The sequence below is a fragment of the Rheinheimera sp. ATLC3 genome (genome assembly GCF_059429535.1).
The window spans coordinates 403,700-461,370 of record NZ_CM182103.1; the positions used below are offsets into that span (position 1 = coordinate 403,700).

The 57,671-nt window shown below is 47.8% G+C and carries 47 protein-coding genes (2 of these 47 running past the window's edge); 23 read left to right on the forward strand and 24 right to left on the reverse strand.

Annotated features, from left to right (window positions below; all coding sequences use genetic code 11):
- Positions 1-822, forward strand: the 3' portion of a protein-coding gene (locus AC5SV9_RS01955; RefSeq protein ID WP_475151549.1) for an OmpA family protein. Its footprint begins 567 nt before the window's first position; only the last 822 of its 1,389 coding nucleotides appear in the window; its start codon lies off the left edge, out of view; its stop codon occupies positions 820-822.
- On the opposite strand, the gene AC5SV9_RS01960 is transcribed toward AC5SV9_RS01955, so the two are convergent.
- The gene (locus AC5SV9_RS01960; protein ID WP_475151551.1) at positions 819-1,640 is read right to left on the reverse strand and encodes a DUF3025 domain-containing protein; all 822 of its coding nucleotides are present in this window, start codon (positions 1,638-1,640) and stop codon (positions 819-821) included. The two genes, AC5SV9_RS01955 and AC5SV9_RS01960, sit on opposite strands and share 4 nt — an antisense overlap.
- A 183-nt stretch (positions 1,641-1,823) precedes the next feature.
- Here AC5SV9_RS01960 and asnB point away from each other — a divergent pair, with 183 nt between their 5' ends.
- A complete protein-coding gene (gene asnB, locus AC5SV9_RS01965; protein ID WP_226765618.1) occupies positions 1,824-3,488 on the forward strand; it encodes an asparagine synthase B in 1,665 nt (554 codons plus the stop codon).
- Between the two features lie 56 nt (positions 3,489-3,544).
- Here asnB and AC5SV9_RS01970 read toward each other — a convergent pair whose 3' ends face one another.
- Positions 3,545-6,718 carry an efflux RND transporter permease subunit gene (locus AC5SV9_RS01970; protein ID WP_475151553.1) on the reverse strand — a complete coding sequence of 1,058 codons (3,174 nt, stop codon included), beginning with the start codon at positions 6,716-6,718 and terminating at the stop codon, positions 3,545-3,547.
- Between the two features lie 4 nt (positions 6,719-6,722).
- Positions 6,723-7,946, reverse strand: a complete 1,224-nt coding sequence (locus tag AC5SV9_RS01975; RefSeq protein WP_475151556.1) for an efflux RND transporter periplasmic adaptor subunit — start codon at positions 7,944-7,946, stop codon at positions 6,723-6,725.
- Between the two features lie 464 nt (positions 7,947-8,410).
- Between AC5SV9_RS01975 and AC5SV9_RS01980 the strand changes: the two genes are divergently transcribed.
- On the forward strand, positions 8,411-8,719 hold the full coding sequence (locus AC5SV9_RS01980) for an isoamylase early set domain-containing protein (protein ID WP_475151558.1): 309 nt from the start codon (positions 8,411-8,413) through the stop codon (positions 8,717-8,719).
- 49 nt (positions 8,720-8,768) lie between these two features.
- Here AC5SV9_RS01980 and AC5SV9_RS01985 read toward each other — a convergent pair whose 3' ends face one another.
- Positions 8,769-9,884 (reverse strand): beta-ketoacyl-ACP synthase III, encoded by a 1,116-nt coding sequence (locus AC5SV9_RS01985; protein WP_475151561.1) that lies wholly within the window; start codon positions 9,882-9,884, stop codon positions 8,769-8,771.
- Between the two features lie 212 nt (positions 9,885-10,096).
- Between AC5SV9_RS01985 and tamA the strand changes: the two genes are divergently transcribed.
- Positions 10,097-11,827 carry an autotransporter assembly complex protein TamA gene (tamA, locus tag AC5SV9_RS01990; protein WP_475151563.1) on the forward strand — a complete coding sequence of 577 codons (1,731 nt, stop codon included), beginning with the start codon at positions 10,097-10,099 and terminating at the stop codon, positions 11,825-11,827.
- Entirely contained in the window at positions 11,824-15,594 is a 3,771-nt protein-coding gene (gene tamB, locus AC5SV9_RS01995) for an autotransporter assembly complex protein TamB (RefSeq protein ID WP_475151564.1), read from the forward strand. The genes tamA and tamB overlap by 4 nt, the downstream gene beginning before the upstream one ends.
- Here the strand turns inward: tamB and AC5SV9_RS02000 are convergent.
- Entirely contained in the window at positions 15,591-16,361 is a 771-nt protein-coding gene (locus AC5SV9_RS02000) for a methyltransferase domain-containing protein (RefSeq protein WP_475151567.1), read from the reverse strand. The genes tamB and AC5SV9_RS02000 overlap by 4 nt on opposite strands.
- Entirely contained in the window at positions 16,358-17,116 is a 759-nt protein-coding gene (locus AC5SV9_RS02005; protein ID WP_475151568.1) for a Nif3-like dinuclear metal center hexameric protein, read from the reverse strand. The genes AC5SV9_RS02000 and AC5SV9_RS02005 overlap by 4 nt, the downstream gene beginning before the upstream one ends.
- Before the next feature lie 137 nt (positions 17,117-17,253).
- On the opposite strand from AC5SV9_RS02005, the gene AC5SV9_RS02010 reads away from it, so the two are divergent.
- A complete protein-coding gene (locus tag AC5SV9_RS02010; protein WP_475151571.1) occupies positions 17,254-17,610 on the forward strand; it encodes a hypothetical protein in 357 nt (118 codons plus the stop codon).
- 7 nt (positions 17,611-17,617) lie between these two features.
- Here the strand turns inward: AC5SV9_RS02010 and AC5SV9_RS02015 are convergent, their stop codons facing one another.
- Positions 17,618-18,877: a glycosyltransferase gene (locus AC5SV9_RS02015; protein ID WP_475151573.1), complete on the reverse strand. Its 1,260-nt coding sequence runs from the start codon at positions 18,875-18,877 to the stop codon at positions 17,618-17,620.
- Between the two features lie 110 nt (positions 18,878-18,987).
- Between AC5SV9_RS02015 and trhA the strand changes: the two genes are divergently transcribed.
- Positions 18,988-19,626, forward strand: a complete 639-nt coding sequence (gene trhA / locus AC5SV9_RS02020; protein WP_475151575.1) for a PAQR family membrane homeostasis protein TrhA — start codon at positions 18,988-18,990, stop codon at positions 19,624-19,626.
- A 31-nt stretch (positions 19,627-19,657) separates the two neighbouring features.
- Here trhA and AC5SV9_RS02025 read toward each other — a convergent pair whose 3' ends face one another.
- Complete coding sequence (locus AC5SV9_RS02025; protein ID WP_475151577.1) at positions 19,658-21,244, reverse strand: S8 family serine peptidase; 1,587 nt, start codon at positions 21,242-21,244, stop codon at positions 19,658-19,660.
- 238 nt (positions 21,245-21,482) lie between these two features.
- Entirely contained in the window at positions 21,483-24,797 is a 3,315-nt protein-coding gene (locus AC5SV9_RS02030) for an ATP-binding protein (RefSeq protein ID WP_475151580.1), read from the reverse strand.
- A 126-nt stretch (positions 24,798-24,923) separates the two neighbouring features.
- On the opposite strand from AC5SV9_RS02030, the gene trxB reads away from it, so the two are divergent.
- The 4 genes from trxB (at position 24,924) to infA (ending at position 27,614) form a co-directional block, all read left to right on the forward strand.
- Positions 24,924-25,880: a thioredoxin-disulfide reductase gene (gene trxB, locus AC5SV9_RS02035; RefSeq protein ID WP_273021741.1), complete on the forward strand. Its 957-nt coding sequence runs from the start codon at positions 24,924-24,926 to the stop codon at positions 25,878-25,880.
- A gap of 5 nt (positions 25,881-25,885) precedes the next feature.
- Complete coding sequence (aat, locus tag AC5SV9_RS02040) at positions 25,886-26,608, forward strand: leucyl/phenylalanyl-tRNA--protein transferase (protein ID WP_475151584.1); 723 nt, start codon at positions 25,886-25,888, stop codon at positions 26,606-26,608.
- Positions 26,601-27,302: an arginyltransferase gene (locus AC5SV9_RS02045; RefSeq protein ID WP_475151586.1), complete on the forward strand. Its 702-nt coding sequence runs from the start codon at positions 26,601-26,603 to the stop codon at positions 27,300-27,302. The genes aat and AC5SV9_RS02045 overlap by 8 nt, the downstream gene beginning before the upstream one ends.
- A gap of 93 nt (positions 27,303-27,395) precedes the next feature.
- Positions 27,396-27,614: a translation initiation factor IF-1 gene (gene infA, locus AC5SV9_RS02050; protein WP_008610216.1), complete on the forward strand. Its 219-nt coding sequence runs from the start codon at positions 27,396-27,398 to the stop codon at positions 27,612-27,614.
- 66 nt (positions 27,615-27,680) lie between these two features.
- Here infA and clpA read toward each other — a convergent pair whose 3' ends face one another.
- The gene (gene clpA, locus AC5SV9_RS02055; protein WP_475151589.1) at positions 27,681-29,948 is read right to left on the reverse strand and encodes an ATP-dependent Clp protease ATP-binding subunit ClpA; all 2,268 of its coding nucleotides are present in this window, start codon (positions 29,946-29,948) and stop codon (positions 27,681-27,683) included.
- A gap of 54 nt (positions 29,949-30,002) precedes the next feature.
- A complete protein-coding gene (clpS, locus tag AC5SV9_RS02060) occupies positions 30,003-30,323 on the reverse strand; it encodes an ATP-dependent Clp protease adapter ClpS (protein WP_475151591.1) in 321 nt (106 codons plus the stop codon).
- A gap of 189 nt (positions 30,324-30,512) precedes the next feature.
- Between clpS and cspD the strand changes: the two genes are divergently transcribed.
- On the forward strand, positions 30,513-30,731 hold the full coding sequence (gene cspD / locus AC5SV9_RS02065) for a cold shock domain-containing protein CspD (protein WP_008218396.1): 219 nt from the start codon (positions 30,513-30,515) through the stop codon (positions 30,729-30,731).
- A gap of 94 nt (positions 30,732-30,825) precedes the next feature.
- Here the strand turns inward: cspD and AC5SV9_RS02070 are convergent, their stop codons facing one another.
- Positions 30,826-33,054 carry an NADP-dependent isocitrate dehydrogenase gene (locus tag AC5SV9_RS02070; RefSeq protein WP_475151593.1) on the reverse strand — a complete coding sequence of 743 codons (2,229 nt, stop codon included), beginning with the start codon at positions 33,052-33,054 and terminating at the stop codon, positions 30,826-30,828.
- Between the two features lie 288 nt (positions 33,055-33,342).
- Between AC5SV9_RS02070 and AC5SV9_RS02075 the strand changes: the two genes are divergently transcribed.
- The 6 genes from AC5SV9_RS02075 to AC5SV9_RS02100 all read left to right on the forward strand — a co-directional run bounded on the left by AC5SV9_RS02075 (position 33,343) and on the right by AC5SV9_RS02100 (position 38,819).
- Positions 33,343-33,939 (forward strand): pseudouridine synthase, encoded by a 597-nt coding sequence (locus tag AC5SV9_RS02075; protein WP_475151595.1) that lies wholly within the window; start codon positions 33,343-33,345, stop codon positions 33,937-33,939.
- 14 nt (positions 33,940-33,953) lie between these two features.
- Positions 33,954-34,409 carry an NUDIX domain-containing protein gene (locus tag AC5SV9_RS02080; protein ID WP_475151597.1) on the forward strand — a complete coding sequence of 152 codons (456 nt, stop codon included), beginning with the start codon at positions 33,954-33,956 and terminating at the stop codon, positions 34,407-34,409.
- Positions 34,410-34,479: 70 nt separating this feature from the next.
- Positions 34,480-35,592: a tRNA 2-thiouridine(34) synthase MnmA gene (gene mnmA / locus AC5SV9_RS02085; RefSeq protein ID WP_475151598.1), complete on the forward strand. Its 1,113-nt coding sequence runs from the start codon at positions 34,480-34,482 to the stop codon at positions 35,590-35,592.
- A gap of 2 nt (positions 35,593-35,594) precedes the next feature.
- The gene (hflD, locus tag AC5SV9_RS02090; protein ID WP_475151599.1) at positions 35,595-36,233 is read left to right on the forward strand and encodes a high frequency lysogenization protein HflD; all 639 of its coding nucleotides are present in this window, start codon (positions 35,595-35,597) and stop codon (positions 36,231-36,233) included.
- A gap of 8 nt (positions 36,234-36,241) precedes the next feature.
- Positions 36,242-37,612 carry an adenylosuccinate lyase gene (gene purB, locus AC5SV9_RS02095; protein ID WP_475151602.1) on the forward strand — a complete coding sequence of 457 codons (1,371 nt, stop codon included), beginning with the start codon at positions 36,242-36,244 and terminating at the stop codon, positions 37,610-37,612.
- Between the two features lie 52 nt (positions 37,613-37,664).
- Positions 37,665-38,819, forward strand: coding sequence for a ribosomal protein uL16 3-hydroxylase (locus AC5SV9_RS02100; protein ID WP_475151603.1), 1,155 nt, complete (start codon positions 37,665-37,667; stop codon positions 38,817-38,819).
- A 55-nt stretch (positions 38,820-38,874) separates the two neighbouring features.
- Here the strand turns inward: AC5SV9_RS02100 and AC5SV9_RS02105 are convergent, their stop codons facing one another.
- A complete protein-coding gene (locus AC5SV9_RS02105) occupies positions 38,875-39,318 on the reverse strand; it encodes a DUF4826 family protein (RefSeq protein WP_475151605.1) in 444 nt (147 codons plus the stop codon).
- Between the two features lie 235 nt (positions 39,319-39,553).
- Here AC5SV9_RS02105 and AC5SV9_RS02110 point away from each other — a divergent pair, with 235 nt between their 5' ends.
- Positions 39,554-40,600 (forward strand): Leu/Phe/Val dehydrogenase, encoded by a 1,047-nt coding sequence (locus tag AC5SV9_RS02110; RefSeq protein WP_230819511.1) that lies wholly within the window; start codon positions 39,554-39,556, stop codon positions 40,598-40,600.
- Positions 40,601-40,618: 18 nt separating this feature from the next.
- Here the strand turns inward: AC5SV9_RS02110 and AC5SV9_RS02115 are convergent, their stop codons facing one another.
- Positions 40,619-41,482, reverse strand: a complete 864-nt coding sequence (locus AC5SV9_RS02115; RefSeq protein WP_475151606.1) for a patatin-like phospholipase family protein — start codon at positions 41,480-41,482, stop codon at positions 40,619-40,621.
- A 149-nt stretch (positions 41,483-41,631) separates the two neighbouring features.
- Between AC5SV9_RS02115 and prsR the strand changes: the two genes are divergently transcribed.
- A complete protein-coding gene (gene prsR / locus AC5SV9_RS02120; protein ID WP_417703784.1) occupies positions 41,632-42,987 on the forward strand; it encodes a PEP-CTERM-box response regulator transcription factor in 1,356 nt (451 codons plus the stop codon).
- 70 nt (positions 42,988-43,057) lie between these two features.
- Here prsR and AC5SV9_RS02125 read toward each other — a convergent pair whose 3' ends face one another.
- From AC5SV9_RS02125 to tkt, 10 genes are all read right to left on the reverse strand, one after another.
- Positions 43,058-44,317, reverse strand: coding sequence for a tetratricopeptide repeat protein (locus AC5SV9_RS02125; RefSeq protein ID WP_134054289.1), 1,260 nt, complete (start codon positions 44,315-44,317; stop codon positions 43,058-43,060).
- Position 44,318: 1 nt separating this feature from the next.
- Positions 44,319-44,936: an energy transducer TonB gene (locus AC5SV9_RS02130; RefSeq protein WP_273021772.1), complete on the reverse strand. Its 618-nt coding sequence runs from the start codon at positions 44,934-44,936 to the stop codon at positions 44,319-44,321.
- A 2-nt stretch (positions 44,937-44,938) separates the two neighbouring features.
- Positions 44,939-45,343, reverse strand: coding sequence for an ExbD/TolR family protein (locus AC5SV9_RS02135; protein ID WP_273021774.1), 405 nt, complete (start codon positions 45,341-45,343; stop codon positions 44,939-44,941).
- Positions 45,344-45,355: 12 nt separating this feature from the next.
- Positions 45,356-45,883 carry a MotA/TolQ/ExbB proton channel family protein gene (locus AC5SV9_RS02140; RefSeq protein ID WP_397472155.1) on the reverse strand — a complete coding sequence of 176 codons (528 nt, stop codon included), beginning with the start codon at positions 45,881-45,883 and terminating at the stop codon, positions 45,356-45,358.
- Entirely contained in the window at positions 45,883-47,250 is a 1,368-nt protein-coding gene (locus AC5SV9_RS02145) for a MotA/TolQ/ExbB proton channel family protein (RefSeq protein WP_475151609.1), read from the reverse strand. Before AC5SV9_RS02145 ends, AC5SV9_RS02140 begins: the two co-directional genes overlap by 1 nt.
- A 6-nt stretch (positions 47,251-47,256) precedes the next feature.
- Positions 47,257-48,027, reverse strand: a complete 771-nt coding sequence (locus tag AC5SV9_RS02150) for a DUF3450 domain-containing protein (protein WP_134054279.1) — start codon at positions 48,025-48,027, stop codon at positions 47,257-47,259.
- A 248-nt stretch (positions 48,028-48,275) separates the two neighbouring features.
- The gene (gene fba, locus AC5SV9_RS02155; RefSeq protein ID WP_134054277.1) at positions 48,276-49,340 is read right to left on the reverse strand and encodes a class II fructose-bisphosphate aldolase; all 1,065 of its coding nucleotides are present in this window, start codon (positions 49,338-49,340) and stop codon (positions 48,276-48,278) included.
- Between the two features lie 60 nt (positions 49,341-49,400).
- Positions 49,401-50,579: a phosphoglycerate kinase gene (locus AC5SV9_RS02160; RefSeq protein WP_475151611.1), complete on the reverse strand. Its 1,179-nt coding sequence runs from the start codon at positions 50,577-50,579 to the stop codon at positions 49,401-49,403.
- 1 nt (position 50,580) lies between these two features.
- Positions 50,581-51,609 (reverse strand): erythrose-4-phosphate dehydrogenase, encoded by a 1,029-nt coding sequence (gene epd / locus AC5SV9_RS02165; RefSeq protein ID WP_134054273.1) that lies wholly within the window; start codon positions 51,607-51,609, stop codon positions 50,581-50,583.
- Positions 51,610-51,658: 49 nt separating this feature from the next.
- Positions 51,659-53,656, reverse strand: coding sequence for a transketolase (gene tkt, locus AC5SV9_RS02170; protein WP_475151613.1), 1,998 nt, complete (start codon positions 53,654-53,656; stop codon positions 51,659-51,661).
- 330 nt (positions 53,657-53,986) lie between these two features.
- On the opposite strand from tkt, the gene metK reads away from it, so the two are divergent.
- The 3 genes from metK to rsmE form a co-directional block, all read left to right on the forward strand.
- The gene (metK, locus tag AC5SV9_RS02175; protein ID WP_134054269.1) at positions 53,987-55,135 is read left to right on the forward strand and encodes a methionine adenosyltransferase; all 1,149 of its coding nucleotides are present in this window, start codon (positions 53,987-53,989) and stop codon (positions 55,133-55,135) included.
- 205 nt (positions 55,136-55,340) lie between these two features.
- Positions 55,341-56,915 carry an AbgT family transporter gene (locus AC5SV9_RS02180; RefSeq protein WP_475151615.1) on the forward strand — a complete coding sequence of 525 codons (1,575 nt, stop codon included), beginning with the start codon at positions 55,341-55,343 and terminating at the stop codon, positions 56,913-56,915.
- Positions 56,916-57,023: 108 nt separating this feature from the next.
- Positions 57,024-57,671, forward strand: the 5' portion of a protein-coding gene (gene rsmE, locus AC5SV9_RS02185) for a 16S rRNA (uracil(1498)-N(3))-methyltransferase (RefSeq protein ID WP_475151616.1). 81 nt of this gene lie beyond the right edge of the window; only the first 648 of its 729 coding nucleotides appear in the window; it begins with the start codon at positions 57,024-57,026; its stop codon lies beyond the right edge, outside the window.

A 57,671-nucleotide genomic window follows, 5' to 3' on the forward strand; every position in this document is an offset into this window, starting at 1 on the left:
GCTGACACCGAATATGCCGAAGTGCGCTTGCCCACTGGTATTTCTGATGCCAACAAACAAGTGCCGCATTTGAATCTGGCCGGTAAGTCTACCCTTTTGCACTATGAAGCAAGCAAAGATCAGTCTACTTTACAGGTGTTTCGTAATTACCAACAGGCACTTAAGGATGCAGGCTTTAACACTTTGTTTAGCTGCGAACACCAAAGCTGCGGCGACGAGCAGCGTAAGCTTACGTGGCAAGACAGCCCTGACAGGCATCGATTTAAAGGCTACCTCAGCAGTAGTACTTATGCTGACGGAGATTACCGAATGCTAACTGCCCATAAGACAGTTAATACACAAGACATCTACCTGTCGGTATATGTACTTAAACAAAGCGATATTGCTAATGTAGATATTGCCCACGATATTGTTGAGCTAAGCAGCATGCAAACTAACCGCGTGAGTATTGACACCGCCTATCTGCAAAACGAGTTAAGCCGCAGCGGTAAAGTGGTATTGCATGGCCTGCACTTTGCTACCGACAGTGCCAGCTTGTTAGCCGAATCGAACGCAGCTTTAACGGTAATTACTGACTACCTGAAAAAACACCCTCATCAGCAGTTTTATGTGGCAGGACATACCGACAATAGCGGTAATCATAACCACAATATGCAACTATCAAAAGCGCGTGCTCACAGCGTCATGCAGGCACTGGTTAAACAAGGTATTAACGCAGAACGCCTATTAGCAGAAGGTGTTGGCGCTATCTCACCACAGCAGCATAACGTCAGTAACGAGGGTAAAGCGGCTAACCGCCGGGTAGAACTGGTGCTGCGTTAAGCTGTGTTATGTCGCTTAAGGCGAAAATAATCCTGATTACAGTAGAATTGCGGCTGCTCGTTGGCCGCAAACCACTTCGGCACGCCTAACAGCGGTAAAGGTGTTAATTGCCCGGGGCTTAGCAGCACCTGAGTAGCGATCATTGTTATCAGTTGGCTATCGAGGTAGGCATAAGCCTGTGACAAAGACCATTGGCTAAAGCCAGCCGGAACGTCAACAAACAGTGCCTTTGCAGTTAAACCGATAAAAGGCGCAGTGGCCATTTCGTATATTGCATGGCCAAAAATCATCGGTCGTAAACTTTGCCACCAATCTCGCCGTTTTAAAACAAAACTTGGCTGCCATTGATGCTGGCGCAGTAGCTGGGCATGTTCAACTGCTTCTGGCTCGAGGCACAACACCACACCACACTCATCAAACAAGGTTAACTTGTTTCGTAATGTGCTGCGCTGCTTTAAACCATGAGCCTTGATCTCAGAGATATGTAGTTGATTAAGCAATCTTTTAGTTTTAGGAAATAAGCTCCAGATCAAGGCACCAAAAAAATCATGCCAGTTGTCTTTTCGGGTTGGCACCTGCGCGGTTGCATAAATATATTCTTCGTAGTAACGACCATCTGCAGTTAGCGTGTCATTGTCAACAAAACGGACGTCCGAAGACGTTACAGATTGATTAAACCATTTAATATCAGGGTATTGTGTTAACTGTCGCAGAGGGAAACTTTGACATAGATCTGTGAATATCGGATTACTAGTAAGCAGCTCAGCATTCCAATCCGGCGGTGGTGTAAAGCGGGTTTTAACAGCAGTTTTTTGCATAAATAGTTTGTTTTGTTGTTAGCACTGAAAACTCTCAGTAGCGTTTACTTATAAAAAGCACGAAAAAGCGCTTGCAATTTTAGCATGGCATGGCACATTCAAGGGGTGCGTTTAGACGTACATACTGCCAAACAATGTGTTTAAACCTTCGGGTTTATCTGAAATTAATTAATAGAGGTTATCATGTGTTCGATATTCGGGGTGCTTGACATCAAAACTGATGTTAAAGCTTTGCGCCAGCAGGCGCTACAGTTATCCAAGTTATTACGTCATCGCGGGCCAGACTGGTCTGGCGTATGGAATAACGACAATGCCATTTTAGTGCACGAGCGCCTGGCGATTGTAGATACTGAAAACGGCGCCCAGCCCCTGATTAATGATAATCGAAATCACATTCTGGCAGTGAATGGTGAGATCTATAATCATAAACAGCTCGAAAAAGAGCTGGCGGCACCTTATCCATTCAAAACCAAGTCAGACTGTGAAGTGATATTACCGTTATATCTGGAGCATGGCACTGAATTTATTGACAAATTGCAGGGCATGTTTGCCTTTATTTTGTACGACGCAGAGCAAAACCGTTACCTTATCGCCCGCGATCACATTGGCATTATTCCACTGTATTACGGTTACGATGAGCACGGCCAGTTGTTTGTCGCATCAGAGTTAAAAGCGCTGGTACCGGTGTGCAAGCAGATTAAAGAGTTCCCGCCGGGACACTACTTTGACAGTAAAATAGGTGAGCTGCGAAAGTACTACAAGCGTGACTGGATGAGCTACGATGCGGTGAAAGACAACCCGGCCAGCCTGACAGAACTTAAAGCGGCGCTGGAGCATAGTGTTAAAAGCCATTTAATGTCGGATGTGCCTTATGGTGTATTGTTATCCGGCGGTCTGGATTCATCACTAACATCGGTTATTGCGCAGCAGTTTGCCAAACGCAGGGTTGAAGATAATGACCAAAGCGAGGCCTGGTGGCCACGCCTGCACTCTTTCGCTGTCGGCCTTGCCGGTTCGCCGGATCTGGTTGCAGCACAGAAAGTCGCTGACGCTATTGGCACCGTGCACCATACCGTGCACTTTACCGTGCAAGAAGGTCTGGACTCGCTGCGCGATGTTATCTATTTTCTGGAAACCTATGATGTCACGACTATCAGGGCCTCAACACCAATGTACCTGATGGCGCGTAAAATCAAAGCCATGGGTATTAAAATGGTGCTGTCCGGCGAAGGTTCTGACGAGTTGTTCGGTGGTTATTTGTACTTTCACAAAGCGCCGAATGCCAAAGAGTTCCATGAAGAAACCTTGCGTAAACTTGACCGTTTGCATATGTTCGACTGTAACCGCGCTAACAAAGCGATGTCAGCCTGGGGTATCGAAGCCCGTGTGCCTTTCCTTGATAAAGAATTTATGGACGTGGCAATGCGCTTAAACCCGCAAGCTAAGATGTGCGGTGGTGGTAAAATGGAAAAGCATATTCTGCGCCAGGCCTTTGATGGCGTACTGCCGGATGAAATTTTGTGGCGGCAGAAAGAGCAGTTCTCTGACGGTGTTGGTTATAGCTGGATTGACAGCTTAAAAGCCCATGCTGAAAAAGAAGTAACGGATCAGCAAATGGCCACTGCCAGCTTCCGCTTTCCGGTCAACACCCCTGATAGCAAAGAAGCCTATTATTATCGGGTTATTTTTGAAGAGCACTTCCCACATGCCGGCGCCATCGCCTGTGTACCGGGTGGCAAATCTGTTGCCTGCTCTACACCTGAAGCCTTAGCCTGGGATGCCAAAATGGCACAGCTGACCGACCCATCCGGCCGTGCCGTTCGCGATGTGCATACGCAAGGCTACTAAAACACACCGACAAAAAAAGGCCACGCATTTGCGTGGCCTTTTGCTTTAACAAAGTCTTACTCCGATACCACTTTACCGATACGGGTATCCTGTTTGTTCTGCTTACTGCGGAACAGGTTTTTCACATCTTCCAGTATCACGTACAGCGCCGGTATCAGTACCAGCGTAATGATAGTGGCGAACAGAATACCAAACGCCAGAGATACTGCCATCGGCACGACGATTTTTGCCTGCAGGCTGCGCTCAAGTACGATAGGCGCAAGCCCCACGAAGGTCGTCAGAGATGTTAGTAATATTGCCCTGAACCGCTGTGCCCCAGCTTGAGACACCGCTTCGCGCACAGATAGCCCTTCTTCACGTGCCCGGTTAACAAAATCAACCATGACCAGTGAATCGTTTACCACTACCCCTGCCAGTGCGACCAGGCCAAATATCGACATAATACTCATACTCAGCCCCAGCACCATATGGCCCACGACGGCACCAACCAAACCAAATGGGATCACACTCATGATAATGAGTGGCTGGCTATATGAGCGCAGTGGAATCGCCATCAGGGCATAAATACAGAACAGCGCAAACACCCCGGCTTTCATCAGGTCTACCTGAGCATCCATCTCATCCTGGCTTGCACCGTCAAGTTCACCGGTAACACCTTCATATTTATCGGTGATCTCTTTGATCACTTTATTTTTCATTTCACCTACGACTTTACCAGGTTCTACTGTGGTCTTATCAGCTGCAGCAGTAATGGTTACCGCCCGCTCACCATTAACCCGGTTAATCGCGCTGAAACTTGGCTGCAGTGTGTAAGTCGCTACCTGAGCAAACGGAATTTCACCGCCATCAGCGGTACGGATCCGCATATTTTCCAGGCTACCGATAGAGCTGCGCTCATTACGTGGGTAACGCACCATCACTTTGACTTCTTCACCGTCACGCTGCACCCGCTGCGCTTCTGCACCATAAAAGCCATAACGTACCTGGCGCGCAACATCAGCCAGTGTCAGTCCCAAAATATAGGCTTCAGGCTTAAGTTGCAGCACAATTTCATCATTACCACCAAGCAGGTTGTCTTCGATGTCGTATACACCGGCATACTCTGCCAGACGGCTTTTAAGCTCTTCCGTTGCCAGTTTCAGGTTGTCGAGGTTGGTACCGCGTAGCTGCAGCGCGATGTCTGCACCGCCACCACCGCCAGTTGATGCATTGATTTTGAAGGCTTTTAAACCGGGGATCTCGGGCATTTCCTCGCGCCAGCGATTGGCTATCTCAAAACCATCAATTTCCCGGCCTTCACTTTTCTCAAGCTCTACCACCAATTGGCCGCCGGTATCGCTCTCAAGGAACATCAGCCGGTGTTTGACAATGTCTTCGTTGTATTCAGCGTTGAGCTTGTCGTTGGCCCGTACCAAAGCCGCTTCTGCTTCACGTAACGCATTAACCGTGGCCTGGTTAGACGACCCTTCCTGCATGGTCAGATTGGCATTGATAAAATCACTTGGAATATTCGGGAAAAATACCCAGCGCACCAGGCCACCGCCCAACACACCAAACATCAGGATCAGCATAGCTAAAAACCCGGCCATAGTGACATAACGATGCTTGATACAGCGCTCAACAAAAGGCTGATAAGTATTGTAAACAAAACGGTTCATTGCTGATGCAACGCTCAGACGCACTGCCTTTAAACCGTTACTGCAGGCACGGCCAATACCATAAAAAATGCCTTTGCGATCAGGATCCCAGGGTTTGGTATCCATTTTCACAATGTGGGCTGGCAGAATCATTTTTGACTCCACCAGTGAGAATATCAGGCATAACACCACTACCCAGGCAATAGAACCCCAGATTGGCGCCTGTGCGCCACCTACCATCAGCATAGGAACAAAAGCAGCGATAGTGGTCAGAACACCAAAAGTAGCCGGCATTGCGACTTTTTTAGCACCAGCAATGACCGCTTCTGCAGATTTGCCGCGTTTTTCTATCTCGCTGTAGGCGCTTTCACCTATGATAATCGCATCATCTACCACTATGCCCAGTACCAGAATAAAACCAAACAAACTGATCATATTGATAGAAACATCAAACAGCGGCAGCGGTAACATTGCCATTGCGCCAAGGAAACATACCGGTATCCCCACCATAACCCAAAACGCTATGCGGAACTCCAGGAACAACGTCAGTGCCAGCAGCACCAGAAAGGCCCCCATCACCAGGTTATTGCTCATCAGATCTAACCTGCCTTGCAGGTAATAACTGGAGTCGCCCCAGTGTGCTATCGAAACCGACGATGGCAGCTCTTTTTGCTTACGCTCAACATAGTTTTTTACCGTTTCGGCAATTTTCAGCGTGTTATCATCGCCCACCGCGCCAACGCGAATAGACACAGAGTTTTTGCCATCAAAAGTCGACAGGTCTTCGCGCTCAATAAAACCATCGTTAATGGTCGCAATGTCTTTTAGCGCCAGGCGGGTACCGTCAGCAAACTTCAGCAACACGATATCTTCAAAATCCTGCGCGAAATAAGCCTGACCTTTGGTACGCAGTAAAATATTACCGCTTTCAGATTTTATCGAGCCGCCGGGTAAATCGACCGAACTACCACGAATAGCATTAACAACCTGCTCAAAGGTTAAACCGTATTCTTTAAGTTTCAGCTCCGACAGTTCAATAGCAACTTCGTACTCACGATCACCGACAACATCAACCTTGCTGATACCTGGCAACTTTTTCAATTCATCACGCACGTCTTTTGCCAGCTCTTTCAGCGTGCGCTCAGTCGCATCACCGTACAGAGACAGCCACATCACGTCTGCCTGAAACCGAACCCGATACACTACCGGCTTTTCAGTTTGCTCAGGCAATGATGAAATAGCAGACACCTGGGTCTTTATTTCATCCATCACTTCCTGAATATCGTAGTTATTGGCAATTTCGGCGCGAACAGTGGCCAGCCCCTCTACCGCAGTAGAGCGGATACGTTTAATGCCGTTAACACCACGCAAGCTTTCCTCTATTTTTTCAATAACACCACTTTCTACCTCTTGTGGCGCCGCGCCAAGATAAGGTACGCGGATATTGACCTGCTCCAGTACAATTTCAGGGAAAATTTGTTTTTTAATGGTGAACAGTGAAAACACGCCAGCAACCAGAATAATTGCCATCAGCAGATTGGCTGCAACACTGTTGCGGGCGAACCAGGCTATTAACCCCTTGTTGGTATCCATTGGCTTACTCCTGCACCTGAGACGTCAGTGCCGATTTATCATCAGCGCTGCTCTTGTCAGCAACCTGCTCTGTTTGCTCTGATGCGACCCGCACTAACGTACCTGCCAATGGATTAGCAATCGCCGATGTTGCCAAACGATCTCCGTCAGCAAAACCACTTCGGACGTAAGCAAAGCGATCATCTGTACGCTCAAGTTGCACAGTTCGAAATTGCAGTTGGTTATCTTTATCTACCACCAGAATTTGCTGCTGCGCCAACAACAAATGTCTTGGAACGACAATCACCTGCGACGTTGCATCGCCCAGAACTTCGGCCTGAACGAAACGACCGAAGCGCAATGGAGCTTTATCGCTATTACCGGCTCGCTGATAGGGATCAACAATCTGTGCCACAGCATAAATAACCCGGCTTCGCTCATCCAGCACCCCTTCTGTACGTACCAGTTTTGCCGGCCATTGCATAACCTCACCGCCCACAACCGCTGTCAGCACCACTTCAGGTTTAATGTCATCGTCGGTAAAGTCCGGCAGCTGAACAAAAGCGGAATCGTTGTCTGTAATTGGCAGTCTGACCTCAGCGATATCGGTGCCATATATCATGCCAATTTGATTACCACGGCTGATAAACTGCCCCAGATTAACTGACCGGCTTTTTACCATACCGGCAAAAGGCGCCCGAATTTCAGTCCGTTTCAGGTCTCTTTGTGCCCGTTCCAGCTCGGCTTCAGCAGAACGCACATTTGCCAGTGCGCCAGCGAGCTGAGGCCGGCGCAAGCCAAGCTCCGGCGCTTTACCATCGGTAAAAGAGCGCCACTCTTCTTCTGCTACGCGGCCACGGGCTTTTTCTTCTTCCAATGCCGACTGGGCGTTTGCCAGGCTGGCTTCTGCCGCTTTTACGTTAGTCTGATAATCGGCCTGCTCTACCCGAACCAGCAGATCACCTTTATTGAAAAAGCCGCCCTCAATAAAATTATCCGCCACTTCGACGATACGGCCATTAACTTCAGAGCTTAAATTCGTTTCCAGCTTAGGTTTAACGGTGCCCTGCGAACGGATGCGATAGACCAGATCCTGTGCCTGTACCGGCTGAGCGGTAATAAGCACAGCAGGACGTTGTTCATCCTTTTTCTCAGGGGGTTTGCGCATACTCATTAACCCACCCGCCAGAACAACGGCCACGGCAATAACACCGACCGGAATCAAAACTTTTATAATTTTTGCTGCCATGTTGATTTCCACAATGCTGTTTTACTGACGCTATACTAAAACGCCGCGTCGTGATTGTAACGCTGTGAATGTTACGCTTTGTATCAGTGTAGGTGTGGCAGACAATAATAGCGTTATTGGATAGCGAAAAAGGCAACATCAGGCCTTGCTAATAAACTGCGTATTTAACTGCTTGAGCATAGATCCGCGCCCACTTAGGATTGCCATTAGCCGCCTTCAGTACCTTTAATCACAACTACTACTTGTAATATCCTGTTACAACTAAACTTTATTAGCGCAATAACCAATCGTTGCTATTTTGTTATATCAACCTTTAAAACGGTTATTTGCGCAGCGAAATAAAATTTCTTAAGGTGTTGAAGACAGCGGTGTGTTCATAATTACATCATATAAAGGCCGCACTATATTTATGACAGGTATTTAATGACGTATTCGACTTAAATCAATGTATTGAGGGAACCGCTATGAGTATCAGTAAACAATATCTGAAAACAAAACCGTTGTGCAAAGTCACCTTCACCTTGCCGGCAAACAGCCTGGACAGTATTGAACAGGCTGCACTGCTGGGCGAGTTTAATGATTGGGACCCGGTGGCGTTACCGATGAAAAAAGGCAAAAGTGGCGACTTTACTGCCACATTGAATCTGGAAAAAGACAAAGAATACCAGTTTCGCTATCTGGTTAACGGCGGTACCTGGCTAAATGATGAAGCCGCAGACAGCTATCAACCCTCGCCAGTGTCCTATGATCATAATTCAGTAATTAGGGTATAGCGTAAAAAAACAGGGCTTAATAGCCCTGTTTTTCGTTCCATTCCACTCTTTAGCATTTTTGCAGCACTAAACAACCCACTGAATAACCGGCTCCGAATGAGCATAAAATTGCATGGTCGCCAGATTGCAACCCTTGCTTATATTTATGAAATGCAATGACAGAACCTGCGGAGGCGGTATTCGCATAAGAATCCAGCACCAATGGCGCTTCTTCCGGTAAAGGGTCGCGGCCAAGTATTTTCTTCGCAGCAAAGATATTCATATTGATGTTTGCCTGATGCAGCCACAGCCGCTTCAGTTGCTCGGGCGCAACCTGCTGCACCGCCATCTCAGTTAAAATCACATCGGCAACGATCGGCAGCAGTTCCTTAAACACCTTGCGGCCCTGCTGTTTGAAAAACGGCACTAACGGGTCTGGTGTCAGGCAATGCTCGGTGTAGCCTACATCGCAGCGGATATTGTTAGAGAACTCCGTTTTCAACCGCATACCGTTAATGCGCCAGGCATTATCACTGCTGCATGTATCTTCTGCCTCGATAATAGTTGCCGTGCATACGTCGCCAAAAATAAAGTGACTGTCGCGGCTACGATAGTTCACTTGAGGTGATGCAAACTCAGGATTCACCACCAACACTACCCGGGCTGTACCACCTCTGATTGCATTCACTGCATTGCTGATAGCAAAAGTGGCAGATGAGCAGGCAACGTTCATGTCAAAAGCATAACCGTGTGCGCCCAATTGTTGCTGCAGTTCAATAGACAGTGCCGGGTAAGGCCGCTGCATATTCGACGCCGCGCAAATAATTAAATCTATATCTGCAGCGGTTTTACCTGCCTGAGCCATTGCCTCCCGGGCGGCACTGAGTGCCATTTCAACCATTTCAGGGATCTGCTCTTCCGATCTGCGTTCAAACACCGGACGCATAATGGCAGGGTCTAAAATGCCTGTTTTATACAGCACATGTCTGGATTTTATGCCCGATGCTTTTTCAATAAACTCACAGCTTGAATGTTCAAGCTTATCCACAGTACCTGCATCTATCGCATCGGCATGCTCAGCATTGAAGTTGTCTACATACTGGTTATAGCTGGCCACCAGCTCTTCATTGCTGATTGTTTCTTCAGGCGTAAACAGACCTGAGCCGCTTATCACAACATTTTTCATTTCTATGCCTTGTCCTGCAATGGTTTTGCCACCACCTGTTTAGTGTGGCCAGTATAACTGAATTTCCTCCGTGATATAAATGCGTATGCCTTGATTTGCATTGCTGTTCAGGGCCGATTTATGCTGGCCGGTGTACAGTAGCATGTGGTCTGAGCCATAATAGAGCCGTTTTCTAATTTCTTATTTCGTTTTGTCAGGACACCGCATTACTCATGTCTATCCCCCGGCTGCTCAACAGCTTGGCACTGTTTGCCATGTTAACAACCAGTTTTACGCTTTGCGCGCAATCAAAGCTAAAGTTACAGGTGACTGGGATTAAAGGTGCCTTAAAAGACAACGTAGATATTTACCTGCAAAAGTTTCGTGAAGATGACGCCATACCGGGCCTGAGCTTTCATTCTGAGCTGGAGCGTGAAGTACGTACTGCCCTTGAAGCGTTAGGCTACTATCACAGTGAAGTTTTGATAGAGGCCTCAGCCGACCAACCGCACACTATTACGCTGCATGTAAATGCGGGTGAACCGGTCAGAATTGACACCGCAGATATTCAGCTGCTGGGTGATGCCGCAAACGATGAAGAGTTCCTGGCGCTTCGGCAACAGCAAGCACCTGCTGTCGGAAAAGTTCTGCATCAGGGGCAGTATGACGGTTTCAAACAGGCACTGCGCCACCTTGCTCTGCGTAAAGGCTACTTTGACGCGCGCTTTACTGAAAGCCGTCTTGAAGTTGCAGCTGAACTAAATAAGGCTTTCATTCATCTGCACTTTGATAGTGGTACTCGTTATAAGTTTGGCGAGGTCAGTTTTCACGGTAATCAGATAGAAACTGAACGACTTTACTCCATGCTACCCTTTGCACCAGAGGACCCCTATCATGTGAATAAACTGGGCGAACTGAACCAGACGCTGGCAGCCAGTGGCTGGTTCAGTTCGATACTGGTAGAAGGCAACGTTGAAAACATCAGCCAGTACCACTTGCCGATAGAGGTAAACCTTGAGCCTGAACGGCGCAATATTATTGAGACAGGTATCGGCTACTCGACGGATATCGGTCCACGGTTAAAGCTCAATTGGCACAAACCCTGGCTGAATAAAGCAGGCCACAGTTTGCGCTCTGATATGGCGATATCTGAAATTGAGCAAAGTGTTGAAGCGGCATATAAGCTACCACTGACAACCGCCGCAACTGATTTTTATCAGGTACAACTTGGTTTTCGTAACCGTGATAACGAAGATACAGCCAGCCGCGAATCAAACTTACTACTCGAGCGTTACTGGCTGTTAAGCGATGAATGGTACCGCACTGTGTCGGTGCGCTGGCTGTATGAAGACTTCGTGCAGGCAGATCAGCGCGACAACATCAGCCTGATTATGCCGGGGGTCAGCTACAACCGTACCAGACAAAAAGGCGGTGCCATGCCCTACTGGGCTAACCGCCTATCGCTGAGAGTTGAAGTATCGGACGAAGCCTGGGGCTCTGATGCCAGCTTTGTCAGACTGCGCGGCAGAGCTGGCTGGATTGGCAGCGCCGGCGATAATCACCGTTTTGTTACCCGGGTAGACGGCGGTGCCATTTTGATGGAAACGTTGCGCAGCTTGCCGCCGTCTTTGCGGTTTTTTGCCGGGGGCGACAATAGTATCCGCGGTTACAGTTATGAAACTGTTGGCCCCCGCAACGATGAAGGCGAACTCACCGGCGGGCGCTATATGCTAACCGGTAGCCTTGAATACCAATATCGTGTGAGTGGCAACTGGTGGCTGGCAACCTTCACCGACTACGGCAGTGCCTGGGACGATACTCCCGACTGGGTACAGGGCGTTGGCGTGGGGGTACGCTGGGCATCACCGGTAGGCCCGGTGCGGCTCGACTTTGCCTTTGGTTTGGATCAACCCGGTGGCGGTAGTGGCTTTCAGCTGCATTTTTCATTGGGGCCTGAACTATGAGCTGGCACCGCAGCAAACGTATCGCAAAACACAGCCTGAAATGGTTGAACCTGACAATACTGCTGCCATCAGTTTGCCTGATACTGGCAATAGTGATGTTACTGTACACAGCGCCGGGGCTGCATTTTTCTCTGTGGCTGGCACAGAAATGGGTACCAGGCTTACAGATAGAGCATAGCCAAGGTAGTGTGCTGGGCGGAAATACACTGCACGATATTCGTTATCAGCAGGGAAATGTGCAGCTCAGCGCCAAGCAGGCAGAGCTGCAAGTCAATAATAATTGTTTTTTTAACCTGAGTGTCTGTGCCGACAAGCTATTGTTACAGGGCGTAACACTTAAACTGTCTCAGCCGGAGACGGCACCCGATGACGTAAATAATAAAGGCGCGGCGACAATCTGGCTGCCATTTCCTTTAACTGTCAGCCAGTTGGTAATTAACGATAGTACAGTGATTGTTGATGGCACAAAGCTGGAGTGGGAACATTTTAGTACCGGTATTGAAGCCTGGGGCAGTAAAGTGCAGTTAAACGAACCAACCTGGCAACAGGTTACCCTGCTGATGCCGGATAACAACGAAGCTGCTGCGCCTGCAGCCGGCGAGGCCTTTAGCTATCAGCCCCCTGAGCTTACCGATTTCAGTTTACCGCTTAGCCTGTTTGTTGATCGTTTTACACTGACTGATTTTACGCTGAAGCGACAAGACACTGTACAGCAGTTAAATGCATTGCATTTCTCACTGCAGTGGCAAAAGCAACAACTTGAAATACTTCAACTTGAAGCCAGCCATTCACAGCTTAGCGCGCACGGCAGTGCTAAGCTCACCACCGGGCATGCATATCCGCTGCAGGCCGAATTGCAGATACAACTGACAGACGGCGAGTTTAGCGGACAACACCTGCAGCTAAAAGTGTCAGGCGATTTGTCGGCTATACAGTTACAGGCCGATGCATCAGGCCCGGTGACCGCATCCCTAAACGCGGCAGCAAATCTGTTACAGCCTGCTCTGCCACACCGATTGCAACTGCAAAGCGAACAGCTGCAGTGGCCAGCGACAACAGAGCAGCCGCGACTGCGGCTGTCCCGCACTAATTTGGTACTCGAAGGCGATCTGACGCGCAGCCATTTCAACGGCCACACCAGTATCAAAGCCACCGATATGCCTGATACCGCCGCAGAGTTCAGTGGCACTGTTAGTCTGAGCGGTGTAGTACTGGAACACTTGCTATTGGATACGCTAGGTGGTCAGCTGGCCCTTAATGCCACGCTGGACTGGCAAGATACAATTAACTGGCGCGGACAGGTAAAGCTGCGTGATATTCAGCCTGGTACTTTCTGGCCTGAATACAGCGGTAAACTAAATGGTGTGCTGCAAAACCAAGGGCAGATGAGCGCAGATCAGGGCTGGCTGGTTGATATATCCGACATAGCGCTACAGGGAAACTTACGTGACTACGCGCTGGATATTAATGGCGCGCTAACCCTTGCGGACAAGACCGGTGATGGTGATTACCGGATCAGCACAGAAAGCCTGAGCATCAAACATGCTGATAATTCGGTTTCCGTTAAAGGGTCGCTGCAGCAAGACTGGAACCTGACATTAACGGCAGACATTCCTGCACTGGCACAATCGGTGCCGGACGCCACAGGCAGCATGAAAGGTGAATTTCGCATCACCGGCTCACAACAGCAGCCTGAACTGAATGGCGATATCAGCGCGACGAATATTCGCTGGCGGGATCTGCGACTTGAACAGCTAACAGCCAAAACTGCGGTTTGGCTGGATACTCACCAGATAATCAATGCCAGTGTCGGACTTGAAGCCAGCAACATGGTTTACCAGAAACAGCAGCTGCAAAAAGTGCAGATTAATCTTGACGGTAATGAACAACAACACCAACTGCGGCTAAGCCTCGACAGTAAGCAACATCAGGCTGAGCTGCAACTGAGTGGAGCTCTGTCGCAGCAGCGACAACTGTGGCAAGGAGAGTTACAAAAAGCACAGCTAAGCAGTGTGCTCGGAAGCTGGCAATTGCGCCAGAGTGTGAATATGCAGTTTAAACCCGCTGCCAAACAATTTGACATGGCAGCACACTGCTGGCAACAACAGGCCAGTAGTATTTGCTTTAACGAACCACTGCAGCTGAGCAACAACAAGCTTAGTGCCGCTCTGCAAATTGAGCAGTTTGATTTGGCAGCCCTTACACCGTTGATGCCAAATCAACTTGCCCTATCAGGCATGGCTGACGCCCGGCTAATAGCTGACTGGCAGAAAGGACAACTACCTAAGGCGATGCTGAGTATTAACAGCAATAACGGTGAGCTTACGCAGCAAACAGAATTGCCGCTCGCTGTAGCCTGGCAGCAACTTAACCTTAACAGCAAACTTTCTGACGACACATTGCAAAGCAGTTTGACCTTAGCTCTGAATGATGAAACCCGTTTAGACGCGACTACCAATATCAGCCAGCTGCAAAGTGATAACAGGTTGCTGGAAGGTAACATCAAATTGACCCGCTTCGCTCTGAGCATACTGCAGCCTTTACTGGGTGAGTTCAGTGAACTGCAGGGAGAGCTGTCCAGCGAGCTGGATCTCGCCGGCAGTGTTGATAAGCCGTTGCTGAATGGCCAGATTGATATCAGCAATATCAGAGTAAAAGGTAAGCAGGCACCGGTTGATATAGACGACGCAGATATTAAACTGAGCTTGTCTGGTCAGACAGCCAGTTTACAAGGGCTGGTCACCACAACCCGAGGCGAAATAAAGCTGTCCGGTGATGCCAGCTGGCAGCAACTTTCTGACTGGCAGGCCCAGGTTAATATTACCGGCGATGAGCTGCGGCTGCAGGTGCCGCAAGCCCGCTTACTGGTTGCACCGGATCTGACCCTAAAAGCCACACCGGCACTTACCCGCTTAAGTGGCACTGTCACAATCCCACAGGCCAATATCAACATCGACAGCCTGCCACAAAATGCGATAGAGCTCTCTGACGATCTGATATTGCTTGACGAGAAACTACAACCTATTGCGCAGCAGGAAAAATCGGTATTTATCTTTGAGACAGACATCAATGTTCTGCTGGGTAACCGGGTGCGGTTGTCAGCCTTCGGTCTGAAAACGCTGCTGAATGGTAAGCTGCGGGTACGCCAGCAACCCGGTCGCCCGCTGCTGTTAAATGGCGATGTTAGTCTGCGGGATGGAACATTCCGCGCCTATGGCCAGGACTTACTGATCCGTAAAGGCAAAATGAACTTCAATGGCCCTGCCGATCAGCCATTTTTGAATATCGAAGCGATACGCAATCCGGACAATATGGAAGATGATGTTATTGCCGGGATCCGGGTAACCGGCCCGGCAGATGAGCCACAAGTCAGTATTTTCTCAGAACCGGCAAAAGCGCAGGCCAATGCCTTGTCTTATCTGATTATGGGGCGCGATTTAGACAGCGGCAGTGGCAACACCGGTAACGCGGTAACCACCAGCTTACTTGGCATGACATTGGCCTCTAGCAGTAAGGCAGTTGGTGAAATCGGCGAAGCCTTTGGTTTACAAGACCTGACACTGGATACCGCTGGCAGCGGTGATAACTCTCAGGTGACAGTCAGTGGCTACCTGTCACGTGATCTGCAGCTAAAATACGGCTACGGTATTTTCAATGCGGTTGGCGAATTTACGCTGCGTTACCGCCTGATGCGCCGCTTGTATCTGGAAGCGGTTTCCGGACTGGATAACGCGGTAGACCTGCTTTACAAATTTGAGTTTGATTAAGCATCAACCCTAAGTAATAAGTGCTGATACCGCCCTAGCGATGCATAAGGCTCCATGCGGTTATATTGCAGCTCAAGCGCCAGTAGCTGTTCAAAATGGCTTTGTTGCAACGCCCTGTCGCGCAGATAGTCATGAAAACAACGAACGCCGGTTTTTTGCAACAGTCTAAAACCGGCCTGTTGACACCACTTTTCGACATCCGTCGGAACGAGTGGCTGTTGCGGATTCAGACTGACTTTCTTTTTAACCTGGAAATCGGCTGCGACATAATCAAAATTACCAAACAAAATATTGCCAAAGCGTTTGGCGTCTTTGTTATAGAACATCAGTGATAATATCCCACCAGGTGCCAGCAACCGTTTTAGCTGCAAAATGGCCTGCTCTGGCTCTGCCAGCCACTCCAGCATGGCATGACACAGTATCAGTGGATAACGCTGTTGATATGATCTGGCAAGTTCAGCCAGGCCAATCTGCTCAAAACTAACATTAGCCAGCTGTTGCTGCTGTGCTTGCTGCTGGGCTATCTGCAACATATCGGCTGAGATATCAGTCAGATGCACGCTGTGGCCTCGTTCAGCCAGTGCCAGCGACAGCTGCCCCTGCCCCGCGCCGACATCCAGTATCTGTGTTGGTTGGCGTAAAATATCTAATTCAGCCAAATCACGCAGCAGTACGGATTGCCTCAGTTTACCTTTGGTACTGTTATAAATATTGTGCTGAAACTTTGCCGCTATGCCGTCAAAACTGCGATCTGATTTTGTTTTCATGCCGGGTTATCAATATCTATAAATTGGACATCTACATCAAAGTTGCTGGCGATATACTCGCCCAGCGCTTTCACGCCATAGCGCTCCGTCGCGTGATGGCCCGCTGCGATAAAGTGAATACCAAGCTCGCGCGACAAATGGATAGTTTGCTCTGACACCTCACCACTGATAAACAGCTGAGCGCCGGCTTCAGCTGCCTGCTCAATGTACCCCTGACCGCCGCCGGTACACCAGGCAAGCCGGTTCACATTGCCGACACCCGCATCATGCACCAGCAAGTCACGGCCCAGTGCCTGTTTTAATCTGGCCGCAATATCGAAAAGTGCAACACTTTGCTTGAACTGCCCTTGCATCAGAACCCCAACCGGTTCAACTGACGTTACCGCACCGATATTATCCGCTTCCAGTAATGCACCCAGGCGTGCATTGTTGCCAAGACTGGGGTGAACATCCAGTGGTAAGTGATAAGCCAGCAGGTTGATATCGTTGCGTAGCAAAGTTTGTAACCGTGCTTTTTTAATCCCGGTTATCGATGCTGGTTCGTTTTTCCAGAAATAACCATGATGCACCAACACTGTGTCGGCGCCTGCTGCAACAGCGGCATCGAGCAAAGCCTGGCTGGCTGTTACCCCGGTAACGATTTTACGGACAGTGTTTGTTCCTTCGACCTGCAACCCGTTCGGGCAATAGTCACGAATTTTATCACTCTGCAGCTCTGCATTGATAAAACTGACTAACTGCGTGCGTTCGATCATTCTTCTGTATTCCTGTTAGCGTTCTTGCCGGTTATTGTACTGCAACAGACAAAAAAACAAGCATATTTGTCTAATCACGGCAAAATGTTGTATAAATAGCGAGCTACATGCACAAATAATGTCTGTTAAGGATCCGTATGACTAAATTGGATAAAGATCAGGTTGTTGCCGATTTTACAGCAGCCTACAAAGCCGCTTTTGGCAAGGCCCCACAACTGGAGCAAAAACCAGGCTGGTTCAGCGTAGACGGCGGTAAAAATATCCGCCTGGCGGAATTAGCAGAACTGGGCGCCAGTTACAGTGCCGACAAAGCTAAACCTGCTGCTGAGAAGAAAGCTGCCGCCCCTAAAGCGCCAGCCAAAGCAGCAGAAAAACCAGCTGCCAAACCGGCTAAGAAGACCAAAAAAGCCGCTTCTGGCAATGGTCAGTCAGCTGCAGCACTTTGGAACCAGCGTATCGGTGCAGGCCAGCGCCCTCCAAGAGGCACCCGCTGATAAAACGTCAGTCTGGCTGTGTTAACGCAGCCAGACGCGTTTTTGCCTCAATCCACTGCCCCATAAACTTGGTACTGCGAAAAGCATGATGTTTTAACATCAAGCCGGTGAAGTTATGCTGCCGGTGCCGTGCTAAATTCTGCTGAATACTGGTCAGCTGTTGCCATATTCTCGTTTCATGCCGTGTCAGACTAAACCTGGCATCAAGCGTAGTAAAACCGCACTGCTGCGCCTGCTGCCAGCATTCAGGCTGTTGGTAAAGCGCTACCGCTGCCTCTGCGATGGCTTCACTGTTGTTGGCTATCATCCCCGGCCAACCATTCTGTGTCACCATACCTTCTGCACCAATATCCGTAGTCACACTGGGCGTGCCAAAGCGCATGGCATCCAACAGCTTGCCTTTCAAGCCAGCGCCAAAAGCCAATGGCGCCAGACAGACTCTGGCCTGTTGCATCACATCAGCAACATCTGCCGCCCAGCCTTTAATCAGAAAGCCTTGCCGGGTATTGTGCAATGCTGTTGCTTTGGGCGGCGGATAAGCACCATAAATATGCAACTCAGCATCCGGTAGTTTGTGCCGGATCTTTGGCCAGATATCCTGTTGCAGCCACAACACTGCATGCCAGTTTGGCGCATGGCGAAAATTGCCGATAGTAATAAAATGCTGACGCTGATTAAAATCAGGCGAAGTTTTGCTTTGGGTATCGGATAACAAAAAGGGGCAGTAGCAAAGCAACATGGCCGGTACGGCATAATGCTGTTGTAACAGCTGTATTTCATATTCGGAAATAACAAGTGTCAGATCGCAGCGGTAAATCGCTGCGATTTCCCGCATTGCCAGCTCAGAATTCAACGCCAGTGCATCGACAGCAACACCGCGCTGAAAACTGCGCTGACGTGCATCACGCAGCGCATGGCAATCCTCCATATCCAAAATACGGATAGCTGCAGGGCATGCCTGCTCAACCCGCCAACCAAACTGCTCTTCCAACATAAAACGATCAAACATAACAGCATCTGGAGCCAGCGCTGAAATCCACTGGTCAAAGCTGCTGTCATTCAGACTAATAAGGTGCTCGCTCACCCCTATGGTACTCAGCATAAAACGGTGCGGGCTAAGCTCTGCTGCGCTGGCAAAGATGACCTGCCAGCCCTTTGCAATAAAAAGCTGAATTAAACTCAACATACGATAACCTGCAGCAGATGAGTTTGGTTCAGGCCAGACATAACCGACAATGATAAGCAACGGTTGTTTGGATGACGGCATATCAACTCCGGAAAAAAGTGCATTCTAACCACTAATTGCCTGTAGTGACAGCTTGGTAATTAAGCCTGCCATGCTAAGATAACGGCTACACAGACTCTGACGGAACGATAATGACTGCGACGCCTTACTCACCGCTCGAAGAACTTTGTCATGCTTTAAGTCACGGTATCGGTGCCATTCTGAGTGTTGTCGGCCTTATCCTGATGTTACAGCTGGCGCTGCCCAGTGATGACAGCCGGTATTTCATCAGTAGCCTGGTTTATGGCTGTAGCCTGATCCTGCTTTATAGCAGCTCAACCCTCTATCATGCGGTTTCGCATCTTGGCCTCAAACATAAACTGCGACAGTTAGATCACGCGGCGATCTTTATTCTTATAGCGGGCACTTATACCCCTTTTACGCTGATTAACTTACGTGACAGCTGGGGTTTACCGTTATTTATTCTGATCTGGACTATTGCTCTGGCAGGGGTATTTATCGAACTGGCAACTAAACTGAAGTATAAAAAGTTATCGCTGGCGTTATATTTAGGCATGGGTTGGCTGGTAATAGTCGCTATTCAACCTATGTTAAATAACGTGGCAACCGGTGGCTTACTGCTGTTACTCGCTGGTGGGCTAAGCTACTCTTTCGGCGTGATTTTTTATATCTGGAAACGATTATTCCTGCACCATGCTATCTGGCATCTGTTTGTACTGGCAGGCAGCGTATGCCATTTTTTTTCTGTGTATTTTTACGTGCTCAGTTAATAAAAAGGCCGGACAACGCCGGCCTTCTCTGTTAGTACTGATAACTGAACGTTACACCACTGAATGCGGAATAAGCACGGATACCAACATGCCAGGTTCCCGATTGCGGATTGTTAATTGTACACACCTCGTTATTACCATTCAGGTATGGCCGGCAATCATAAGCAGTGGTACTTGGCTGGCTGCCATAACGGACATATAAATCCGCGTCACCGGTGCCACCGGAGATCTGGAAAGTCACTGACGACACGCCTGATGGGATCTGATAGCTGCCTCTTAGCCATTGGCCAGTACTTGCGGACAGATTAGGGAAAGATGCGCCACCGTCTGGGGGAGTACCACCGTCACCGCCAGAGCCATCACAACCATTGTTGGTTAAATAATCATGAGCAGCTTTAGCTTTGACGATACCCCAGCCATATGAAGTATCGCGGCCTGCGGAACCACGGTCTTCTGCCGTCGCATTTAACGCGCTACGGATTTGGGCCGCTGTACACTGCGGGTGATTACTCCATACCAAAGCGGCAACGCCCGCGACATGAGGTGATGCCATCGAGGTACCGCTAATGCTGTTATAGCCACCGTTATTCCAGGTAGAGTTAACACTGACACCCGGTCCTGCAATTTCCACCTGTGAGTTACGCTGCGAGAAGCTGGCTAAAGAGCCGCTTGAATTCACTGCCGCAACTGAAACCACTGAATTATATGACGCAGGATAGGAGAAGCTGGTGTTGCCGTCATTACCCGCGGCCGCAACCAACAGCATGCCACCATTATAAAAGTTAGTCATAGCGTTGTTTTCTGTCTGGTTAGACGACCCACCACCAAGACTCATATTAACGACTTTGGCACCGGCATCTTTACATGACTGAATCGCCGTAATTAAATTAGATGCAGTGGTCCAGTTACCTGAGTTGTTAAAGATTTTGACAATATGCACACCAGCCTGGCCTGAGCCGATGACACCGACCACACCGTTATTGTTATTTAATGCCACCATAGTACCGGCAACATGAGTACCATGACCATTACCATCAGTGTACCAGGTACCATGGCCCGAGAATGCATAGCCGGTGACGCCTGAGCCCTGTAAATCTTCATGATCGGCATCAAAGCCGGTATCAATTACACACACTTTTGTGTTACCCGCACTGCTGTCACTAACCTGATCAGCCTGAACCATGCTAATACCATAAGGTGTCGTTTGAGCCATTGGCGTAATGACATCCATGATATAACGTTTAGAATCTTCTTCTACGTAGGCAACTGTAGGGTCGCTTTCCAGCGCTTTGCGCTGTTTAGGGGTCAACTCCGCCACACTGGCGTTGATGAAGTCCAGATGAGACAAAGCGGTAACATTGGCTTTTTGCAACGCTTGCTGCGCCCTTGCAACTGAAAAAGCAGCAATACCGGCGCTATTACTGTCTGCGGACAAAGCGACCTGATCTTTATATTTAATGATGTAACGACTGGTAGTATCGTCAGACAACTCAGACAAGTTCTGCGCGGGTTCTGCTTTTTGAATTCCTGCGGCCACAGCAACTGAAGTAAGGCTTAACGCGAAACAACCTGCCGACAAAGCTGTCAGCATCTTTGTAGTAGTGATTTTTTTCATCATAGTACCCTTGGTTAATTATTTAGGTCCCTGTTGTACATGACGCGTCCTGACGCTGAAAAAATAACCAACCGCAGAGCATACATCCATTACAAATATATTATAAATGCGTTACAAATGTATGAGATTGTCAAAAGCTAACAATTAAATATAACTATCAGAAACAAAATAGGTTTTTCAGGTACAAGGCAAAGTGAAAGTAACGAATAATTACTGGTGTTAATATATAGAATGGTAACTGTCAGGCTCGTTGCAATTTGAACCAGAAAGTAGTGCCCTGTCCGACAGCCGAGGTAAAACCGATATCGCCATAATGATTTTCAATAATTTTTTTGCAGATAGCCAACCCCAGCCCTGTCCCCTCACGGGTTCTGCTATCTGAACTATCTGCCTGGGAAAATTTTTCAAAAATATGGGACTGAAATAACTCGGGAATACCACAACCATGATCCTCTACCTCAAGCAGTACGTCTTTATCTGTGGTGCTTAAACGGACAATTACCATTGCCCCCGCAGGTGAGAACTTTATTGCGTTAGAAACAAGATTGTCGATAACCTGGCGTAAACGTAACGCATCAGCGTTTACGCTATAACTGTCAGGACTGACAGCATCCAGAGTCAATTCTACCTGAAAGCGCTTGGCATAAGGCTGCATCACCTGAACAGCCTGATGTGCCAATTCCAGTAAATCCAGCTTATTCATGCTTAATGTAAAAGTACCGGCAGCAAACTTCTGCAGATCGAGTAAGTCATTAATCAGATGCGCCAGCCTTTCACTGTTTGCCTGAGCTGTGTGCAGCATTTCGCCATACACCGGATTATCCGGTGTTACAACGTTTTGTGCTAATAAGCCTACCGCACCGCGAATAGCCGTTAAAGGCGTTCTGAGTTCATGGCTTACCGTTGCAATAAATTCGTCTTTCAGCTTATCCAGACGCTTTAACTCTTTGTTAACCCGGGCTTGCTCTTCGAGACTACGCTCTAATTGTTTGGTGCGCAGAGACAATGTCACAGAACTCTCCTCCAGCGCCCGGGTGCGCTCGGCAACACGAGTTTCCAAAACCAGTTGGGATTTAGCTTTACTGTCAACCGCAGATTGCAGCAGCCGGTTAACCTGTCTGATATGCCTCAGACGGTAGATATGCATTAACCACAAAAACAAACTGGCAATAGCAATAGCGGAGTACTGTACCCAACTCTGTTGCCACCAATGCGGCAATATCTGCAGCGTCGCAACAACCCGGGGCTCACTAAAAACACCATGGTTGTTAGATGCCTTTAGCCACAATGGATAACTACCAACCGGTAAATTCGCATAAAATGCGCTGTTTCTGGCTCCGGCGAGTATCCATTCTGAGTTGATACCTTCCAATTTATAATGAAACTGATTGCGCTGCGGATCCTGATAATCCAAAGCGCTGAATTCGAAATTAACAGTATGGTTTTCTGGTGACAGCTTAATCACCCCCCAGGGCTGACCATGAGGTTTCAGTTGCAGTTCCTGATGATCTATCACGACTGCGGATAAAGTTGGTGCCGGTACATAAACGTTTGCTTTTAATAATTCAGGTTCAACAACAACCAGCCCACCCATGGAGCCAAAGAGTATTTGACCGTCATCTGCATAAACCGAATTAGTATTAAGTTCGGTACTGACCATACCGTCCCGACTGTTATAGTTGGAAAAGCGTTGCTGCTCAGATAACCGGTGCGCCAGCCCTTTGGCCGTCATAACCCAGAGTTGCTGGTTTTGTTGCAAAACACCCAGCACTATTTCGGAAGGTAACCCGTTTTCACGCCCCAACAGTTTCTCTTCAGCGCTAATACGGTTATAGAGTATTAAGCCGTCTCTGCTGCATATCGCCAGTATGCCTGCCTGTTCGCTGACGCATTGCACATTATTGTGTTGCAGTGTTATTGCCGAGTTTGCCGCAGTGCTGTATTGCTGTATTTTGCCGCTTGGCAGGTCAATCTGAAATAAACCGCTGTAACGGGTAGCAACCCACAACTGGCGGTCAGTACCTACAAACACTTGCTGTACCGTATTGCCAACCGACGTCTGTGACAACTCTACTAACCAATGCTGCACCCGATTTTCTCTCGGTTGCCAGGCTATAACGCCTTCCCCCCACATTCCCAGATATAAAGTGTCTGTTACATCGATATATAAAGCACGTACATTGCGGTTTGATACATTCGTCAGATCAAAAGGCATATCTATTTTTTCTGTAGTACCGTCCGTAAAACGATACAAGCCGGTATCTGTTGCAATATAAACCTGACCACTGCTATCGGCTGCTATAGCATTAATCCTGGTATTAAGGGCCAGCCGTGTATATTGACCATCGCTGCGCTGTATACGGTAGAGCGCATCAGTACTACCCAGCCATACTGTATGCTGTTGCTTTAAAATTGCCGTTACAGAGAAAGGTTCTTGTTCAGACAACGCGGGAGAAATACTGCCTATATCAGAAAAAGCCTCACTGGATACAACATTACGATACAGTCCGCTCTCTCGTGAGCCCAGCCACAATACGCCCGAACGATCCCGCATTAGGCTTCTTACGTTAACATGTGACAGGTGTTGTTCAGCATCAGTAGTACCCACAGCACCGGGTATTAACCTGTATAAACCATTGTAACTGCCGATCAGTAACTGATGCTCACTGTTGTCGGCAAATAACACATTAACAAGCGGTTCAGCCTGCGCAAGAGGCTGGGCAATAAAATGCTGCTTTTCAGATTCATAACGAAATAAGCCTTGCCGGCTACCGACCCAGAGCTTATGTTGCCAAACCGCCAAAGCCCTGATCTCATTCTTTCTGCTCAGGCTGTCTGCATCGCTAACCAGCGCTATAACCGGGCTTAAGCCCTTATCTTCACGCCAACTGTGTAACCCGGCCGACGTTCCAATCCAAACGGTGCCATCGTCTGTCTGCGCCAGGCTCCAGATACGCTGATCGGCAAGCATGGTCTGCTCAGTGTTACCACCAATATTATCAATACTATCATCAGCATTAATCCGGCTTAAACCGGATGTGGTTCCGACCCACAAACGATGCTGAGCGTCCAGCATCAAGGCCTGAATTTGATTACCAGCCAGGCCATGAGCCTCAGTATATCGATGCAAAGTCTGTGTGCCGGCATCCAGCCTTGAGAGACCCAGTCCCCAGGTCCCCGCCCAGATGTTGTCATGCTTATCAATCAGCACCACTCCGACATCAGGTGTATGATTCTGCTGCAACTCCGCTGATGTTAATACCGCAAATTCGTCAAACCGATAGCCATCAAATCGCAATAAACCCGAGTTGGTTGAACCCAGCCATAAATACCCCGATTTGTCTTGCTGAACACTGTAAATAGTGGCATTAGGCAAACCGTCATCAACACCAAGCCGGTTAAAACGTTCTTCAGCGCTAACACAGGCGCAAAACACCAGTAAAAGAATAAAGCGTACCGTGAAAACCGTCCTTATCTTCAGGTAGAGCAAAACAACCTCGTCATAAAAAGTCGTTGGAATTGAGTAATATCTGACAATGCTTAGCTGCCTAAACATAGCATAGCCATTATCGCTTTACAGCGGTTAACGCATTAAATATACCGCGGTACTTTCTCTTAGGGTTGCATTCTTTTAGAATCGTCGCCATTACCCGGTTTAATTAAGTTGTTTTCGGAGAAATTCATGTCTGATGTCAAACACAGCCGCCTGCTTATTCTAGGTTCAGGCCCGGCTGGTTATACTGCGGCTGTATATGCAGCCCGCGCCAACCTGAATCCAGTACTTATCACTGGTATGCAACAAGGTGGTCAGTTGACAACCACTACAGAAGTCGAGAACTGGCCAGGTGATGCGCATGGATTAACCGGACCAGCATTGATGGATCGCATGCGTGAACATGCAGAAACATTTAATACAGAAATTGTATTTGACCATATCCATACGGTAGATCTTAAGCAAAAGCCCTTCACGCTGACGGGTGACAATGGCACCTATACCTGTGATGCGTTGATTATTTGTACCGGCGCGTCAGCGAAATATCTTGGTTTACCATCTGAGCAGGCATACAGTGGCCGCGGTGTATCAGCCTGTGCCACCTGTGATGGATTTTTTTACCGCAACCAGAAGGTCGCTGTTGTCGGTGGGGGTAATACCGCTGTAGAAGAAGCACTGTATCTATCAAATATTGCTGCAGAAGTGCATCTGGTTCATCGCCGTGACAGCTTCAAGGCAGAAAAAATACTGGTTGACCGCTTGATGGCTAAAGTAGCAAGCGGCAACATCGTACTGCACACGCACCGTGAACTGGATGAAGTGTTAGGTGACGAAATGGGTGTTACCGGTGTCCGCCTTAAATCTACTAAAGGTGAAGCCGAAGAACAACTGGCACTGCAAGGCGTATTCATCGCTATCGGTCATCAACCCAATACCGATATTTTTAAAGGCCAACTGGATATGAACGGTGGTTACCTGAAAGTGCACAGTGGAACTGAAGGTAACGCAACACAGACCAGCATACCAGGTGTGTTCGCTGCCGGGGATGTATCTGATCATATATACCGTCAGGCTATTACATCAGCAGGTACAGGTTGTATGGCGGCGCTGGATGCGGAGCGCTATCTGGACGCCCTGAACAAGTAATCGTTTTGGCTATATATCTGCCAGAACTGAGCAAGCATGATGTCAGTTTTCCGAAGCTGCATCATGCCCTGACTGAGCCGGACGGTTTACTGGCAATGGGCGGAGACTTATCTGCCGAGCGGCTTATCAGCGCATATTCAAGCGGTATTTTTCCCTGGTTTAGCGAAGGAGACCCGCTACTCTGGTGGAGCCCTTCTGTACGTGCAATTTTTCCACCCGATACGCTAACCTTAAACCGTACACTTAAAAAGCAGGTAAGACGCTACAAGCTGCATTTCAGCGTTAATACTGCTTTTGCTGCAGTGACAAAACATTGTGCCGCCCCCAGAGCCAGACAACCAGGTACCTGGATACTGCCCCAGATGCAGCAGGCCTATTTGCAACTGCACCATCTGGGTTATGCTCACAGTATTGAGGTCTGGCAGCAGGATAAGCTGGTCGGTGGCTTGTATGGTGTGATGATCGGCCAGCTGTTTTGCGGCGAGTCTATGTTTAATCTATTACCAGATACGGCAAAAATCGCTTTAGTCGTACTGCAATATCATTTAAAAACAGTAGCTGAAGGCTGGATAGATTGTCAGCTTCCAAACCCATTTCTGCAGCAGATGGGCGTGCAGTCCATTCCCCGCGAAGAATATACCAGCTTGCTACAACAGTTAAAGCATAAAGCTGTGGTCAAATCACACTGGCAAGCTGGCACCATCGCGCAGGATATCGCTGATGCATGAACTGAAGTTTGGTCTTACAGCTCCGGCCCAATGTAGTTATTTGCCACAACAACAGGAGCAACTGGTATTTTTGCTGCCGGAACAACCAGTCGATGCGGCTCTATATCAGCAGTTGTTGCAACTGAATTTTCGCCGTAGCGGCGATCAGGTCTACACACCTTACTGTGCTGCATGCAAAGCTTGTCAGTCAGTCCGCATTAACCCTGTCGCAGTTAAATATAGTCGCAGCCAACGCCGGATCCTTAACAGGGCCAACAACAACCAGTGGCGTTACCAACTGACAGCTGCTCCATCCGTTGATTATTTTCCATTATTTTCTGATTACATTAATCACAAGCACCATGATGGCAGTATGTACCCACCTTCCCGGGATCAGTTAGATGCAATGGTGAACTGTTCGTGGTTACAAGTTAGCTTTCTGGAGCAATATTACCAACAACAGCTGGTTGCCGTGACAGTTGTAGACGAAATAAAAGACGCCTATTCCGCTGTTTACACATTTTTTAATATGAATACAGCCAGTTTTTCTCCGGGGATCCTGGCAATTCTTTACCTTCTGCAGTGTGCTGCACGCGATAACAAGCAATGGCTGTATCTGGGATATCAAATTGATAGCTGTCAGAAGATGGCTTATAAAGCCGGTTTTTTACCACAACAACGTTTTATCAACGGAGAATGGTGCTCATTTGGCTAAAAAAGCGCTTGTCGCTTTACTTATGCCGGCGATTTCGGCACAATCTGCGCAGTTTTTTATGGTTCACCCAATTTTAAGAGGCAAGTACGCTGAATGGCGAAGGAAGACGTAATTGAAATGCAAGGTACCATTTTGGATACCCTGCCAAATACCATGTTCAAAGTTGAACTGGAAAACGGCCATGTCGTTATCGCTCATATTTCAGGTAAAATGCGTAAAAATTATATCCGTATTTTAACCGGCGACAAGGTAACCGTAGAGCTAACCCCGTACGACTTAACAAAAGGTCGTATTGTGTTCCGTCAGCGCTAAGTAAAGATTTAGGATCTGACGCTAAACCCGGCTAAATTGCCGGGTTTAATGCTTTTAACACCAACATTATTCGGTAAGTGCAGCCTCATTTTCAGTGTGATAGTCAAATTGCAATTGATCATTTACAAGTTCCACTTTGACATCGCCCCCCTGTAGCAGGCGCCCAAACAATATTTCATTAGCCAGTGGTTTTTTCAGCTGTTCTTGAATCACCCGGGCCATTGGCCGTGCACCCATTGCATGATCATATCCTTTTTGCGCCAGCCACTGCCGGGCAGCAGAGCTTAACTCCATGGATACCTGTTTCTTATCCAGCTGCACTTGCAGATCACAGATAAACTTGTCAACGATCTGCAAAATGATGTCAGACTCAAGATGTTTGAACCAGATAATGCCATCAAGCCGGTTTCTGAATTCAGGGCTGAAGGTGCGGTTTATTTCCGACAATGCATCATGGCTATGATCCTGCTGTTTGAAGCCGATTGACTTACGAATCGTCTCCTGTACACCGGCATTTGTGGTCATAACCAATACTACATTGCGAAAATCAATCTTGCGGCCATTGTTATCTGTCAGAGTGCCGTGATCCATAACCTGCAACAGAATGTTATAGATGTCACTGTGGGCTTTTTCTATTTCATCCAGTAATACCACAGAGTACGGATGTTTAGACACAGCGTCGGTTAATAATCCGCCTTGCTCAAAACCAACATAACCCGGCGGTGCACCAATTAAACGGCTAATGGCATGGCGTTCCATATATTCAGACATATCAAAACGCAACAGCTCTACACCCAGAGCTTTCGCCAATTGCTTGGTCACTTCAGTTTTACCTACGCCAGTTGGGCCTGCAAACAAGAAATTACCTATCGGTTTTTCTTCATTACCCAATCCTGAACGTGACAGACGGATGGCAGCAGTAAGCACTTCAATAGGCTCGTCCTGACCAAACACGACCAATTTCAGATTACGGTCAAGGTTTGCTAATACGTCTTTATCAGACGCCGACACTGACTTCTCGGGGATCCGGGCCATTTTTGCAATCACATGCTCTATCTCCGGCACATTAATAACCTTGCGCCGCTTCGAAGATGGTAACAATCGCTGACTGGCTCCGGCCTCATCGATGACATCTATTGCTTTGTCCGGCAAATGTCGTTCATTAATGTATTTGGCTGATAATTCAGCTGCAGCCCGAATCGCCTTCTGGGTATAACGGACATTATGGTGCTGCTCGTAGCGCTCTTTTAATCCAAGCAAGATACGGGTAGTGTCGTCTACACTGGGCTCAGCAACATCGATTTTCTGAAAACGTCGCACAAGCGCAGTATCTTTTTCAAAAATGCTCTTAAATTCCTGGTAAGTGGTAGACCCCATACAACGTAAGCGCCCACTGGATAGTAACGGCTTTATCAGGTTACTGGCATCCATCACACCACCAGATGCAGCACCGGCACCTATTACAGTGTGTATTTCATCGATAAATAAGATAGCGTCTTTTTCACGCTCTAATTCTTTAAGCAATGACTTCAACCGCTTTTCAAAATCTCCGCGATATTTAGTTCCTGCCAGTAAAGCGCCCATGTCCAGAGAGTAAATGGTTGCATCAGCAATAACCTCAGGAACGGCTTTGTGCACAATACGGTACGCTAAGCCTTCGGCAATAGCTGTTTTCCCCACACCAGCCTCCCCTACTAACAGGGGGTTGTTCTTTTTGCGCCGGCATAATACCTGAATCGCCCTCTCAACTTCGTGCTCACGGCCGATCAAAGGGTCAATCTGACCATTTTTAGCCTGCACATTAAGATTAGCGGTAAAATTCTCAAGGTATTTGCTGTCATCCGTTACCTGTTCAGTACCGTCCTCCTGCACATGCTCGTCATGCTGTTCCAGCTTCTCGGTCTTGGTGACGCCATGGGAAATAAAATTAACGACGTCCAGACGGGTAATGTCGATTTTCTTCAACAAATAAACCGCCTGAGATTCCTGTTCGCTAAAGATAGCAACCAGCACATTTGCACCCGTTACTTCGGCTTTACCTGACGACTGCACATGAAATACAGCCCGTTGCAATACGCGTTGGAAACCAAGCGTTGGCTGAGTATCCCGCTCTATTTCACCGTCAGGTAATACGGGCGTAGTAGAATCAATAAAACTGGAAAGCTCCTGGCGCAACTTCTCGATATTAGCGCCACAAGAGCGCAAGGCTTCACCTGCTGCAGGATTATCCAGCAACGCCAATAACAAATGTTCCACCGTCATATATTCGTGACGACGTTCACGCGCAAACCTGAAAGCCAAATTCAGAGTTAACTCAAGATCTTTATTTAACATATACCACTCCTAATCCACCTGAGTAACGACACCAGAATCATGCAAAGGCTTACCTTATGCGCGTTCCATAGTGCATAGCAGCGGGTGCTGGTGCTCTTTTGCATACTGCATCACCTGTTGCACCTTAGTCTCTGCTATTTCTGCTGTAAAAATTCCACAGATCCCCTTTCCTTCATAATGCACTTTTAACATTACTTCTGTCGCTTGTTCATACTGCATGTTAAAAAAACGGCTCAAAACATCGATGACAAAGTCCATTGGAGTGTAATCATCGTTATGCAGTACCACTTTATACATCGGAGGCGGAGCAACCCGTTGCCGGGTTAACTCTTCTAAATCACCGTACTGTTCGTTACTATCTTTATTGCCGCTCATAAACTATAGCCACGCCTGTGTATTCCATCAAAGGGTTAAAAGTTAATTATTGGTAAAATTTTGGTTTAATTTTGCAAATAGCTTGACTGTCTGCTCAAATTATCTACATTAGTTGTTGGGATCAACAACAATCCCGCTATTGAGACTAGAATACAGAATTTAGCTAACTTAGAGAAGGAAGTAAGTTGTATGGCTACCGGTAAAGTAAAATGGTTCAATAATGCCAAAGGATTTGGATTTATTCGTGAAGATGGCCGTGATGAAGATATCTTTGCTCATTATTCAACCATTAGCATGGATGGCTACCGTACGCTAAAAGCCGGACAAGATGTGGAATTTGACTTGTCTGAAGGCCCCAAAGGCTTACACGCTGTGAATATTAAAGTGCCAGGTGATTTGACAGAGTAAAATATTCGCTGAGCGTAATGCAGGCTTAGTGTTACCAGGAACGACGGCAAAAAAAGCAGGCTATATGCCTGCTTTTTCTTTACGCTTTATTACCTTATGCGTTAGCCAATGCCTGATTGAACGTTTGGCTAGGCCGCATTGCTTTGGAGGCAAGCTCAGGATTCGGACGGTAGTAACCGCCAATATCCACAGCCTTCCCCTGAGCACCATTCAGCTCAGAAACAATTGTGCTTTCCTGCTGCTGCAGTACGGCTGATAGTTTCGCAAAGCGGGCTTGTAATTCTGTATTACTCGTCTGCGCAGCTAATGCTTCAGCCCAATACAGTGCCAGGTAGAAATGGCTACCACGGTTATCCAGTTCGCCCAACTTGCGACGCGGCGATTTATCGTTATCCAGAAACTTCGCAGTGGCTGCATCCAATGCATCTGCAAGCACTTTCGCTTTGTCATTGCCGGTTACCTGGCTTAAATGCTCAAGAGATGCAGCAAGTGCCAGGAATTCACCCAGCGAATCCCAGCGCAGGTAATTTTCTTCAATAAATTGCTCAACATGTTTTGGTGCAGAACCGCCAGCTCCGGTTTCAAATAAACCGCCGCCATTCATCAGTGGAACGATGGATAACATCTTCGCGCTGGTACCCAGCTCCAAAATTGGAAACAAATCTGTCAGGTAATCACGCAGTACGTTACCGGTGACCGATATAGTGTCCTGCCCGTCTTTCATACGTTGTAACGTCAGGCGTGTTGCTTCAACCGGGGCGAGAACCCGAATATCAAGCCCGTCAGTATCGTGCTCTTTTAAGTACTGTTGCACCTTGGCGATAAGCTGTGAATCATGTGCCCTGGCATTGTCCAACCAGAATACCGCTGGTGTATTGCTTAAACGCGCACGGTTAACAGCCAGTTTTACCCAGTCACGGATTGGTGCATCTTTAACCTGACACATACGCCAGATATCACCTTGCTCGACTACATGCTCAAATACAACCTCACCTTTGCTGTTCAGAACCTGAACCTTGCCATCAGCTGCAATTTCAAATGTCTTGTCGTGTGAGCCATACTCTTCTGCTTTTTGTGCCATAAGGCCAACGTTAGGCACTGAGCCCATAGTGCGCGGATCAAAAGCACCATTTTTCCTGCAGAAGTCGATTGTTTCCTGATACACACCGGCATAGCAGCGATCAGGGATCATCGCTTTGGTGTCTTTTAACTTGCCATCAGGACCCCACATCTGGCCTGAACTTCTGATCATGGCCGGCATAGACGCATCAATTATCACGTCACTTGGCACGTGCAGGTTCGTAATACCTTTATCAGAATTAACCATTGCAAGAGCAGGCTGTGCCGCATAGCATGCTTTGATATCTGCCAGAACTGCATCCTGTTTAGCTTGCGGTAATGTCGCTACTTTAGCAAACATATCACCGGCGCCATTGTTAACGTCAACACCCAACTCGGCAAACAATGCAGCGTGTTTTTCAAACACTGGCTGGAAAAACTCCAGCACAGCATGACCAAACATAATAGGGTCAGACACTTTCATCATCGTCGCTTTTAAATGCAAAGACAGTAAAACATCTTGCTGCTTAGCATCGGCTATTTCATGCTGATAAAAGGCGCGTAATGCTTTCTTGCTCATGGTGGCGGCATCAACAACTTCACCTTCTAACACCGCAACCTTGTCTTTCAGCACGTTTACCGAGCCATCAGTACCTATGTGTTGAATTTTCAGGCTATCTGCAGCGGCAAAGGTAGCTGACTGTTCACTGCCATAAAAGTCACCACTTTGCATATGCGCAACATGTGATTTAGAGCTGGCAGACCAGGCCCCCATACTGTGGGGATTTTTCTTCGCATATTGCTTAACGGACGCCGGCGCACGGCGATCTGAGTTGCCTTCACGCAGCACCGGGTTAACCGCACTGCCTTTAATTCTGTCGTAGCGTGCTTTGATATCGCGCTCTTTATCATCTTTTGGCTCAGCCGGGTATTCTGGTAGAGCATAACCCTGTTGCTGTAATTCTTTAATCGCAGCTTTTAACTGAGGAATAGATGCGCTGATATTAGGCAGCTTAATGATGTTTGCATCTGGACGATTGGCCATTTCACCCAGTTCAGCCAGTGCATCAGCGATACGCTGCTCGGCAGTTAAAAATTCAGGGAAAAGCGCAATAATCCGACCGGAGAGCGATATGTCACGTGTTTCAACTGCTATACCTGCGGCGGCTGAGAAAGCCTGAACGATAGGCAATAAAGAATATGTAGCCAGCGCTGGCGCTTCATCGGTTTCAGTGTAAATGATTTTTGCAATATCTTTTGACATGTTAGTTCCTGTAATGTGTTCGCGATCAGCTGGCTTAAACAAGCCAGTTCGCACCTTCATCCGGGCGATGTTGATGTTTTAAACGCATTTGTTGCAAAGCGGCGGTAGTATAGCAGCATGACATTCAATAAAATAGGCAGCTACCTGCACCAGCGTGTTGCATGCGTTACGTTAAATAACGTCTTTTCAGGCTGACTTTTTAACCTGGCTTAACAGCTCGAAATATGACCCGATGCTATGAACTTCAAAGACAAAAAGACAGCGAAACCTGCAAAGAGCAGACAAAAAGTGCAAAATAATCCATATGCGAAAAAACGCAATGCGACCAAGGTCGACAATCCAACATTAGTGTTGTTCAACAAACCCTACGATGTATTGTGTCAGTTTACTGATAACAGCACTCCTGCACGTGCTACCTTAGCCGATTATCTGCCTATAGCCGACGTCTACGCGGCAGGCAGGCTTGACCGCGATAGCGAGGGGCTGCTGCTGCTAACCAACTGTGGCAAAACACAGCACCTGATAAGTGACCCTAAACATAAAATGAGCAAAACATACTGGGTTCAGGTGGAAGGGCTGATAAGCGACACAGCTCTTGTGCAATTGACGAAGGGTGTGGAATTAAAAGATGGCTTAACACTGCCAGCCCGGGCTGAGCATCTTACTGAGCCGGATATCTGGCCGCGTACCCCGCCTATCAGACAGCGTGCAGACATCCCAACCAGTTGGATCAGTCTGACCATAACAGAAGGCCGTAACCGCCAGGTAAGGCGTATGACAGCCGCAGTTGGTTACCCTACTTTGCGGTTAATAAGAGTCAGAATTGGCGACTGGACACTTGGTGACCTGCGCCCGGGGCAATATCAGGTTCACTCACTGAAATAAGGATGTACAGACAAATGAGCCGGGAACAACTGCACTTAACTGTGGCTGCAATAGTATGCTTTGAACAGAAATTCTTGCTGGTTGAAGAAGTTGATAAACTAACTGGCCAGCGGGTATTGAACCAGCCTGCAGGCCATGTAGAGCAGGACGAAGACTTACTCAGCGCGGTAAAAAGAGAGCTGCATGAAGAAACCGGTTTGCTACTGGAACCCAATTCATGGTTAGGTATCTCACAGCTAAAAGCCGCTAATGGCCATCGTTATGTCCGGCTGAACTTTATATTTGAGCCAGACACACTCCCCTCTCACTATCAGCCGCAAGACAGCGATATTCTGGCGCTGCACTGGTACAGTAGCCACCAGTTATCAGAGTCGGTACTACCACTTCGCAGCCAGCTGGTTGCTGATGCGATAGCAGCTTACTGCCAGGGCGTGCGGATACCGCTAACGCTAATCCAACCAACGCGATAGCATGCGCAGCGAACAAATTTGATGTATAATCCGCGCCTTGATTTTTTGCTCCTTCTAAAGCGCGGGTGTTATGCCAGATAATCTGTCTGCCAACAGCAGTAAAAAAGTCATCGTCGGTATGTCCGGTGGTGTTGATTCGTCAGTGTCAGCCTACTTGTTATTACAACAAGGGTATCAGGTTGAAGGTCTTTTCATGAAAAATTGGGAAGAAGATGACAATGACGAATATTGCGCAGCAGCTGAAGACATGCGTGATGCCCAGGCAGTATGCGACAAACTGGGCATAGTGCTACACAAAGTAAATTTCGCGGCAGAATACTGGGATAATGTATTTGAATATTTTCTGGCGGAGTACAAAGCTGGCCGCACTCCAAACCCGGATATTATGTGCAATAAAGAAATTAAGTTTAAAGCATTTCTTGAATTCGCTGCAGAAGCACTAGGTGCAGATTACATCGCGACCGGACATTATGTCCGCCGGCGTTACATAGATGGCCACTGGCAGCTACTGCGTGGTTTGGACAACAATAAAGACCAAAGTTATTTCCTGTACACCATTGGCGAAGAACACGTTGCCCAAACACTGTTCCCGGTAGGCGAGCTGGAAAAACCGGCGGTACGCGCGATTGCCGAGCAGCAAGGCCTTATTACCCACGATAAAAAAGACAGTACCGGCATCTGTTTTATCGGCGAGCGCAAATTTAAAGACTTTTTACAGCAGTATCTGCCTGCTCAGCCAGGAGATATCGTCACAGTAGATGGCGATATTATTGGCCGCCATGAGGGCCTGATGTACCACACCCTCGGGCAGCGTAAAGGGCTGGGTATTGGTGGCTTACGCGATGGCGGTGACGAGCCCTGGTACGTGGTAGGTAAAAATCTGACCGATAACCAGCTCATCGTAGCACAGGGCCATGACCACCCAAGTCTGTTATCGCGCGGACTTATCGCCAGCCAGTTGCACTGGACTGACAGAGTTGGACCGAAAACGACGCTGCGCTGCTCGGTTAAAACCCGCTACCGTCAGACAGACATTCCCTGCACATTAAAGCTCAATGCTGACAATAGTGTTGAGGTCATTTTTGATACACCACAAAAAGCCGTAACGCCTGGACAGTCTGCGGTATTTTATCTGGATGAAGTCTGCCTTGGTGGCGGAATTATCGATGTGGCGCTGAACTGATTATGCAAGAATCTTTATCTACACAAATTATTGCGCTGGCAGGCTTGTGCCAGGCGTTAAAACTTGTACAACAGGTAGCGCGCAGCACCGAGCAGGACAAAGCAGCGTTGCAGGTCATGTTAAACAGTGTAGCGGTTATTGATGCTGAACAACCATTATCGATATATGGTGACAATGCGGCTAATCTGGCTACTGGCTTAAAACTGATCGTCGATCAACTCGGTGACAAACCACAGAAAGATGTTGAACTTACCCGTTATATCGTGGGCGTTCTGGCACTTGAGCGGCGACTGCATAAAAACGCAGGCAATTTGAAGCAGCTTGGAGACAAGCTGCAGCGTCTGCAACGCCAGCTGCAACACTTTGCTGTTACCGACGACAATATGCTGGCAAGTCTGGCAGACATCTATTCGACCTGTATCAGCAGCCTTGGCGGTCGGATCCAGATATATGGTCAACCTGAATTACTAAAACAACAGTCCGTACAACATAAAGTACGGGCACTGTTGCTCGCGGCAATCCGCTCTACTGTGCTTTGGCGTCAGGCCGGAGGCAGCCGCCTAAATTTTATTTTTAAACGTCGCAAGTTGGTGGCACAGGCAAAACAAATGCTTGCGCAACTACCCTCATCAAGTTTATAGGAGCCTGTATGCAACTGAACGCCCTAACCGCTATATCCCCCGTCGACGGACGTTATGGCAGCAAAACTGTGGATTTACGCAATTATTTCAGTGAGTTCGGTTTAATTAAATACCGGGTGATGGTAGAAGTTCGCTGGCTACAAACGCTGGCCTCAACCGCAGGCATCGCTGAAGTGCCGCCTTTATCAGCACAGGCTAACCAGATACTGGACGATATTGTCGACAATTTCAGTTTAGCTGACGCCGAGCGGGTTAAAGAAATTGAACGCACCACCAATCACGATGTTAAAGCCGTAGAATATTTGCTGAAAGAAAAGGTAGCAGCAAATAGCGAGCTATCTGCAATTAGCGAGTTTATTCACTTTGCCTGCACTTCAGAAGATATCAATAACCTTTCACATGGCCTGATGCTATCGGAAGCGCGCGAAAAAGTATTACTGCCACAATGTGATGCGTTGCTAGATGCAATAAAACAGTTGGCCAACGAGCACCGCACTGTACCAATGATGGCCCGTACTCATGGCCAACCCGCCTCTCCTACGACTATGGGGAAGGAAATGGCTAACGTTTATGTTCGTCTGAAACGTCAGCGCGATCAGATCGCAGCGGTAAATATTCTGGGCAAATTAAATGGTGCCGTAGGTAACTACAATGCACATTTGTCAGCCTACCCACAACTTAACTGGCATCAGTTGTCGGAACAGTTTGTGACCAGTTTGGGGCTGAGTTGGAACGCTTTCACAACTCAAATTGAACCGCACGACTATATTGCTGAGCTGTTCGACGCAGTTGCCCGCTTCAACACAGTACTGCTCGATTTTGACCGTGATATCTGGGGTTATATTGCGCTTGGCCATTTTAAACAACGCACTATCGCAGGTGAAATCGGCTCTTCAACAATGCCGCATAAAGTTAACCCGATAGATTTTGAAAACTCTGAAGGTAACCTGGGTATTGCTAACGCGTTGTTTAACCACTTATCAGCGAAGCTACCGGTTTCGCGTTGGCAACGTGACTTAACAGATTCAACTGTACTGCGTAATTTAGGCATGGGCTTTGGTTACACGCTAATTGCCTATCAGGCGACGCTCAAAGGTATCAGTAAACTGGAAGTAAATGAGGCTAACCTTCGCGCTGAACTGGATGCTAACTGGGAATTACTGGCAGAGCCGGTACAAACCGTTATGCGGAAATACGGTATAGAACAGCCCTATGAAAAACTGAAAGAGCTTACCCGCGGCAAGCGGATTAATCAGGCCGATTTACACCTGTTTATCGATAAACTGGAATTGCCAGCCGACGTTAAAGTACAGCTTAAGCAGCTGACACCCGCAAGTTATATTGGTGCGGCGATAGAAATCACTGACTCGCTGCGGTAACTGACAAAACATAAGGCGCTGAAATCAGCGCCTTTTTTCTCAGGAAAGACATATGTATCAATTGAATCTGGCAGAACTGACTGTATCAGACTTTCTTAACAACTATTGGCAGAAAGCGCCACTGCTGATAAAAAACGGCTTTAAAGACTTCGCCGATCCGTTAAGCGCAGATGAATTAGCCGGGCTGGCGCAGGACGAAGAAATTGAATCACGGATCGTCAGCTGTGAAGGACAACAATGGGACATGCAAACCGGTCCATTTGATGATTTTAATCACCTGGGAGAGCAAAACTGGACGCTGCTGGTGCAAGCCGTTGACCACTGGCATCCATTGGCAGCCAGGCTAATAGACCCGTTTCGATTTATTCCAAACTGGCGTATAGACGACCTGATGGTGAGCTTTTCCACCCCAGGTGGCGGCGTAGGCCCACATCTTGATCAATATGATGTTTTCATTATTCAGGGTGAAGGCAGGCGGCATTGGCGGGTAGGCATGCCAGATCCCTCTTTACAACAACTCTGCCCTCACCCGCGGCTGTTACAGGTTAGCCCTTTTAACGCCTGTATTGACGTTATTACCGAACCAGGTGACATACTGTATATTCCGCCGGGATGTCCGCATGACGGTATCAGCCTGGAAAACAGTCTGAATTATTCAGTGGGTTTCAGAGCACCGGCACAAAAAGATTTACTGACGGGTCTGGCAGACTACCTTATCGATCATGATGTCACCGGCAAACGTTTTACGGACCCAGCCCGTCAGGCGTCTGCCTGTGTAGGTGCAATAGAGAAAACAGATCTGCAGAAAGTACGTCAACTAATGCAAGAGCTGGTTGAAGATGACTCCATGCTGCCAAACTGGTTTGGTAGCCTTATAACACGGGCAAAACATGAGTTGGACCTAAATGAACCCGACCCACATTATTCAGCGGAAGAGATTGCTGAATATATTGAGGAAGGGTCTGTGTTAAGCCGCACCGGAGGACTGCGTTGCTGTTATTTCCAGGACAACGCAGCTGCTGATATAGCGCTATTTATTAATGGCGATCAGATCACCTTACCGCCCGATGAACTGGCTACAGCAAGACTATTATGCGATCACACAGAATTGACATCAGAGCAAAACCTACACTTTTGCCAAAGTGCAGAGCGGACTATGCTGCTTACTAATCTTATTAATCAAGGCTATTGGTATTTCAGCGAATAAAATGACCAAAAAAAACCGCACTCTGTGCGGTTTTTTGTTTTATGTAAACGAAAAATTACACCTCACTGGCTGATTCCATCTGCCAAAGCTCATCTTTATTAAACATGTCGTACAAATTATGTGCCCGCTTTACAAGTAAATTAGCAAACTCGTGCTGTGTTTTATCCTGCAAGCCGGAATCTGCAATCTGTTGTGCTTTTAATTGCCAATGCAGTGAAAATGCCCGTACGGCTTCGCGCGCATTACTCGCAGCAGAAACAGCAATATGATCTGTTGGCAAATCACCACTGATGACCCAATATGATTGTTTTTCTTTAGTATTTAATTTCCAGACAGCAAAGTAAGGCGGTAAATACCGGCTCTCAGACACGGCAACATTGTCCGGCAATATTCCTTTACCTGCCAAATACTGATTTGCTTTTTGAAACTGTTCGCGTACCCATTCTGTGCGTGCTTTTTCTGCCTGGGCAATTTGTTCCTGAGTCCACTGCTCACTCATGTCGTTATTTCCTGCGTAAATTTTCGCAATACTCTAGGGGACTCGTCGGCAACAATCAAGTGTTGCGCTAAATTGTCGACAATCTACTGGACAGACCAGGGTAATTTTATTCAGTCGTCTGGTGTAATGCAGTCTGAAATGCTACATTTCGCCGCGCAAAATTGCTGCCTTTTATTGGCAGTCAACCCGATCACCTGCTGCAATTACCAGCAGTATTTAAACGGAGAAATCAGTCGTGGCCGTATTTAATCATTCTGAGTTCGATAGTCATGAGCAAGTTGTGTTCTGCGCAGACGCTGAAACAGGCTTAAAAGCCATTATCGCAGTTCACAGCACTGCGCTTGGCCCTGCGGTAGGAGGTTGCAGATTATGGGATTATGCTTCAGATGAAGCCGCGCTAAACGATGTCCTTCGGCTGTCCCGCGGAATGACCTATAAAAATGCTATGGCAGGTTTACCTTTGGGTGGTGGTAAATCGGTTATTATCGGTGACGCCAAGAAAATAAAATCAGAAGCCTTATTCCGTGCTTTTGGCCGCATGGTTCATCGTTTGTCTGGCAGCTACTACAGCGCAGAAGATGTAAATATCACGACCGGCGACATTATGATTGTCAACAAAGAAACGCCTTTTGTAGCAGGTTTGGAAGGTAAAAGCGGCAACCCAGCCCCTTTCACAGCTCTTGGCACTTACCGGGGTATAAAAGCTGCGGCTAAGCATAAATTCGGTTCAGATAGCCTGGAAGGCAAAACTATTGCCGTTCAGGGCCTCGGTAGTGTTGGTTTCTATTTGTGTGAACACTTGCATAAAGAAGGCGCCAGACTGGTTGTAACCGACATTAATAAGGAAGCCGTGCAACGAGCTGTAACACTATTTGGCGCCACAGCGGTAGAACTGGACGCCATTTATGCAGTAGATGCTGACGTATATGCACCATGCGCCCTGGGCGCCACTTTAAATGATGAAACGATTCCTCAGCTAAAAGCACGCATCGTCGCTGGTTGTGCTAATAACCAGTTACAGCAAGCACGACATGGTGAGATCCTGCGTCAGAAAGGCATTCTGTATGCCCCAGATTATGTTATCAATGCCGGTGGCATTATAAACGTTGCATTCGAAATGCGCCCTGAAGGCTACTCTGAACAAGAGTCTACAGCCAAGGTAATGGCTATCTATGACACTCTGATTAATATTTTTGAGCGTGCAGATGCGGATAATCAACCAACCAGTGTTGTAGCAGATCTGATGGCACAGGAAATAATCCGTCGCGGTAAAACACAATAGTTCAGCAGGACAACGCCACTAGTTGGTGTGGCTTTGTCCGTTTTCTTTAAAAAACTCAGCTAGCTTCATTGGTACTATGGCTATGGCAGTTTCATAGCCTATATTGTATAGCTGCTGCTTCTGCAGCGTGCTCAACGCAAAATCGACAGATGACACCTCTCCGGTATTTACCACGACTGTATTGTGCCAGTATTCCGCGTGTACGTACTCTCGTGAAACAGCACTCATAAAGGTTCTAATCAACATATAAATGTATGAAAGTAAGGGAAAATAGCGCGCAGGCTGCAAGGGCTTTGCTTCACTGTCGCTTTTTAAACGGAAACATATCAAAGGCAAGCCAAGCCCCGACCAGTCATGGTGCAGCGCATCCTCGGACAGAATAACGCCGTCTGTCATAATATGATTCTCAAACTCCTGGAATGAAAAAAACAATGGTATCGACATGGAAAAGCGCACAGCTTTTGATACTTTAAGCCCCGGGGTCAAAGTACGGTTAAACACGACAGGTCCCCCACCATTTATATCTGTTGCCAGCACATGTAAGTCATAATCCAATTGCGCAAAAGTAATACCTTTTAATTGCTTGTCTAACCAACTCTCTAGTTTATTGCCGTTGCACAATCCCCCGCTTCGCAACAAAGATGTCATCGAAAAACTCCAGAACTGCCTGAAGTCTGTGCTTAGTGCTATGGCTTTAATTTCAGCCAGGCTCCAGCCAGATGCATAGAGCGCAGCCACTATACTACCGCCGGAAACACCGACCAGATGACGAAAAGAAAACCCCATATCAATCAAAGCCTGCAAAATTCCTATGTAACAGCTGAGCCGGGTTCCGCCTCCGGAAAAGATGGGTACTATCGCGGTATTGCTTTTGGCTTGCATTCCAGCTTTATCCTTAAACTGATAAATTCTTTGTTAGTATGGGATAAATTCTGCCGTATACCAGACAAGTTAATGGCTAATTGACTACCCTTAGCTGTACGCTTCTATTAAACTATTCAGTTCGAAGTAGGATTGACAAGGATCGTTAGATGAAGACTATATTAATCATAGAAGATGATATCGGCATTCAGAAACAGCTTAAATGGAGCCTGTCTGATTACGAACTCGTCTTCGCACAAGACAGAGCGTCCGCACTAACTCAGCTGCGCCGCTATGAACCAGAAGTTGTTACCCTTGATTTAGGGCTGCCGCCAGATCCGGCTAATGCCAGCGAAGGCCTCGCCTGCCTGAATGATATACTGGCGTTAAAACCCAACTGCAAAATCATTGTTATTACAGGCAATACTGATACAGAACATGCATTAAAGGCCATCGCACTTGGCGCATACGATTACTACCAAAAACCGGTAGATCCAGAAGTACTCAGTATCATTCTTGCCCGTGCATTTAAAATAAGCGAGCTTGAAACTGAAAACCGTGCGCTCAAAAGCGCCAATCTTGGCAACAATGATATTATCGGCAACAGTGAGGCGATTTTAAAAGCATGCCGTACCGTTGAGAAAATTGCCCCAACTGAAATCACCACCTTGTTGTTAGGCGAAAGTGGTACAGGTAAAGAAGTGTTTGCCCGCGCAATTCACCGCCAAAGTCCAAGAGTCAATAAACCATTTGTCGCTATAAACTGCGCATCTATTCCGGAAAACCTGCTGGAAAGCGAACTGTTCGGCTACGAAAAAGGGGCATTCACCGGAGCCAATAAAACTACGCTTGGTAAAATAGAATGTGCAAATGGTGGTACTTTACTGCTGGATGAAATTGGCGATATGCCGCTTAGCTTGCAAGCAAAAATGCTACGATTTTTACAAGAACGGGTAATAGAACGTGTCGGTGGCAGACAGGAAATCGAAGTAGATGTTCGGGTTATCTGTGCCACTCACCGTAACCTGGCCGAAATGGTAGCAGAACAGAGCTTCAGGGAAGATTTATACTACAGAATAAGCGAAATAACGCTGCTGATCCCACCGCTGCGCCAGCGTGGTCACGACATTGTTGTGATAGCTAAAGCGCTGTTGAATAAATTTAACCTGGAGTTTAATACCCAGGTGCAGGGCTTTACCGAGTCTGCGATGCAAGCGATGTTGCAATATGCCTGGCCTGGTAACATTCGCGAACTGCAAAACAAACTTAAATCGGCAGTGATCCTGGCAGACAGTAAATATATCACTGCAGAAGATCTGGCTCTTGCGGTACAACACACCAAAATTGATACCTTACGCAAGGTAAGAGAGCTGGCAGAGACGCAGGCTATTAGGCATGCTTACACATTGGCAGCGGGAAATTTATCTAAAACTGCAGACACTTTAGGTATAACACGACCCACGCTGTATGCGCTGATTGATAAATACCGCTTACACGACTTACGTAATACCGAGACTGAAAGCTAACTTTGCTTTGCTGTGCAAAAGCAGTTTTAAACTGGCAATATAAAAAAACCCACCGAAGTGGGTTTTTTTATTACAGGCTAACGCCTTTCTGCTTGGCTTTGTCTTTGATGTAAGACTCCCAACTACGCACCTGACGTGACATAGCAGGATCCTTTTTAGCATTCATCAACGCAGCATAGGCTTCTTTATACTTCTTCTGATAGAAATACGCATCTACCAGACTCATATAAACACCTGAAGGCTTATCAACATTCATTGACAATGCTTTATCAAATGCAGCAATGGCTTCGTTGTAACGCTGAATAGCGAGGTAAGAAGAACCCTGACGACGATAAGCATCAGCGTCGTTTGTCATCTTAGCTAACTCACCGTAGTACTCTGCAGCTTTTAAGAACTCACGCGCAGTTTGATAGTTAGAGGCAATGAAGTTCAGATTGTTTTTGTCTTTTTTGACCAATCCGCTCTTCATGTGCTTTTCCATCGTCGTCGCTGCTTTGTAAGGAATGTTATTATTGGCATACATCTGTGCCAACATCCTTACTTCAGAGTCTTTCTCCAGATAGCCTTGCGAGTATGCTAGCTGTAACGTAGACAATGACTTGGAATACTCTTCTGTCAGTGTATAGAAGTTACCCAGGTATACCCAGAACTGCTTATTCTCGGGGAATAACTGCACCATGGTTTCAACCACGGCAACCAGATCTTTGTAACGCTTCAGCTCATACAGTGCAGCCATTTTCAGCTGATAAGGCCCTTCCGTCGGCTTAGGCGAAAAACGAATTGCATCGTCAGCCGGCGCGATAACCTTATCATGCTGATTCATCAGGTAATAAGCATTAGCTATACGCATATAGGCGTCTGAATTTTGTTCACCAGTGAACATAATCCAGTCTTCATACGCTTTAATGGCTTTTTGATATTGTTTATCCTGCAGCAGCATATCTGCCAGCAACTTCATAGACAGCGCCTGATCATTAAATGTCAGCACGTCTGGCTTAACAGCCAGCGTCAGATATTTAATGGCCTGCTTTTCGTCTTTAGTTGCGTACAGGTTACCGAGGAAACGGTTAAGCGTCGCTGTATCAAACTCGTTGTTTGAGTTTACATCCAGTAAAACTGCAATGGCTTCATCAAGCTTCTCTTCGTTGTACAAATCGAAAGCTTTAACCAGCGTTTTACCTACACGTTCACCCACTATCTGAGTTTTACGCGCTTTACGCTCTTCAACTTTAGCCATATTAGGTTGTACAGCTGCAGTAACAGAGGTTGCTGTCACAGTAAGCGCAGTTGCAATTACCAATGCTGAGGTAAGTTTTTTAAGCTTCAACATCTTAACCTCCAGCCATATCTAAAGTGAAATCAAGTTGAACCTGCTGGCCTGTCTGCTTCATTGGTTTGCCGTCAACCACTTTAGGGCTGTACTTCCAACGGCGCAGAGCACGAATAGCTTCACGGTCGAACACGCGACGAGGTTCAGCTTCAATCACCTCTACTTCGTCAACGCTACCATCTTCCATAATACTAAAACGCAGTTTAACCCAACCTTGTAAGCCATCACGTGCAGCCTGAACCGGGTAGCGTGGCTCAATCCGAACGATTGGCGTTGCATCACCGTCACGCATCATGCTTGATGGATCACCCAAACCAGCACCACTTGAACCTAAGTTCAACCCTGGCATATTAAAGCCAATGGCACCCGCAGCGTTTGCTGTATCAGGTTCTGGCTGCGGCGCTTTTGGCGGCTGAGCCGGTGGCGGCGGTGGTGGCGGTGGCGGTGGCCGCCGCGTCTGTGTTTCTGAGTCTGGCGGCGTAGTGTTAATTTCAATAACAATACGCTCTTGCTCTTTTACGTCGCGCTTTCCACTGGATTGCAGCAAAGTAGCCATCATTAAAAACAACAGAAACGTTACCACCCCACCGATTATTAACGATGTCAGGAAACGTACCATAATTACTTGGTCTCCCCGGCTATACTAATCACCAGTGAAGGGTCAGCAGTCTTAATCTGATCCATAACTTCCATCACAATACCGTGCTTCGCTTCTTTATCAGCCTGCACAATAATGGTGTCAGTTGGTGACTCAGCTCTAAGCCGTTCAATGTTAGCTGAAACCCGCTCAACATCAACTGTACGCTTGTCCATCCAAATCTCACCGTTAGCACGGATAGCGATAAAGATAGTGGCGCTTGGTTTCTTTTGAGCCTGAGCAGCTTCAGGTTTGTTTACATCGATACCAGCTTCCTTAACGAAAGATGTGGTTACAATAAAGAAGATCAGCATGATGAATACGATATCCATCATTGGCGTGATATCAATCTCCGCCTGTTCAGCTTCGCGAATACGTTTGCGTGCCATAAAAAACTCTCTTTAATGATGCGGTAAACTGTCGGCTAAAGCAGCTTTTTCCCGCTTAACCTGTACGTCTAACCGCGCACTGAAAAATACACCTGATATCGCTGCAACCAAACCTGACATTGTCGGGATAGTTGCCATAGAGATACCTGTTGCCATGGTTCTTGGGTTGCCGGTACCCTGTGTTGCCATAATGTCAAACACAGCTATCATACCGGTTACCGTTCCCAACAATCCAACCAGTGGACACAGTGCAACCAAGGTTTTAATAAGCAGCATACGCTGGTCTAATTTATCTGAAGCCTCGGAAATCCAGCAATCACGGATCTTATGTGCATACCATGATGTGGTATCAGCTCTGGCATCCCAACGGGCAATAATATCTCGCTTTAACTTTGGATATTCTGCCTTAAGAAACCAGAACCGCTCTATCATCAATACCCACATGATGAAGAGTACCAGGGCGACAACGTAAAGTACGTTGCCACCGGTATGGATAAAATCCTGAACAGATTCCCACAGCTCTATTAGCTGGAGTATCATTAGGCTTTCTCCTGCTCCGCGTGCGCAGCAATAATGCCGGCAGCCTGCTCATCTAACACATGTAAAATAGATTGCGCTTTCGACGATACGATTGAGTGTAAAAACAATAATGGAATTGCTGCGATCAGACCCTGAGCAGTTGTTACCAACGCCAGAGAGATTGAGCCTGCCATCAGTTTCGGGTCACCTGTTCCGTATAACGTAATTTGCTGGAATGTTTGAATCATACCGATAACAGTACCTAGCAGACCCAGTAACGGAGCAACAGCTGAGAACAGTTTGATCAGACCAACTCCACGCTCAACTTTTGGCGTTTCACGCAAAATCGCTTCGTCCAGTTTCAGTTCCAGGTTCTCTGCATCAGCAGTTTTGTTCTCATGGTAAACGCGTAAGATACGGCCCAATGGGTTGTTCTCAGACGGGTTCGCCAGGTTTTTCAGCTGAGAGCGAATCTTAGCACCAACTGCAGACAGAACAATGATACGCTCAAGTGCAATCAATACACCGATAAAGAACACAATTGTAATGATATAACCAACTTCTTCACCTGCCTGATAGTATTCAAACAGAGTTGAACGCTGCTGGTTCAGACGCAGTAAGCTGTTGCCTTTAGTCGGGTCAACATAAATACCGGTAATTTCACCTTTGCTGGCGTTATGGTATGCCGCTACAGAATCATGAATTTTAGACTGTGGCTGACGACCCAGAGGTTGGATCTGATCAGTATCACGGTTCAGAACCAGGTATTCAGTGTCAGTTGTCAGGTGGAACGAACCAAAACGTGTTACGCGTTTAGTTTCAACACCGCCATCCAGCTTAACGACTTCAGCGTCAAACTGAGCTACTTTGCCTGACTCAGTCATTTCAGTCAGCAACGCCATCCACAACTCTTCCATTTCACCCAGAGTTGGTAATTCAGTCGCTGATGCTACTGAGCGCAGCGGCACATCACGGCCCGGATATTGAGCACTGATGATAGAGCCAGTGATATCACCAATTGACTGGTTAGCTGCCTGGCGAACAACACCGAACAGCTCGCCCATAGTACCTAAAGCACTTTCCAGTTCCTGCTGCTTCTGACCGATCAGAATATCGTTGTCAGCATATTCTTTCTGTAAGCGCTTACCGCGGTTCTCTTCATCAGTGAACTGCTTCTTAGCGGTGTTTAACAGCGCTTGCTTGTCAGCACGCTCTGCCAGAAACGCACGCTCACGCTCTTGGTTAGCACGGCCTTCAATTGTACGTTCTTTTTTCAGTTGTTCTAACAACTGATCCAGCTTCTGAGTGTCAGCAGCTGCGTTAAAAGCAACACCAGCGGACAGAGTTACCGCTGCGGCAATTAACATTGTCTTAAATGTCTTTTTCATGTGTTCTTACTCCGCTGCGATAAGTGGTACGCGATCCATTTCAAGCGTGGCTTCACGACGAGCCATCTTGATAAACTGAGAGACTGATGTCAGGTATGAACCTGGCAACTCTTCCCAGCTTGAGGTCTCTTTGTTCCACACCCAGCCAGAGTTTCCATCCAGTGACAGTGCCATTAACGCCAGACGGCCAACATGTACGAAATCTACTGTGATTTCCTGACCGTTTAACTGCAGTGTGCCTTGGAATGCATCTACTACTGAGCCGTAATCGACTTCGATGCTGTAAGCTTCCAGGATTTGACGGTATTGCTCAGATAACTGAACGTCTGAACGGCCCATCAGCTCACGCAGTTTTTCTACGCGTTCCAGACGACGCTCGGTACGCAGAGGAATATCAGCTTTTACAAACTGCTCCAGCGCGTCGATCATACGGAACATCAGTGGTACTGTACCTTTACGGGTATCTTCCAGACCATTGATTTGACGCTGAATTGAATTGATTTGACGCTGTTGATCAGCAACCAGAGTGGCTAAGAAATCATTATAAACTTTTAAGTTTTCAGTCTGGTCTACCACCTGACGATATTCGCCCAGCAGCTCCTGAGACTGTTCATAAATGTTGTTAATCTTTTCCTGAGACTGCACTGCTGCGCGTTGAATTTGACTGCCTTCCTGATGCAAAGCTTTTAAGTCTGTTGCCAGAACATTCGCCGACAGGGCGAAAGTACCGGCCAGAGCTGTTGCAACAAGACTCTTGCGAATTTTATTGTTAAACATAGTTCCCAACCAATTATTGCTGATTAACGTAACCTGAAGTTGTAAGGGCCAAGCTGTTCTTACAGACAGGAAAGGCCCTCGGTTAGAGGGTAAACCGTCCGCATCATTACAGGTAAAAACGCCCTTGTCAAGATAACGCAGGCGTCCAGAGGTCTGTTCTGATCCGGCTGTTAAACCGGCTTATCACCCAATTTATGCACTATTAAACAAATGAAAATTAATTTGTTATAGTTCATTAAATTTTCTGCTTATTTTATATTCGGCGTCAGTTTCCCGGCCGTATATAAAGCAACCATGTCATCAAGTGAAATGGCTTTGATTTTGCTACCGTGTCCGGCGGCATTAAAGGCTTCATAGCGGGCAATACAAATTTCTGTCATTGCCTTTACTGAAGCCTGTAAATATTTGCGAGGATCAAATTCTGCCGGATGCTGCGCCATGTAACGGCGGATAGCACCGGTAGACGCCAAACGCAAGTCGGTATCAATGTTAACTTTACGCACACCGTATTTAATGCCCTGCTGGATCTGCTCTACCGGAACACCATAGGTCTCAGGTATCTGGCCACCGTTCTCATTAATAATCTGCAGCCATTCCTGCGGTACCGAAGATGAGCCATGCATGACTAAATGCGTATCAGGAATACGTTCATGGATCGCTTTAATACGATCAATCGCCAGAATATCACCTGTTGGTGGGCGGCTGAACTTATAGGCACCATGCGATGTGCCGCAAGCAATCGCCAGCGCATCAACCTGTGTTTCACGGACGAACTGTGCAGCTTCTTCCGGGTCTGTCAGCATTTGATCATGGCTTAAGATACAATCTGCACCTATACCATCTTCTTCACCCGCGGCACCGGTTTCCAGTGAGCCTAAACACCCTAACTCGCCCTCAACCGATACACCACAGGCATGCGCTATTTCAACAACTTTGCGCGTTACATCTGCATTATATGCGTAGTCCATGGGTGTTTTGCCATCTTCACCCAGCGAGCCGTCCATCATGACAGATGAAAACCCTAACTGAATTGAACGTTGACAAACGGCCAGCGAGGTACCGTGGTCCTGATGCATCACTACCGGGATATGCGGAAACTCTTCTGTCGCTGCCAGAATGAGATGACGCAGAAACGGCGCGCCGGCATATTTTCTGGCACCGGCTGATGCCTGAACTATTACCGGGCTGTCTGTTTTATCAGCAGCCAGCATAATAGCGCGCATTTGCTCCAGATTGTTTACGTTAAAGGCTGGTATGCCGTAACCGTATTCGGCGGCATGATCCAGCATTTGACGCAATGAAATAAGGGCCATGAAATCCTCTCTATAATCTTTTAGGGTACAGTTTTAATATCACACTTTTATTATTTTTATTTACGCTTTAGCGCGTTGTTCCAGTATAGCTACAGCTGGCAGAGTTTTACCTTCTAAAAACTCAAGGAAAGCGCCACCACCAGTAGATACATAGGATACTTTGTCTGCGATGTTATATTTATCGATTGCCGCCAGGGTGTCACCACCACCAGCTATCGAAAACGCATCGCTATCTGCAATCGCATGAGCAATTGCTTTAGTGCCGCCAGCAAACTGATCAAATTCGAATACCCCTACGGGGCCGTTCCAGACAATGGTGCCTGCTGACTTCAGAATATCTACCAGCTCCGCCGTTGTATCAGGGCCGATGTCAAAAATCATATCCTCGTCATCAACCGCAGCAACCGGTTTTAACGTTGCCACCGTCGTTTCACTGAATGCGCCGCCTACGACAACGTCTGTCGGTACCGGGATATTACCGCCGCGCGCTTTAGCCTGGGCCATCAGCCGCTGAGCTTCAGGAATAAGATCAGCTTCGTATAATGATTTGCCGACATTATTACCATTTGCAGCAATAAAGGTATTGGCAATGCCACCGCCAACTATCAGCTGATCAACAATACCTGATAACGACTCAAGTACAGTCAGTTTGGTTGACACTTTAGAACCGCCTACTATTGCTACTAAAGGCCGCCTTGGATTTTTCAGTGCCGCCGCTAACGCATCAAGCTCTGCAACCAGCAATGGGCCGGCGCAGGCAACAGGCGCGAATTTCGCTACGCCATGCGTTGACGCCTGGGCACGGTGTGCAGTGCCAAAGGCATCCATCACGAATACATCGCACAGCGCCGCCAGCTGTTGTGCCAGCGCATCGTCATTCTTACCTTCGCCTTTATTAAAACGCACGTTTTCAAATACCACCACTTCACCGGCGGCTACATCGATACCGGCGAGGTAATCGGAAGCCAGACGAACTGGCGCCGATAATACCTGTGCCAGATAATCAACCACCGGCTGCATCGATGATTCCTGGTCAAACACGCCCTCTTCCGGCCGACCAAGGTGTGACATCACCATCACCTTCGCACCTTGTTTAAGGGCAAGTTCTATAGTGGGTATCGCCGCTTTTAAGCGCGCATCCGACGTCACTTTGCCGTTTTTAACCGGTACATTCAAATCCTCGCGGATCAGCACACGTTTGCCGTTAAGATCCAAATCGCTCATGCGAATAACAGACATTTCAAGCTCCTTGTTTTAAATTCGTTTGCATCATCGCCCGTGCGGTATCCAGCATCCTGTTGGCAAAGCCCCATTCGTTGTCACACCATACCAGACATTTTACCAGCCGTTTGTGACTAACCCGGGTTTGCGAACCATCAACAATGCAGGAATGGGCATCATGATTAAAATCAACCGAAACCAGTGGTTCTTCGGTGTAATCCAAAATACCGTCTAACTCTCCGTAACGTGCCTGCGCCAGCACTTTGTTCACATCATTGATACTGACATCCCGCAGTAGACTGACGCTTAAATCCATTGCAGTAACGTTCACCGTTGGTACGCGTACTGCTATTGCTTCAAAGCGGCCGGCGAATTTCGGTAAGATCCGCTCGATACCCAATGCCAGCTTAGTATCTACCGGAATAATAGACTGACTGGCAGCTCGGGTACGACGTAAATCCGGATGATAGGCGTCAATAACCTGCTGGTCATGCATAGACGCATGAATTGTCGTAATAGTGCCGCTCTCGACACCAAAATGCTGATCCAGTACCTGGATCACCGGCACGATACAGTTGGTAGTGCAGGAACCGGCCGACACAATATTCATCGCGGCAGTTAAACTGTCGTGATTAATACCGTAAATAATAGTGGCATCAATATCCGCATCGGCAGGATGAGAAAACAACACTTTTTTAGCACCGGCAGTTAAATGCCACTGCGCGTGTTCGCGGCTATGAAATACGCCGGTACATTCTAAAACAACGTCAATATCAAGTTCACGCCACGGCAAAGCGAGGGGATCCGCTTCACAAAACAGCGCTATATCGTCCTCAGCTACACGGATACCGCCGTCAAACGAGCTGACGCTGTACCCAAAGCGGCCATGTGACGTATCGTATTTCAATAAATGGGCAACGCCTTTGGCATCGGCCAGTTCGTTAATCGCGACCACTTGCAGCTCGTGCTGCAAACCTTTCTCGTAAATAGCCCGCAGTATATTGCGGCCTATACGGCCAAAGCCGTTAATTGCCAATCTGATTGCCATAACACCACATAAAAAAATGGGACCAGAATTGATCCCATTGTATTAAATATTACGCCAGCAACTGCTGCGCCGCTTCGAGTACTTTTTCGGTGGTAATACCAAAGTATTCAAATAACTGCTCGGCGGGTGCCGATTCGCCAAAACCGGTCATGCCGATAACTTTGCCGTTTAACCCCACATACTTATACCAGCTGTCAGTAATACCTGCTTCAACTGCGATACGCTTTGTTACCGCAGCAGGTAATACGGCTTCACGGTATGTGGCATCTTGCATTTCAAACGCATCGGTTGACGGCATCGATACCACCCGTACAGCCTTGCCTTGCTCTGTCAGCGTTTTTGCGGCCTGTACAGCCAGTTCCACCTCAGAACCGGTGGCAATAATAATCAGCTCTGGCGTACCTTTACAGTCACTCAGGATGTAACCGCCGCGTCGTACATCTGCAAGTTGCTGCGCGCTGCGCTCTTGCTGTACCAGATTTTGCCGGGTAAAAATTAATGTTGACGGGCCGTCGGTACGCTCAATGGCAGCCTGCCAGGCAACCGCAGACTCAACCTGATCACAAGGCCGCCAGTTCACCAGATTAGGGGTCGCACGTAATGCTGCCAGTTGTTCCACTGGTTGATGTGTCGGGCCATCTTCACCCAAGCCGATAGAATCGTGAGTGTAGACAAATATTACCCGCTGTTTCATCAATGCTGCCATACGCACAGCGTTACGGGCATATTCCATAAACATTAAAAAGGTGGCGCCGTAAGGAACAAAACCGCCGTGCAGTGCGATGCCGTTCATAATGGCTGACATACCAAATTCACGCACGCCGTAATAAATGTAGTTTCCGCTGGCGTCTTCACCGGTCAGAGGTTTACTGCCACTCCAAATGGTCAGGTTAGAGCCTGCTAAATCTGCAGAGCCGCCCATAAACTCTGGCAGCAAGGGGCCAAATGCGTTCAGTGCGTTCTGTGATGCTTTACGGGTAGCGATAGTGGCCGGGTTTGCCTGTAGTTTCTCAATATACGCTTTTGACTGCTGCGCCCAATCGGCGGGTAATTGCCCGGCAACGCGACGACTGAACTCAGCTGCCAGTTCAGGGTGAGCCGCGCTGTAGCGGGCAAACAGCTGCTGCCAGTTTTGTTGATCGGCAGCACCTTTGGTTTTTGCGTCCCAATCAGCATAAATATCTGCTGGGATCTCAAAAGGCGCATGCGGCCATTGCAAAAAATCGCGCGCTGCTGCTATTTCGGCATCACCCAGAGGTGCACCGTGACAATCGTGGCTGCCACCTTTATTCGGTGAACCGTACCCTATGACGGTGCGGCAGCAGATTAAGGTCGGCTTTGACGTTTCGGCTTTGGCCTGAGTAATAGCCGCTTCTACGGCTGCTGAATCATGGCCATCAACATTGCTGATCACATGCCAGCCATAGGCTTCAAACCGCGCAGGCGTGTTATCCGTGAACCAGCCCTCAACATGGCCATCGATAGAGATACCATTGTCATCCCAAAACGCCACTAACTTACCCAGCCCCAGCGTACCCGCCAATGAACAGGCTTCATGTGAAATACCTTCCATCAGGCAGCCATCACCTAAAAACGTGTAGGTGTAGTGATCAACAATATCGAAACCAGGCTGGTTGAACTGTGCTGCCAGCGCTTTTTCCGCTATCGCCATACCAACGGCGTTAGTAATGCCCTGCCCCAAAGGGCCAGTTGTAGTCTCGACACCCGGCGCATAACCATATTCCGGGTGGCCAGGCGTGCGGGAATGTAACTGACGGAACTGTTTTAAATCTTCAATACCCAAGTCATAACCAGTCAGGTGCAACAGCGAATACAGCAACATAGAACCATGGCCGTTGGACAAAACGAAACGGTCGCGGTTGGGCCAGCTAGGGTCTTGCGGATTATGTTTAAGAAAATCGCGCCATAACACTTCGGCAATGTCCGCCATACCCATAGGGGCACCCGGGTGGCCAGATTTAGCTTTTTGCACCGCATCCATGCTAAGCGCACGGATCGCATTGGCGAGTTGTTTACGAGATGGCATGTTCACTCCTGACATTGCGCGGCTTCTGTTTGACGAAGCAAGTTATTATTAAGCTGAAATGTTAAGGCGTTAAGTGGCACTATTTTCCCAGAGCCCCCGCCCGATGGCAAATTTAAATCAATCAGCATGCTGAAATTTCACACTTACCGATCCAATTAACCAGCGCTACGTATTTAGCTTCGTAAAATAGCATTAAAGACGTCTGGGTGGCAGATTTTTCTGGCAAACACTTTACAGTTTCTCTAGAATACCCGCCTATTTTTTGGGTTCGGCTATGCTGTTAACGATAACCGAAACTGACTGCATTAACTTATTTGTGGAATACAACCGATGGCACAACATATTTTTACTTCTGAATCAGTATCTGAAGGACATCCGGATAAAATTGCTGATCAGATATCCGACGCCGTTTTGGATGCAATCCTGGAACAAGACCCTAAAGCCCGTGTCGCTTGCGAAACCTTTGTTAAAACCGGCATGGTGTTAGTTGGTGGTGAAATCACTACCAGCGCCTGGGTAGACATTGAAGAGCTGACGCGTAAAACAGTACGTGAGATTGGTTACACTCACTCTGATATGGGTTTTGATGCCGACTCTTGTGCCGTATTAAACGCCATCGGTAAACAATCACCCGATATTAACCAGGGGGTTGACCGTGCAGATCCGAAAGAGCAAGGCGCTGGCGATCAGGGTTTAATGTTCGGTTACGCCAGTAACGAAACCGATGTATTAATGCCTGCACCTATCACTTACTCTCATCGCCTGGTGCAGCGCCAGGCTGAAGTACGTAAAAACGGTACTTTGCCATGGTTACGCCCGGATGCAAAATCACAGCTGAGCTTTATTTATGAAGACGGCAAGCCGGTGGGCATTGACGCCGTAGTGCTGTCAACCCAGCACTGTGACAGCGTTAGCACATCCGACCTACGTGAAGCTGTGATGGAAACCATTATCAAGCCGGTGTTACCTGCTGAATGGTTAAACAGCAAAACTAAGTTCTTCATCAACCCAACGGGTCGCTTCGTGATTGGCGGCCCTATGGGCGACTGTGGCTTAACCGGCCGTAAAATTATTGTTGACTCATATGGTGGTATGGCCCGCCATGGCGGTGGCGCTTTCTCTGGTAAAGACCCATCCAAAGTTGACCGCTCTGCAGCTTATGCTGCTCGCTATGTGGCAAAAAACATCGTGGCTGCCGGTCTGGCTGAACGCTGTGAACTACAGGTGTCTTATGCCATCGGTGTTGCTGAGCCAACATCTATCAGCCTGGAAACCTTTGGCACCAGCAAGCTGGACGAAGCAGAACTGATCAAACTGGTACGCGAACATTTCGACCTACGCCCTTACGGCCTGATAGAAATGCTGAAACTGGAGCGCCCTATTTACCGGCCAACAGCGGCTTACGGTCACTTTGGCCGTGACGAGTTCCCATGGGAGCAAACTGACAAAGCTGAGCTGCTGCGCCAATACGCGAAATAAATCTTCGCTAAAACGCGTTAAAGTAAGTTGAAGGAGAGCCCTGCTCTCCTTTTTCATAACCGGTATTTAAGAACCGTTTTTACATTCCCCCTGCGCGCACTCTCAGCTTATCATCTGCTGCTTTTTGTGTATGATAAGTGCGCGATAACACAGGGTCCTCTGTTACCTCACAGAGCGAATACAAAACTATAAGAAAGGAACCACTATGTCTGAACAAACTGCCAATGCTGCCAAAAGTGGCTGGCTAAACCGCGCCCTCAATACCATTGAGGTGATTGGCAACAAGCTGCCGGATCCGGCGGTACTGTTTGCCCTGTTAATGATTGTTGTCTGGCTAAGCTCATGGCTGTTATCAGGCATGACATTTGCCGAAGTTGACCCGCGCACCGGCGATGCCATAAAAATTAATAACCTGCTGGAACCTACTTCGCTTACCGCCTTTATGGCTAAAATGGTCGCGACTTTCGTCAGTTTCCCACCGCTTGGTGTCGTACTGGTTGCGATGATGGGGTTAGGCGTGGCCGAATATACCGGCTATATCAACGCTGGTCTGCGTTCTATTTTATCTGTTACGCCTAAAATGTTACTAACACCGGTATTAATTGCTGTGGGTGTACTAAGCCACGTTGCGGTAGATGCCGGTTATGTGTTGGTTATTCCGCTGGGCGCGGTAATTTTTTATGCCGCAGGCCGCCACCCGCTGGCAGGTATTGCCGCCGCTTTTGCCGGTGTATCCGGGGGCTTTTCGGCCACTTTCTTTGTTCCGTCCAGCTTAGATCCGTTACTGGCCGGCTTAACTCAGGCGTCAGCGCGGCTGTCTGCCGACCCGGCGGCTGCACAACTTGTGATCAATCCGCTTAACAATTACTTCTTTACCACCGCATCCACCTTTTTAATTGTCATTATCGGCTGGGTTCTGACAGATAAGTTTATTGAACCACGGCTGAAAAACACTGCTATAGACGGCGATCCGGCCGACCTGCCCAAAATGGATGCACTGCAACCACACGAGCGCAAAGGTCTGCGTTGGGCGACATTTGCCATGGTATTAAGTGGCGTGCTGCTGATGGTGTCGGCAATGCCTGAGGCATCGGCCTGGCGTTCACCACTAAATGGTGAATTGACCCACTCTTCGGCACCGTTAATGCAGTCTATTGTTGGCATTATTTTTGTGTTCTTTTTAATCCCGGGTGTTGTTTATGGCTATGTGGCCGGCACAGCGAACAACCACCGCGAGATCATTAAAGGCATGAGCAAAGCGATGAGCGGCATGGGCTACTATATCGTTATGGCATTTTTCTGTGCCCAGTTTATTTATGCCTTTGGTCAGTCTAACCTGGGGGCATTAATTGCCATTAAAGGCGCAAACTGGCTGCAGCAAATGTCATTCCCTATGGGTGTTACATTGGTTGGTATTGTATTCTTATCCGGCTTTATTAACCTGTTGGTGGGCTCTGCATCTGCGAAATGGGCATTGATTGGCGCAGTGATGGTACCTATGCTGATGGAGCTTGGCGTATCACCGGATTTAACGCAGGCAGCTTATCGCGTTGGCGACTCATCAACCAATATTATTACCCCGCTGATGCCGTACTTCCCGCTGATTGTAGTGTTCTGTCAGAAGTATGTTAAATCAACCGGCATCGGCACACTGATAGCGCTGATGTTGCCATTCTCAATCAGCATGTTACTGCTATGGACCTGTTTCCTGCTTGGGTTCTGGGCACTGGATATCCCGCTTGGCGTAGGCGCAAGCTACACCTACCCTGTTGCAGGCTAAACGGCCGCTGTTAAACCAACAAACCCTGCCTGTGCAGGGTTTGTTTTTACTGTTAACTCAGGCGTCGGCCTGCTACCATTTCGCGATGTTTTCTTAAAGTGTATCTCTATGCGTATTCCCCGTATTTATCACAGCAGTGCCATAGCGCTGCACACTGAATTTACCCTGGACGATGACGCAGCCAACCACGTTGGCCGTGTATTGCGTATGCCGGTTGGCAGCGAGTTACAGCTGTTTAACGGTGATGGTTTCAACTACCCCGCAACTATCCGTAGCATCGATAAAAAACGGGTGATGGTAAGCGCAACCTCGCAACAGCCAAACCCGGTTGAGTCACCGGTCAGTATTCACCTTGGTCAGGGCATATCACGCGGCGACAGAATGGATTTTGCCATTCAAAAGGCGGTTGAACTGGGCGTTACCGAAATTACGCCACTGTTTACCGAGCGCTGCGGCGTTAAACTTGACGGTGAGCGGTTGCAAAAACGTAACGAGCAATGGCAGAAAATTGCCATTAGTGCCTGTGAGCAAAGCGGTCGCAGTATTGTGCCAAAGGTACACCCGGCCATAAGTCTGCAGCAATGGCTGAGCCAACAAACAAAAGAATTGAAGCTGACCTTGCATCCACGCGCCACCGACACCATTAAGACCCTAACGGCCAGCTGTCATATCCGTCTGGTTATAGGGCCTGAAGGTGGCTTTACCGACCTCGAAATGGCACAAACCAGTGATGCCGGCTTTACTGGTATACAGTTA

Bases quoted from the DNA above. Each gene is read 5' to 3' on its own strand.
- infA (WP_008610216.1), top strand. From the start codon at position 27,396: ATGGCGAAGGAAGACGTAATTGAAATGCAAGGTACCATTTTGGATACC.
- AC5SV9_RS02045 (WP_475151586.1), top strand. From the start codon at position 26,601: ATGCATGAACTGAAGTTTGGTCTTACAGCTCCGGCCCAATGTAGTTAT.
- tamB (WP_475151564.1), top strand. From the start codon at position 11,824: ATGAGCTGGCACCGCAGCAAACGTATCGCAAAACACAGCCTGAAATGG.
- AC5SV9_RS02160 (WP_475151611.1), bottom strand. From the start codon at position 50,579: ATGTCTGTTATTCGCATGAGCGATTTGGATCTTAACGGCAAACGTGTG.
- trhA (WP_475151575.1), top strand. From the start codon at position 18,988: ATGACTGCGACGCCTTACTCACCGCTCGAAGAACTTTGTCATGCTTTA.
- cspD (WP_008218396.1), top strand. From the start codon at position 30,513: ATGGCTACCGGTAAAGTAAAATGGTTCAATAATGCCAAAGGATTTGGA.
- tamA (WP_475151563.1), top strand. From the start codon at position 10,097: ATGTCTATCCCCCGGCTGCTCAACAGCTTGGCACTGTTTGCCATGTTA.
- AC5SV9_RS02100 (WP_475151603.1), top strand. From the start codon at position 37,665: ATGTATCAATTGAATCTGGCAGAACTGACTGTATCAGACTTTCTTAAC.
- AC5SV9_RS02150 (WP_134054279.1), bottom strand. From the start codon at position 48,027: ATGTTTAACAATAAAATTCGCAAGAGTCTTGTTGCAACAGCTCTGGCC.
- clpA (WP_475151589.1), bottom strand. From the start codon at position 29,948: ATGTTAAATAAAGATCTTGAGTTAACTCTGAATTTGGCTTTCAGGTTT.
- AC5SV9_RS02105 (WP_475151605.1), bottom strand. From the start codon at position 39,318: ATGAGTGAGCAGTGGACTCAGGAACAAATTGCCCAGGCAGAAAAAGCA.
- epd (WP_134054273.1), bottom strand. From the start codon at position 51,609: ATGGCAATCAGATTGGCAATTAACGGCTTTGGCCGTATAGGCCGCAAT.
- clpS (WP_475151591.1), bottom strand. From the start codon at position 30,323: ATGAGCGGCAATAAAGATAGTAACGAACAGTACGGTGATTTAGAAGAG.
- AC5SV9_RS02000 (WP_475151567.1), bottom strand. From the start codon at position 16,361: ATGAAAACAAAATCAGATCGCAGTTTTGACGGCATAGCGGCAAAGTTT.
- mnmA (WP_475151598.1), top strand. From the start codon at position 34,480: ATGCCAGATAATCTGTCTGCCAACAGCAGTAAAAAAGTCATCGTCGGT.
- AC5SV9_RS02015 (WP_475151573.1), bottom strand. From the start codon at position 18,877: ATGCCGTCATCCAAACAACCGTTGCTTATCATTGTCGGTTATGTCTGG.
- AC5SV9_RS01975 (WP_475151556.1), bottom strand. From the start codon at position 7,946: ATGGCAGCAAAAATTATAAAAGTTTTGATTCCGGTCGGTGTTATTGCC.
- hflD (WP_475151599.1), top strand. From the start codon at position 35,595: ATGCAAGAATCTTTATCTACACAAATTATTGCGCTGGCAGGCTTGTGC.
- AC5SV9_RS02180 (WP_475151615.1), top strand. From the start codon at position 55,341: ATGTCTGAACAAACTGCCAATGCTGCCAAAAGTGGCTGGCTAAACCGC.
- AC5SV9_RS01960 (WP_475151551.1), bottom strand. From the start codon at position 1,640: ATGCAAAAAACTGCTGTTAAAACCCGCTTTACACCACCGCCGGATTGG.
- purB (WP_475151602.1), top strand. From the start codon at position 36,242: ATGCAACTGAACGCCCTAACCGCTATATCCCCCGTCGACGGACGTTAT.
- trxB (WP_273021741.1), top strand. From the start codon at position 24,924: ATGTCTGATGTCAAACACAGCCGCCTGCTTATTCTAGGTTCAGGCCCG.
- AC5SV9_RS02010 (WP_475151571.1), top strand. From the start codon at position 17,254: ATGACTAAATTGGATAAAGATCAGGTTGTTGCCGATTTTACAGCAGCC.
- asnB (WP_226765618.1), top strand. From the start codon at position 1,824: ATGTGTTCGATATTCGGGGTGCTTGACATCAAAACTGATGTTAAAGCT.
- AC5SV9_RS02145 (WP_475151609.1), bottom strand. From the start codon at position 47,250: ATGAAAAAGACATTTAAGACAATGTTAATTGCCGCAGCGGTAACTCTG.
- AC5SV9_RS01970 (WP_475151553.1), bottom strand. From the start codon at position 6,718: ATGGATACCAACAAGGGGTTAATAGCCTGGTTCGCCCGCAACAGTGTT.
- AC5SV9_RS02125 (WP_134054289.1), bottom strand. From the start codon at position 44,317: ATGTTGAAGCTTAAAAAACTTACCTCAGCATTGGTAATTGCAACTGCG.
- prsR (WP_417703784.1), top strand. From the start codon at position 41,632: ATGAAGACTATATTAATCATAGAAGATGATATCGGCATTCAGAAACAG.
- AC5SV9_RS02005 (WP_475151568.1), bottom strand. From the start codon at position 17,116: ATGATCGAACGCACGCAGTTAGTCAGTTTTATCAATGCAGAGCTGCAG.
- AC5SV9_RS02070 (WP_475151593.1), bottom strand. From the start codon at position 33,054: ATGTCAAAAGATATTGCAAAAATCATTTACACTGAAACCGATGAAGCG.
- AC5SV9_RS02140 (WP_397472155.1), bottom strand. From the start codon at position 45,883: ATGATACTCCAGCTAATAGAGCTGTGGGAATCTGTTCAGGATTTTATC.
- AC5SV9_RS02080 (WP_475151597.1), top strand. From the start codon at position 33,954: ATGAGCCGGGAACAACTGCACTTAACTGTGGCTGCAATAGTATGCTTT.
- AC5SV9_RS02130 (WP_273021772.1), bottom strand. From the start codon at position 44,936: ATGGTACGTTTCCTGACATCGTTAATAATCGGTGGGGTGGTAACGTTT.
- AC5SV9_RS01980 (WP_475151558.1), top strand. From the start codon at position 8,411: ATGAGTATCAGTAAACAATATCTGAAAACAAAACCGTTGTGCAAAGTC.
- AC5SV9_RS02025 (WP_475151577.1), bottom strand. From the start codon at position 21,244: ATGATGAAAAAAATCACTACTACAAAGATGCTGACAGCTTTGTCGGCA.
- AC5SV9_RS02135 (WP_273021774.1), bottom strand. From the start codon at position 45,343: ATGGCACGCAAACGTATTCGCGAAGCTGAACAGGCGGAGATTGATATC.
- AC5SV9_RS01985 (WP_475151561.1), bottom strand. From the start codon at position 9,884: ATGAAAAATGTTGTGATAAGCGGCTCAGGTCTGTTTACGCCTGAAGAA.
- AC5SV9_RS02115 (WP_475151606.1), bottom strand. From the start codon at position 41,482: ATGCAAGCCAAAAGCAATACCGCGATAGTACCCATCTTTTCCGGAGGC.
- AC5SV9_RS02030 (WP_475151580.1), bottom strand. From the start codon at position 24,797: ATGTTTAGGCAGCTAAGCATTGTCAGATATTACTCAATTCCAACGACT.
- fba (WP_134054277.1), bottom strand. From the start codon at position 49,340: ATGGCCCTTATTTCATTGCGTCAAATGCTGGATCATGCCGCCGAATAC.
- tkt (WP_475151613.1), bottom strand. From the start codon at position 53,656: ATGCCATCTCGTAAACAACTCGCCAATGCGATCCGTGCGCTTAGCATG.
- metK (WP_134054269.1), top strand. From the start codon at position 53,987: ATGGCACAACATATTTTTACTTCTGAATCAGTATCTGAAGGACATCCG.